The organism is Stenotrophomonas sp. YJH_SMC_43 (assembly GCF_059372535.1).
This window is the reverse complement of record NZ_JCAFVQ010000002.1, coordinates 1,177,457-1,234,732: the sequence shown is the minus strand read 5'-3', so window position 1 is coordinate 1,234,732 and position 57,276 is coordinate 1,177,457. Positions and strand designations below refer to the sequence as shown.

Sequence of the window (57,276 nt, the reverse complement as noted above, 5' to 3'; positions counted from 1 at the left end):
CGGCCCTGGGTCATTGCTGCATCCATGTTGTTGCGGTGCTCCAGCCTGCCTCAAGGGACCAAAGGTAGCCGCTCCATTGGTCCCGCCACCCCCGCCATTGGTCACTGCGCGGGTTCCGGCGGCCCCTTGGCAGTGGCTGCACAGGCCGGACGGCGTCACGTTGGCTCGACCTTCCGGCACACCTCCACCATGACCCGACGCCACGACATCGACGCCCTGCGCGTGTTCGCCTTCGCCCTGCTGATCCTCTACCACACCGCCATGGCCTATGTGGACGACTGGGGCTTCCACCTCAAGAGCGTGCATACCGCCGAATGGCTGCAGTGGCCGATGCTGTTCGTCAACCGCTGGCGGATGTCGCTGCTGTTCCTGATTTCAGGCATCGCCATCGCGCTGATGCGGCCGGAAGGCAGGCTGCTGCGCTTTGCCGGCCTGCGCACGTGGCGGCTGCTGCTGCCCCTGCTGTTCGGCATGTTCGTGATCGTGCCGATCCAGCCCTACTGCGAGGGCGTGGCCAACGGTCATGTTGCGCCCGGCTTCGGGCATTTCCTGCTGCGCTACTGGCAGGTGCGGCCGTGGCCGGAAGGCAGTTTCGCCGGCTGGCAATACGGCATCACCTGGAACCACCTGTGGTACCTGGCCTATCTGTGGAACTACACGCTGGCCCTGGCCCTGCTGATGCCATTGCTGGGAACGGCCGTGGTGCGCCATGCGATCGCGTTCTGCGCCGCCTCGCCGATACTGCTGATCGGAATTCCGTCTGCGCTGCTGCTGGCCTGGGTGATCTGGCTGGAGCCGGTCTATCCGTCCACCAATGCCCTGCTTGGCGACTGGTATCAGCACGCGAAGTACGCGACAGTGTTCCTGGCCGGCTACCTGCTCGGTCGTGAGCCGCTGTTCTGGCAACGCGTGGTCTCCCTGCGCCGCACTACGCTGTGGCTGGCGCTGGCGGCGGTCGGCTGGTATCTGGGGTTGCGCATCCTCGGCCAGGTGCTGCCGGTTGACTCCTCGCTGCGGCAATGGCCTGAAACGTTCTGGGACCTGCAGGGCAGGACCAGCCAGTCGGTGTACGTCTGGACCGCGCTGCTGGCCATCCTCGGCTGGGGCAAGGTCTTCCTCGACCGCCCGTTCGGCTGGCTACCGTACTGCACCGAGGCCATCTATCCCTGGTACATGCTGCACCAGAGCCTGATCATCGTGCTGTTGTTCTGGCTCAAGCCATTGCAACTGGGTCCTTGGCTGGAGCCGTCGCTACTGCTGGGCGGCACCGTCGGCGGCTGCCTGCTGATCCACGAACTGCTGATCCGGCGCTCCCGCTGGCTGCGGCCCCTGTTCGGCCTGCGCGCCAATCCGCCAGCATCGCCGGTTGCACACGCTGCGCAGTTGTAGAGCCGAGTCCACGCTCGGCTGCTTCTGCCATGAGCCGAGCATGGGCTCGGCTCTACACCAACGTGGTCGAGCGCGCTCGACTCCATACGGGCGTGCGAGCGGTCAACGCACCTCGAACTCGCCCACCAGCACGGTTTCGGCGCGGTCCTTCAACCGCATCGTGACCATCTGGTCCTTCTGCTTCGACGTGCCCCAGTGGGTGGTCAGGCGCAGCATCAGCGTCGTCGCCCCGGTCACCAGCTGCTGGCGGCTGCCGAAGTAGTTCGCCTCCACCTTGTACTTGCCCGGCTTGGCGTTGCGTAGCGAGAACTGCTCGGGACCATAGCCGCCGGTGAAGTCCTGCGACATCTGCCCGCCCTGGTAGGTCAGGCGGTTGCCGTAGTAGGCGCGCTCGCCGTTCGGGTCGGTCACCCACAGGTCCATGTCGCTGTTGTCGGCATCCCACGACAGCACCACCCGCAGGTCCAGCGGCATCGCCTGCAGCAGGCGCGGGTCGATGCTGGTGGTATCCAGCCGGGGCGTGCTGCGGGCCACCAGGTTGGTCAGTTCATCCAAGGCGATCAGGGCGATGCCATCGAAGCGGCTGTCCCACGGCCGCACCACCACCTGGTACAGCGGCGCCAGCGCCTGCTGCGGCTTGCCGGCCGCCGCCAGTGCCAGGCCGAGGTCGCGGAAGCTCTGCGGCTCTTCCTGGCCCATGGCCAGCACCTGCTCGAACACCGGCACCGCCAGCGCGGGGGCATCGGCCTGCATCAGCCGATAGCCGAGCACGCGCAGCAGGTGGCGATTGTCCAGGTCCATCTCGGCCAGGTTCGACAACACGCGCAGTGCCAGGTCGCGCTGACCCTGCGCCAGCAGCAGGTCGGCCACGTCGAGGAAGAATGCGCTGCTGTCGGCATGGGCATCGCGCTCGGCCAGGTAGCGGTCATACAGTTGCGACGCCGGGCCCTGGCGCAGGCGCCGGGCGATGGTCGAGTCCGGCTGCCAGGCCGCCAGCTGGATGCCGAGCTCGCCCTCGTTGGCGGCAGCGGTCGCAGCGACACGGCCACCCGTGACCGTGATTGAATCCAGGGCCTTGTTGGATGCAGGCGCCGAGCGACGTGCACGCGCGCTGCTGGCTTCCATGCGCTGCTCGGCGGCGGCCATCGGTGCCGGGGCGGGCGGTGCCGCAGGGGCCGGCGCGGCGAGCGTCGCCACCGGCGCCGATTCCATCGCGTAGTCCGCGGAGGCCACTTCCAGTGCCCCGCCCTTCGGCTGCGGCGGCATTCCCTTCGGCCAGCTGCGGTTCCACCATTGCTGGCGCTCCTTCCAGCGTGCAGCCACTTCATCCAGGCGCTCGCGATCCGCAGCGGCGCGATCCGCCACCTGCACGGCGAATCGTGCATCGTATTCGGTGCGGAGCGTGCCAGACGGACGGATCGCATAGCGCAGGTAGTCATCCAGGGTTTCCAGCACGATCAGCGAGGTATCCGGCCCCACCAGGCCAAACTGCTGGGACAGGCGCTGCATGGCCTCACGGTTGCTGCGGCGGTCGACGGCCAGTTGCTGCAGGCGCGCCTGCGCCCACAGGCCGGCCAGCAGTTCGCCGTCATCGCTTTTCTGCGTGGCCGGCAGCGCCTGCCATTCGCCGCCACCCACGCACACCCGCATCGGCACACCGTCGGCCGCTAGTCGTGCGTGCAGCCACAGCCAGCCCTGGGCTTCACTGCGACGATCGATCACCACGTCCTGCACGCCGCGCCCCGCATCGACCTGCACATCCAACGGCGACGACAGCAGCTCGCGCGCCGCTGCATCGACATCCTCACCCAGTGCAACAAAGCGGCCACCATGCGCTTCGCTCCAACCACGCAGTCGCACGGCATCGGTGCGCGCACCGGCGCTGCTGATCGCAAACAGGCGTTGATCCGCCACCATCGCCGGTAGCTGTTCCGGCCCATAGGTCAGCAGGCCATCGCTGACCAGCAGGTATTCCTTCACGCCCGGCTGCGGCTGCCACTGTGCCAGCGCGCTGGCACCGTCCGGGCGCACCGCCTGCAGTGCCGCGCGCAGCTCGCTCCAGTTGCCTGCGCGGATACGGAAGCGCCGTAGCGGTTCGGCGCGGTCGCGCAGCACGGTCAGTGCCACCGTGCCGTCACCCATTGCGGCGAAGTACCGATCCAGCAGGGCGAACTCACGCGTGCGGTCGCGCTGGCCCGCTGAGCCGGAGCCATCCCACAGCAACCCGACCTCGCTGGGCATCGCGCGTGGCGTGGGGCTGACCGGCACGGGCAGCTGCGCCAGCAGGTAGTGGCCGTCCTGCCAGGGCGCCACCTGGACTTGTGCCTGACGTGCTGCGGGCAGGCTCCACTGCAGCTGCGCCGGTAGCTGCGCGCCCTTGCCCTGCCAGTGCAGCTGGCCCGTGCTGATGCGGAACGGAGCCGCACCTGCGCTGGTCGTGGCAGGCGCCTGCAGCTTCAGTTCAACCGAGGCCGCACCGGCGGCGAACTGCAGCGGCAGCGTCCACTGCCAACCTTGTCCGGCGAAGGCCAACGGCTCACGAATCACCAGCTGCACGCGGCGGCTGCCGCCGGCCGGCAGCGGATAGATGCGCAGGCGGAACTGGTTGCCGGCGGTCTGTTCCAGCAGGCCCGGATCAACGCCACGGCGGGCAATCTCCTCGAACACCTGGCGGCCACGGTCCTTGGGCACCGGCACCGCGTCACGCAGCTCGCCGTTGATATCCAGCGCGAAGCCGCTGATCTGCTGACCGTCGCCCAGCGGGAACTGCAGCTCACCTTCCAGCACGCGCCGGTTCGGGTTATGGAATTCCAGGGTGATCCGGGTCTGGGCGATGCCCGCCTGGACTTCGCCCTCGATGCGGGCGTGTCGCAGTTGGACCGCCTGCTCGGCAGCCGGGGCGATCAGCAACGGGGTAGAGCCACTCGGCACGGGCGGACGCCGCGCCGACTGCGCCGACGCGGGCATGGCCATCAGGCCAAGCAGGAACAAGGTGCAGCAACGGGCGAAGACCATGACAGGACTCCAGTGGGATCGTGATTGTCTGAACGCACAAGGTGGATGAATGGGGTTGACCCGGTTCGATGCTGGTCCTCGACCCTGCCGACGCCCAGCCTATATGACCTCTCCTTCCAACCCGAGATTGCGCATGCGCGTCCTTTTTCCGTCTGTCTTGTCTGTCTTGCTCGCCCTGTCCTCTCCGTTAGTTGCTGCCGCCACCACGATGCCCGAGGGAGCCTACTTCCAGCATCACGATTGGGTCGTGGCCTGTGACAACACCCGTACCTGCCGTGCCGCCGGGTACGCCAGTGGCGAAAACAGCACCTTGAGCGTGTTGCTGACCCGCGATGGTGGCCCCCAGCAACCGGTTCGTGGCGAAATGTCGCTGCGGCCGATCGACGGCCAGCAGTCGCCCAAGGGTGCCCTGCACCTGCGTATCAAGCAGCGTGATCTGGGCATGCTGACGCCGGCCAAGGAGGAAGGCATGTACACGCTGAACCCGGCACAGACCACCGCTCTATTGTCGGCGCTGGTGCGCGATGGCGGCATCACGGTGATCGATGCTGGCGGCCATGCATGGCCGCTGTCGGACAAGGGCGCTGCAGCGGCGCTGCTGAAAGCCGATGACTTCCAGGGCCGCGTGGGCACGGTGGGCGCGCTGATGCGCAAGGGCCCGGCGGCCGAGAGCAGCGTGCCGGCGGCGCTGCCAAAGCCGGTGATACACAAGGCGTCGATGCAGTTCCCTCTGCCCGATAACCGGGCGTTCGCCAAGCTCGCAACCTCGCCTGCATTGCGTGCAGCACTGCGCGCGACCTTGAAGGAACCGAGCTGCGAAGGACTGCTCGATGCTGATCGGGACACCCCCCTCAAGAACCCGCCACTGGGAATCCAGCGCCTCGATGGGAGGCACCTGCTCGTCAGCGTGCGGTGCTGGGACGCGGCCTATAACACCGGCGATGGTTACTGGGTCATCCGTGAGCAAGCGCCTTATCGGGCAGCTTGGGTGACCAGTGACGCCACCTCCTACGGGAATGGCGAGATCATCGCTTCCCAATCTGATCGCTCCGAGCCCAGCTGCAGGTCCGAACAATCATGGACCTGGGATGGCACCCGCTTCGTTGCGACCTCAGCTACGGAAAGCGTCTTCTGCCGACATGCGCTGGACGGAACCTGGCAGTTGCCCATGCAGGTCACCGATGTGCAGTGAACGCTGAGAGCCTCGCGGCCACGAACGAGAATCATTGCGGGACTTCAGTGTGACTGCGTTGCTTGGGGGGGGTGATGCCGTTCGGCGCTGGGGATGACCTCTCGGCACAACAAGAGCGGCATTCCAACACAACGCAAGGTTGCCTACGACGACGGCCAGGTCATGCCCTCGCAGAAGGGCCGCAGCTTGGGGGGACTGCATCACGCTGGCCATCCTCCAGCGGACACTGCAGTTCGCGCTCCAGAACACGGTCTTTGGACTTCCGGAATTCAGGGACGATGCGCGCCTGGGAAGCGCCGACCTACACCGCGCTTGCGGTGCGAGATTGTCGCAACTGGACCGTTTACTCAGCGGCCGGAGAAATCAGCAGCGGGATAAAGCCCATCGGCGTAGGTAGACAACGCGCCGGCTGCGCCGACGCTGGCATCACCATCGAGCCGTGCACAGCTTTTCATTGCCTTTACCTGCAGTCACGATGCCTGCTGTCCCAAACCACCCAAAACTGCCGATGCGATTTGCTCGACGCGTATCCCTGCTGGTCTTGGCCTGGCCGCTGGCATCCGAAGCCATGCCCTCACCCAAACACCTGGAGTTTCACCATCTCGACTGGTTCGTGGCCTGTGACAACACGCGAACCTGCCGCGCAGTCGGCTACCCAGCCGACGAGGAAGGCACTCTGAGCGTACAGCTCACTCGCAAAGGCGGCCCTGGCCAGGCCATTCAGGGTCGACTTTCACTTCAGCCGGCAGAAAATCAGGCCCAACCCAAAGGCGCGCTACGTCTGCATATCCAGCAGCAGGATGTCGGGGTTCTTGCGCCCACCAAGGGCAAAGGCACGCACATCCTGAATGCCACGCAGACCAGCGCACTGTTGTCCGCACTGGTACGCGACGGCGGAATCAGTGTGACCGATGCTGCCGGCCACCGTTGGCCGCTGTCGGACAAGGGTGCCGCAGCGGTGCTGCTGAAAATCGATGAGCACCAGGGCCGCCTCGGCACTCCCGGGGCGGTGATGCGCAAGGGCAGCCTGCCTGAAACCCGCGTTCCCGCGGCACCGCCGATGCCGGTGGTGCGCAAGCCCACTACTCCGAACTCAAACCTGCACGACCCTGCATTGGCACGACTGGCCATCTCGCCGGCTCTGCGCTCAGCCCTGCTCACCACGCCCAACGCCGACGGCTGCGAAGGCCTGATGGACGCTGATGCCGATTCCCCACTAAGCAATTCCCCGCTGAAGGTCCACCGCTTGGACGCACAACATGTGCTTGTCAGTGTTCCCTGCTGGCGTGCCGCCTACAACTTCGGCGACGGCTACTGGATCGCCCGCACACGGGCACCCTTTCGGCCGCAACTGGTAACCGACGAAGCGACCGGCTACGACAACGGCCAGATCACAGCTTCAAAGCTGGGGCGCAGCCTCGGCGATTGCATATGGTCGGCAACCTGGACGTGGAACGGAACCGCCTTTGTCGCTACATCGGAAATGGCAGTCGGCCTATGCCGCGGCGTACCCGGCGACACCTGGGAACTGCCTAGACTGGTCAGCGAGATCCGCTGACCCGACAGGAAAAGGGGAACGGAGGGAACAAAATCGAACGTTGATGCATCCCGCCCGGCCATGCCCGGCGAGCGCGAAGCGCGGTGCCTCCGCCGCTCAGGCGGGCAGGCAGTGCTCGACGATCAGCTGGATCGCTGCGCCACCGCGGTAGTCATCACAGGCCAGGCGGTAGGCCAGGTGCACGTGACGGCTCGGCGCATTGCCGTGCCAGCCGCCGAAGTGGATGGCGTTGACCGTGCCCGGCAGGCCCGGCAGGCGCAGTTCCAGCTTCAGGTGGCGCTCCTTCAGCACGCGCCAGTTGGCCACCTCGAAATGACCATCGAACATCGGTTCCGGGAACCCCTGGCCCCAGGGACCGGCCAGACGCAGGGCGTCGGCATGGCGGTGGTCGAGTTCGTGCACGGCCAGTTCGCCATCGCTGAGCACGTGCTGCTGCAGCGCGGCCGGGTCAAGCACTTCCTGCACGATGGCAACGAAGGCGGCCTCGAACGCGGGCAGATGCTCCAGGCGCATGCTCAGGCCGGCGGCCATCGCGTGGCCACCGAAGCGCTCGACCAGGCCGGGATGACGCGCATCGACCAGCGCCAGTGCATCACGGATATGCAGGCCCGGGATGGAACGGGCCGAGCCGCGCAGGGTATCCGCACCCGGTTCGGCCGGCGCGAAGGCGATCACCGGGCGATGCAGGCGATCCTTCATCTTCGATGCAACCAGACCGACCACGCCCGGATGCCAGTCCGCGTCGAACAGGCAGGCAGCCACCGGGCGCTGGCCGGCCATGTCCAGCACCACACGGGTCAACGCCTGCTCGGCGTCGTCAGTCATCGACTGCTGCACGGCGCGCCGTTCCGAATTGATCTGCTCCAGCGTCTGCGCGATCTCGCGCGCCTGCCGTGGGTCTTCGGTCAGCAGCAGCGCGATGCCCAGCGCCATGTCTTCCAGCCGGCCCGCCGCGTTCAGGCGTGGGCCGAGTGCGAAGCCAATATCGGTGGCCGTCAGTCGCGTGGCGTCACGGCCACTGGCTTCGATCAGCGCACGCAGGCCGACACAACCCTGCCCTGCGCGCAGACGGCGCAGGCCCGCACTGACCAGCGCACGGTTGTTCGGATCCAGCGCCACCAGGTCGGCGACGGTGCCGACCGCCACCAGGTCCAGCAGCGTGGTCAGGTCAGGTCCCTTGCCATCGGCAAAGACACCGGCTTCGCGCATCTGCCGGCGCAGCGCCATCAGCACGTAGAAGATCACGCCGACGCCTGCCAGCGACTTGCTGGGGAAGGCGTCGCCGTCGAGATTGGGATCGACGATGACATCGGCCGGCGGCAACTGCGGACCGGGAAGATGGTGATCGGTGACCAGCACCTGCCAGCCACGCGCCTTGGCCGCGATGACACCGGCGTGGCAGGCAATGCCGTGGTCGACCGTGACCAGCAGGTCCGGCTGCAGCGCGGCCAGCTCCTCCACCAGCGACGGCGACAGGCCATAGCCATGCACCATGCGGTTCGGCACCGCGTGGAAGACGTGTTGCGCGCCGAGCATGCGCAGGCCGCGCACGCCGACCGCACAGGCGGTGGCGCCATCGCAGTCGAAATCGCCGACCACGAGGATGCGCTTGTCATTGGCGATGGCCTCGACCAGCAAGCCCACCGCATCGTCGATGCCGGTCAGCAGCTCGGGGGCGTGCAGATTGCCCAGTTTCGGCTGCGCGAGCTCCGGGGTATGCGCGCCGCGTGCAGCGTACAGGCGCGCCAGCAGCGGCAGCGTGCCCTCCGGCCAGCTGCCGGGTGCGACCGCATCACGGCGGCGGATCGTCGGCGTATCAGGGGATGAATGCACAGCATCGGCGGCAAGGGACATCGGCATCGCCGGGTGACGGAAGACCCGCGCATGATACCCGCTCGGCGTGCCCGGCTCTTCCCGGGCTTGGCGCAGGCGCGGCCATCGCCCATGCTTGTTCGCTTCTGAAACGGAATTCGCCATGTACCGCCCGCTGAGCGCACTGATTGTAGGCCTGCTGCTGCCGCTCGCCCCCGATGCCGGAAACACGACGGCCACACCCGGTATCGAGTTCGTGCACCACGACTGGTTCCTGGCCTGCGACAACACCGGCACCTGCCGTGCCGCGGGTTATGGCCCGGAGAGCGCCGACAGCCCCCTGGGACTGATGCTGGAACGTGCCGGCGGACCCGGCACGCCGGTGAAGGCGCGGCTGCGGGTGGGCGAGGATGGCCAAAGCGCAATGCCTGAGGGAGCGATGCGCCTGCATGTGAACGGCCGTGATCTGGGCCCGGTGCAGGACACCGGTGCCGACGAGGCCGTGACGCTGCGGCCCGCGCAGGTGGAAGCCCTGCTGGCGGCCCTGCCCGGCCAGGCCCGCATCGAGGTCATCGACAACAACGGCACCCGCTGGCCGATTTCCGACCGTGGGGCTGCCGCCGTACTGCTGAAAATGGACGAGGCACAAGGGCGGATCGGAACACCCGGCGCCCTGGTGCGGCGTGGCACGCATGCCGAAACGAGCGTGCCGGCTGCGCACGCCAAGCCGGTGATCGTGAGCGCGGCACTGGTGGCCCCACACCCTGGAGACAGCGAACTGGGAAGCAGCGAAGCGCTGCGCGACGCGCTGATCGCCACGCTCGGCGACAGTGACGACTGTCCGCGCATGATCGAGTACACGGGCACCCCGGAAATGGTGATCGAGCGGCTGGACGAGCACCACGTACTGGTGCAGGCGCTGTGCCAGATGGGCGCGTACAACTACAGCAATGGCTTCTGGATCGCGCGCGACCAGCCCCCGTTCGCCCCGCAGACGGTCACGATGGAAGCAGAGGGCTTTTCGCGCGTCGAACGCACGCTCTACGCGCGCTACAAGGGCCGCGGCATCGGCGACTGCGTTTCCGGTTCGGACTGGGTATGGGATGGCCACAGATTCCAGCCCAGCAGTGCGTTCAGTACCGGCCTGTGCCGTGGCATGCCGGGCGGGCACTGGATGCTGCCAACCCTGCTCAGCGAGGTGCGTTGAATGCATGCATCTTCACTGTTATGCACGCCGCTGCTGCTGGCGTCGCTGACGATGGCCTCGGTTGCCCCGGCTGCCGAACCGGCGGGCATTTCGTTGGCGAAGGGCGACGGCGTGATGGCCTGCGACAACACCCGCACCTGCCGGCTGGCAGCCTACGGTCCACTGGCGCCGTTGATGCTGAGCGCGCTGATCGAACGCAGTGGCGGGCCGCGCACGGCGGTCACCGCCCGGCTGTCAATGGCCGAGGGCGGCGAGGACGCGCCTGCGACCCCTGCGCCGGTGGCCCCCGAAGGAACGTTGCGACTACACGTGGACGGAAAGGACCTCGGTGCCATCGGCCACAGCGAAGCGCTCGACTCTGGTCTGGAGCTGCCCACCCGCTACGTGACCGCCATGATTGAAGCACTGCTGGCGGGCAAGCGCGTCGAGATGAGCGACGCCTCAGGTCACGCGTGGCCGCTGTCTGACCGCGGCATCCGCACGCTGCTGCTGAAGATGGACGAAGCACAAGGTCGGCTGGATACGCCTGGCGCGCTGGTGCGCAAGGGCTCACAGCCGGAGTCGAAGGTCCCGGCTGCGGTTGCCGCGCCGGCCCTGAAGGCACCGCCGCTTCTGGCTGAAGCACAGGAAAGCGATGCGCAGCTGGCCGAGCGGGCGGATCTGCTGCAGCAGCTGCAACCAGTGGCCGCTGCGGGAAACGCGTGCGACCGGATGTCGTCACGCCAACTCCGCATCGAACGGGTGGATGCCAGCCATGTCCTGGCGCTGTTGAACTGCACAACCGACCGCTACATCGTGCCGGCGGGGACCTGGCTGATCCGCGATCGTCCACCGTTTTCGCCCACGCTGATCGCCCCAAGCACGCTGTTTCCGCTCTACCCGCATGCCGTATTTCTTGAAGAAGGTTCTGTGACCGACACCGATCCCTGCGGCACGAACCGGCACTGGGCCTGGGATGGCTCGCGCCTTGTCCTGAGCGCGACGTATCTGGGTGAATACTGCTCAACCCGCAGCCGCAGGCACTGGTCATTGCCGACCTACGTTACAGAAGTCCAGTAGTGATGAAGCCGAGCATGGGCTCGGCGCTACAGGGGGAATCAGCAGCACCCGTGGCTGTGCGGCAGCGCGCAGCGTTGGCTTCAATCGTGCAGCTGGCGCGGCTTCTTCCAGAACTGCCAGCGCTGTCCACGGTCCAGCTGGAACTGCAGGCCGTCTTCGAAATCCAGCACCAGCCGCTGCAGCTCACCACGCTTGAGCGCGGCCAGCAGCGGACGGATCGCTTCATTGCCGAGCTGCTGCAGGGAACGCAGCTGGCGCAGATCCACCAATGCATCCACCGCCTGCTCGCCGTCCACGGCGACGCCAGCCGCCAGGGCCAGGCCCTGCAACAGGGCATCGCGGCTACGCACCTGTGCGTGCGGCGTGCTGACCGACACCGGCATCACGCCACCGCCCCAGAACCACAGCGAATTGATCGGCTGTTGTCCCTGCGCGGCGCGCTGCTGGTTCCAGGAATGGTTGTGCAGCAGCACCTGCGCCTCGGTCATCAGCGCCCGCCAACGGCGGCCGCCCTCGCCTGCCGGCAGGTGCGAGAACAGGTCATCGCCGAGCACCTCATCCGGGCTGTCGAAGTCAGGCAACGCCAGGTCGATCGGAAGCCGCAGGTACCAGCGCGAAGGATCCGGTGCGTCGAGCACGAATCCGGCATCGGCAAACAGCGGCTGCAGCACCGGCAACAGGGCCAGGCAGTCCGCCAAGGTCGGCCGCAGCGTCTCGCCGTAGGCCATCATCCGCGCGCCGTGCATGTCCGGCACCATGCAGGCCGGGTCGGCACGCAGCCAGCTGGCGCCGGCTGCATCGCCGACGTCGCGCTGGCGGGTCAACGCGGCCACCGGCCAGTGCGGCGCGGCAACCGTGAAATGGCGCGTCAGTTGTGCGCGTTCGCCCGGTGCGACCTGCACCATCGTGGCACGGCCGAGCGCACGCGCCACATCGTCCGGCAGCGCAGCCGCGGCAAAGCGGCTGCGTGCAGGCAACAGCAGGGTCGCCGTCGCCACGTGGTCAGTCCACGTAGCTGACGCTGACGATCTCGTACTCGCGCTGGCCGGCCGGGGCGTCGATCACGATCGAATCGCCTTCCAGCTTGCCGATCATCGCGCGCGCCACCGGCGAGGAAATCGCGATCAGGCCCAGCTTGATGTCCGCTTCCAGGTCACCAACGATCTGGTATTTCTTCTCTTCGTCGGTTTCCACGTCAGCCAGCGTCACGCTGGCGCCGAACACCACCTTGGAGCCGGCATTGAGCTTGCTCACGTCGATGATTTCGGCGTGCGACAGCTCACCTTCCAGCTGCTTGATGCGGCCTTCGATGAAGCCCTGTTCCTCGCGCGCGGCATGGTACTCGGCGTTCTCCTTCAGGTCACCGTGCTCACGCGCCTCGGCGATCGCGGCGATCACCTTCGGGCGCTTGACCGACTTCAGGTGATCCAGTTCGTCGCGCAGCTTCTGCGCGCCCTTCATCGTGATGGGGGCTCTCATGCATTCAACTCCTTGTGCAGCTCCTGCAGCGACCAGACGGGGCCGGTGCCGCGGAATTCCAGTGAATCCACCAGCGCCTTGGCGCCGGCAATGGTGGTCGAGTAGGTGACGCGATGCTGCAGTGCCTCGCGACGGATCGAGAACGAGTCGTTGATCGCCGAACGACCTTCGGTCGTGTTGACGATGTAGACGATCTCGCCGTTCTTGATCGAGTCGACGATGTGAGGACGGCCTTCGACCACCTTGTTGATGATCTCGCAGTCCATGCCATGCTGCTGCAGCCACGCGGCGGTGCCACGGGTGGCGACCAGGCTGTAGCCACGCGCCAGCAGCGCCTTGGCCACCGGCAGCACGCGCTTCTTGTCCGGATCACGCACCGAAACGAAGGCCTTGCCGACCGGCGGCGCCTTGATGCCACCGGCTTCCTGCGCACGTGCGAAGGCGGCGTTGAAGGTGCGGCCTACGCCCATCACTTCACCGGTGGAGCGCATCTCCGGCCCGAGGATCGGATCGACGCCCTGGAACTTGGCGAACGGGAAGATCGCTTCCTTCACCGAGTAATAGTCCGGCACGATTTCCTTGGTTGCACCCTGCTCGGCCAGGCTCTTGCCAGCCATGCAACGGGCGGCGATCTTGGCCAGCGGCATGCCGGTGGCCTTGGACACGAACGGCACGGTGCGCGAGGCACGCGGGTTCACTTCCAGCAGGTAGATGGTGTCGGCACCTTCGTCGCTGGTCTGGATCGCGAACTGGGTGTTCATCAGGCCGACCACGTTCAGGGCCTTGGCCAGCTCCACCACCTGGCGGCGCAGTTCGGCCTGGGTTTCAGCCGACAGCGAGTACGGCGGCAGCGAGCAGGAGGAATCGCCCGAGTGAACACCGGCTTCTTCGATGTGCTCCATCACGCCACCGATCAGGACGTTGCCATCCTTGTCGGCGATGATGTCGACGTCGCACTCGACGGCGTTGTCGAGGAAGCGGTCCAGCAGCACCGGCGAATCGTTGGACACCTTCACCGCGTCGCGCACGTAGCGGGCAAGGTCGGCTTCGCCGTAGACGATCTCCATCGCACGGCCGCCCAGCACGTAGCTCGGGCGCACCACCAGCGGGTAGCCGATCTCGCGGGCCAGCAGCAGGGCTTCCTGGTCGTTGCGGGCGATGCGGTTCGGCGGCTGCTTCAGGCCCAGCTTGTCGACCAGCTGCTGGAAGCGCTCACGGTCTTCGGCCAGGTCGATCGAGTCCGGGCTGGTGCCGATCACCGGCACGCCGTTAGCTTCCAGCGCGCGCGCCAGCTTCAGCGGGGTCTGGCCGCCGTACTGCACGATCACGCCCTTCGGCTGTTCCAGCTCGACGATTTCCAGCACGTCTTCCAGGGTCAGCGGTTCGAAGTACAGACGGTCGGAGGTGTCGTAGTCGGTCGACACGGTTTCCGGGTTGCAGTTGACCATGATGGTTTCATAGCCATCCTCGCGCAGCGCCAGTGCCGCGTGCACGCAGCAGTAGTCGAACTCGATGCCCTGGCCGATGCGGTTCGGGCCACCGCCCAGGATCATGATCTTGTCGCGGTTGCTCGGCGCGGCCTCGCACTCGTCCTCGTAGGTCGAGTAAAGGTAGGCGGTACCGGTGGAGAACTCACCGGCACAGGAGTCCACGCGCTTGTAGACCGGGCGTACCTTGTGCGCACGACGCAGCGCGCGGATGGCGGCTTCGTTGGTACCGGTCAGCTGCGCCAGGCGCGCGTCGGAGAAGCCAGCGCGCTTCAGCTTGCGCAGGCGTGCAGCGTCCAGCGCATCGATGCCACCGGCAGTGACTTCAGCTTCCGCCGCGATGATTTCCTCGATCTGATCCAGGAACCAGTGATCGATGAACGACAGTGCGTAGATCTCTTCCACGCTCATGCCGGCGCGGAACGCATCGGCGACGAAGAACAGGCGCTCCGGGCCCGGCGCCTTCAGCTCGCGGCGCAGGGTCTGCAGGTCTTCTTCGTTGGCCAGGTCCAGGCCGGTCGGGTCGAAGCCGACCTTGCCGGTTTCCAGGCCACGCAGGGCCTTCTGCACCGACTCCTGGAAAGTGCGGCCCATCGCCATCACCTCGCCCACCGACTTCATCTGGGTGGTCAGGCGGGCGTCGGCGGCCGGGAACTTCTCGAAGGCGAAACGCGGGATCTTGGTGACGACGTAGTCGATGGACGGCTCGAACGAGGCCGGGGTCAGGCCGCCGGTGATCTCGTTCTTCAGTTCGTCCAGGGTGTAGCCCACGGCCAGCTTCGCGGCGACCTTGGCGATCGGGAAGCCGGTGGCCTTGGAAGCCAGCGCCGAGGAACGCGACACACGCGGATTCATCTCGATGACGACCACACGGCCGGTCTTCGGGTTGATACCGAACTGCACGTTCGAGCCACCGGTATCGACGCCGATCTTGCGCAGCACGGCGATGGAGGCATCGCGCAGGCGCTGGTATTCCTTGTCGGTCAGGGTCTGCGCCGGCGCCACAGTGATCGAGTCACCGGTGTGCACGCCCATCGGGTCCAGGTTTTCGATCGAGCAGACGATGATGCAGTTGTCCGCAGTATCGCGGACCACTTCCATCTCGAACTCCTTCCAGCCCAGCACCGACTCTTCCACCAGCACTTCGGTGGTCGGCGACAGTTCCAGGCCGCGGCTGACGATCTCGACCAGCTCTTCGCGGTTGTAGGCAATGCCGCCACCGCTGCCGCCCAGGGTGAAGCTGGGGCGGATGATGGTCGGGTAGCCGACGCGAGTCTGGATCTCCAGCGCTTCGTCCAGGGTGTGGGCGACGGCGGCGGTCGGGCATTCCAGGCCGATCTCACCCATGGCCACGCGGAACAGCTCGCGGTCTTCGGCCATGCGGATCGCTTCGCGCTTGGCGCCGATCAGTTCGACGTTGTACTTCTCCAGCACGCCGTTGTCGGCCAGGTCCAGCGCGCAGTTCAGCGCGGTCTGGCCACCCATGGTCGGCAGCAGCGCGTCGGGCTTTTCCTTGGCGATGATCTTCTCGACCGTCTGCCAGTTGATCGGCTCGATGTAGACGGCGTCGGCCATCTCCGGATCGGTCATGATCGTGGCCGGGTTGCTGTTGACCAGCACCACGCGGTAACCCTCGTCACGCAGGGCCTTGCAGGCCTGGGCGCCGGAGTAGTCGAACTCGCAGGCCTGGCCGATGACGATCGGGCCAGCACCGATGATGAGGATGGTCTTGAGGTCAGTGCGCTTGGGCATTTTCTTCTCTAAGTCAGTACAGCGTGACAAGGGGGAGTGATCGCACGCTGTCGATCAGGAATCTTGATCCGCAGCGCCGCGCCAGGGGCAGCAGCGATGCGGCGGCTTACGGTCCATCGCGACGCCACCGGGGGGCCGGCGGCGTACTGATCACGCCTTGGCCTGCTCCATCAGCACCACGAAGCGGTCGAACAGCGGGCCGACGTCGGTCGGGCCCGGCGACGCTTCCGGGTGGCCCTGGAACGAGAACGCCGGCACATCGGTGCGGGCGACGCCCTGGTTGGTGCCGTCGAACAGCGAACGGTGGGTCACGCGCAGGGTGGCTGGCAGCGTCGCTTCATCGATCGCGAAACCGTGGTTCTGCGAGGTGATCATCACCCGGCCGTTGTCCAGGTCCTGCACCGGGTGGTTTGCGCCGTGGTGGCCGTGGCCCATCTTCATGGTCTTGGCGCCCGAGGCCAGGCCCAGCAGCTGGTGGCCCAGGCAGATGCCGAAGGTCGGGATCTTCACGTCGATGAAGGTCTTGATCGCTTCGATCGCGTAGTCGCACGGTTCCGGGTCACCCGGACCGTTGGACAGGAACACGCCGTCCGGCTTCAGTGCCAGCACTTCAGCGGCCGGGGTCTGGGCCGGCACCACGGTCACTTCGCAGCCGCGCTCGGCCAGCATGCGCAGGATGTTGGTCTTCACGCCGAAGTCGTAAGCCACGACCTTGAACCGGGACGGCACGCTGACGAAGGCGTTGGCATCCAGGTCCAGCTGGCCCTCGGTCCAGGTGTAGGTCTTCTCGGTAGTGACAACCTTGGCCAGATCCATGCCCTTCAGCCCCGGGAACTTGCGGGCGGCTTCCAGTGCCTTTTCCACGTCGATGTCGCCGGCCATCAGTGCACCGTTCTGCGCGCCCTTCTCGCGCAGGATGCGGGTCAGCTTGCGGGTGTCGATGCCGGCGATGGCGACCACGCCGCGCTGGATCAGCCAGTCCTGCAGCGACACCTGGCTGCGCCAGTTGCTGGGACGGCGGGGAACGTCGCGCACGATCAGGCCGGCCGACCACACCTTGGACGCTTCATTGTCCTGGTCGGTCATGCCGGTGTTGCCGATATGCGGATAGGTCAGCGTGACCATCTGCCGGGCGTAGGACGGGTCGGTCAACACTTCCTGGTAGCCGGTCATGGCGGTGTTGAACACCACCTCACCGACGGACAGGCCGGGCGCGCCTACGGATTCGCCCTCGAATACGGTGCCGTCTTCGAGGACGAGGATTGCGGCTTGGGTCACGGGAATCTCACTTTGGCTACCGAGGGGGCTGCCGAAGTCACGCCTGCGCTTCACGGAAATCCGGTTGCAAAAAAGCGCGGACGTACGGTCTGGGACCGGTCCGGCTTTCGTGATTCGGCGAGTGCGAATTGTAGCGCTGCCGGGGCGCTCGCGCCAGCGGTTATCGCGCTTGATGAACAGGCGATTGCGTATTCATTTCAATCCGGCGGCGTATGCGGCGCCCGCTGGTAGCGCCGGGCCATGCCCGGCGGAACCGACACCGACGCCGGGCACGGCCCGGCGCTACCGGTTAACGCGGCCCGTCCAGTAGATCCCGCACCCGGTAGCTGCCCGGAGCCCGGCCCTGCAGCTGGCGGGCGGCGAACAGCGCGCCGCGGGCGAAGATGTCGCGGTTGGTGGCCCGGTGCACCAGCTCGATGCGCTCGCCCAGCCCAGTGAACTGCACCAGGTGCTCGCCGACGATGTCACCGGCGCGCAGGCTGGCGTAATGCGGTTCCGCCCCACCCCGCTGCGCTGCCGCGCCCAGGGTCAGCGCGGTGCCCGACGGCGCATCCTTCTTCTGGGTGTGGTGCGACTCGACGATGTCACAGTCCCAGCCGGCCAACGCCTGCGCCGCGCGCTCGACCAACTCGTCCAGCACCGCCACGCCCAGGCTGAAGTTGGAGGCCCAGACCAGCGGGATCTTCGCAGCCGCCGCGTCCAGCGCCTGGCGCTGCGTGCTGGAGATCCCGGTGGTGCCCGACACCAGCCCGGCACCCCGCTCCACGCACAACGCCAGCATCGGGTCGAAACCCTCCGGCAGGCTGAAGTCGATCGCCACGTCGAACACCGGCGCGCCGGGCAGTTCGCTGGCACCGAAGAACGGCACGCCGTCGACCACGCGCTGCGCCGGCGCACGGCCGGCCACTGCGGCCACGATCTGCAGGGTTTCGGGATGTTCGGCGGCCAGCCGCAGCAGGGCCTGGCCCATGCGCCCGGAGGCACCGTGAATGAGCAATCGCAGGGGAGTCTGGTTCATGCCTGCAGGCTAGCGGCAGCAAGCCCGCTCGGGCAAGCGCCATCGCTGCTACGCTGCATGCCCTTTCATGCAATGGATGGCAGCTCCCTCATGCAGATCAGCGAACAGCTGGTGCTGGTCACCGGTGCCGGCCGCGGACTTGGCCAGCACATCGCCCGTGCTTTCGCTGCACATGGTGCGCGCGTCATCGTCAACTACCACCACAGCGAAGGCACCGCACGGGCGCTGGCCGCCGAGCTGGGCGGACAGGCGATCGCACTGCCGGCCGACGTCACCGACCGCGGCCAGGTCGATGCGATGCTGCAGCAGGCACTGGCCCACTTCGGGCAAGGCGTGACAACCGTGGTCAACAACGCGCTTGCGGCGTTCTCGTTCAATGGTGATGCCCGCGACAGTGCCGCCACCATCGGTTGGCCCGCCTTCCAGGCACAGTTCGAGGGCAGCGTGCGCGGCGCGCTGAACACCGTGCAGGCCGCCCTGCCCGGCATGCAGGCCCGCCGCTTCGGCCGGGTGATCAACATCGGCACCAACCTGTTCCAGAACCCGGTGGTGCCCTACCACGACTACACCGCCGCCAAGGCCGCACTGCTGTCGCTGACCCGCACCCTGGCCGGCGACCTCGGCCCGCATGGCATCACCGTGAACATGCTGTCCGGCGGCCTGCTGCGCACCACCGATGCCAGTGCCGCCACGCCCGAAGCGGTGTTCGACTACATCGCCGCCAACACGCCACTGCGCAGCGTCACCACACCGGCCGAATTCGCCGATGCCGCGCTCTTCTTCGCCAGCCCCTGGTCGCGCGCGGTGACCGGCCAGAACCTGGTGGTCGATGGCGGACTGGTGCGGAACTGAACCGATGCGCATCTCCGAGGTCAGCCGCCTGACCGGTGCCAGCGCCAAGGCCATCCGCCTGTACGAGGCGCGTGGCCTGTTGCCGCCGGTGCCACGACTGAACCGCTATCGCGACTACAGCGAACAGGACGTGGCCTGGGTGCAGCTGATCCGCCAGGCACTGGCGCTGGGTATCACCCTGGCGGCGATCTCGCGCCTGCAGGGCCGCGACGGGCGGCTCGACTGGCCTGCGGTGCTGGCCTTGCTGGAACAGCAGCGCACACGCATAGCCAGCGAACGGGCGCGGCTGGCGCAAGTCGAGCGCGCTTTGCAACAGGTCAGCGACGAACTGCAGCAGTGGCTGCGCTCCGGCAGCAGTGACTGCGTGCTGGAACCCAGCGGCTGCACCACCCCGGTTTGACTCTGCCCCTGGGGCAGACCCCAACCTCGCGCACTTTCCATTGCCCGAGGTTGCCGTGTCCCGTTCCGTCCTGATCCTGCTCGGCCATCCTGACCGTGACAGCCTGTGTGGTGCCCTCGCCCAACGCTATGCCACGGCCGCGGAGAATGCCGGCCACCGGGTGCGCCTGATCGCACTGGGCGACCTTGAATTCGAACCGGTGCTGCGCCACGGCTACCGCCAGATCCAGCCACTTGAAGCCGATCTGCAGGACGCCGCCGATGCGATCGAAGCCTGCGATCATCTGGTGCTGGTCTACCCCACCTGGTGGGGTGCAATGCCGGCGCTGTTGAAGGGCTTCTTCGATCGCGTGCTGCTGCCGGGGTACGCCTTCCGCTACCGGCGCGATTCGGTGTGGTGGGACCGGCTGCTGGCCGGACGCAGCGCACGGGTGATCACCACCCTGGATACACCGCCCTGGTACTACCGCTGGATCTACCGCGACCCGGGCATCAGCCAGATCCGCGCCACCATCCTGCAGTTCTGCGGCATCCGCCCGGTGCGTGTCAGCCGCCTCGGTGCGGTACGCAGCAGCTCGCCGGAGCAACGCAATCGGTGGCTGGCGCTGGCAGCAGAGCTGGGCTCACGCGCCCGGTAGATCCACGCCATGCGTGGATGAAATGCTGGCCAGTGTTCCGGATGTCGCGTTTGCCAATTGACCGTCAGGCACTGCGCCTCAAGGCTGTGGCCCGTCTTCCGGCCCAGGCAGAACCCATGAAATCCTCGACCGTCTTCAGCAAGTGCGCCAGGAAGACCGGCTTTGCCGGAACGTCGACGACCCGCTACCGCTTGCTGGATGCCGCCCTGCTTGTCGTGAATCACCAACGCGCCAACGAAAACCGGGGCTTCTATGTGAATGCTGGACTCTACTTTCCAGAGCTGCTCGAGTATCCGCTCGCGCCTGACGATCTTGAAACGGCCTTCAGGTACCGCTCCAGCATTCCCACGCCCCATGTCGACTGGCGGATCGAAGAGACGCCAGGCCTGCGCCGGACCTTCATCCAGCAGGATCTTGAAGATCTGCTGCAGGCCGGCAACCGCGACGCGCTGAAAGGCCTGCTGCTCTTTGCCCTTGCCGACGTGGCCGGCTTCGCGGCCAGCCATGGAAACCGGGAATCGGTGCGGCGATTGAATCAGGATGGTCGCTTCCGGGCGATCATCCGGAGAGAGGTTTGAATCCGGAGAGCGTGCGAACCAAGGTTCGCACCCACAGGGGGAGGGCCCGCACCCACAGGGGGAGGGCCCGCACCCACCGGCAGAAGGTTCGCAGCCACCAGCGCAGGAAAATCAGCGTCAGCGCTGCTTCGGTGGAGTTGGCCCGCAGCTGTCGCAACCACCACAGGCACCACCACCTCCAGTCGCCGGCGGCGCGATCTTCCGCCCCAGCGCCTGCATCCAGCCGGGGCGACCCGGCTTCAGCAGGGCCAGCGCCAAGGCCCCGCGCAGCGTGCGCACGGTGCCCGGGAACTGCTTCTTCAGCACCACCCAGGCACTGACCAGCACGGCCACCGCGATGATCAGGTACTGGATCAGCAGGCCGGTATCCATCAGCCGCCTCCCAGCGCCTTGGTCACCTGGTAGGTGATCAGCGCAGCCACATAGGCCGCGGCGAACAGGTAGAACGCGGCGAAGCCCATCTGCTTCCACGAATTGGTCTCACGCTTGATGGTGGCCAGCGTCGAGATGCACATCGGGGCGTAGATGTACCAGACCAGCAGCGACAGCGCGGTCGCCAGCGACCAGCCGTCGCTGATCAGTGGGGTCAGCGCCTGGCTGGCGGCATCGTCATCGGCCGCGGACAGCGCGTAGACCGTGGCCAGCGACGATACCGCCACTTCGCGCGCGGCCAGGCCCGGGATCAGTGCGATGCAGATCTGCCAGTTGAAGCCCAGCGGCGCGAAGAACACGGCCATCGCATGGCCGATCTGGCCGGCGTAGCTGTAGTCGATGGCCGGCATCGTGGCGCCAGCGGGAGCCGCCGGGAACGACAGCAGCACCCACAGCAGGATGGTCAGCGCCAGGATGATGCCACCGACGCGCTTGAGGAAAATCATGCCACGCTCGTACAGGCCCACGGCCAGGTCGCGCGCATGCGGCAGGCGGTAAGACGGCAGCTCCAGCATCAGCGGATGCTCACTCTTGTCGCGACGCCACTTCTTCATGATCCACGACATCGCCAGCGCGCTGAGGATACCGGCGGCGTACAGGCCGAACAGGACCAGCCCCTGCTGGTTGAACACGCCCCACACCGTCTTCTGCGGAATGAACGCACCAATCAGCAGCGCGTACACCGGCAAGCGTGCGGAACAGGTCATCAACGGCGCCACCAGGATCGTGGCCAGGCGGTCACGTGGGTCCTGGATGCTGCGCGTGGACATGATGCCCGGCACTGCGCAGGCAAAGCTGGACAGCAGCGGGATGAACGAGCGGCCGGACAACCCGGCGGCGGCCATCATGCGGTCGAGCAGGAACGCCGCGCGCGGCAGGTAACCGGACTCCTCCAGCACGAGGATGAAGAAGAACAGGATCAGGATCTGCGGCAGGAACACCACCACGCCACCGACACCAGCGATGATGCCGTCGGTCAGCAGGCTGGCCAGCGGACCTTCCGGCAGCACGCTGCCGACAAACTCGCCCAGCCAGGCAAAGCCGGCTTCGATGCCGTCCATCAACGGCGTCGCCCAGGCGTACACCGCCTGGAAGATCAGGAACATCACCACCGCCAGGCTGACCAGGCCGAACACCGGGTGCAGCAGCCAGCGGTCCAGCGCGTCGTCGATCTTCGCGGTCCGCGCTGGCATCCGCACGGCGACCGACAGGATCTCGCGCACCTTGGCATGGTAGTCGATGCCACCTTCCGGGCCCGGCACCGGTGCATCCAGGTGCGGCACCATCGCATCGAGGCGCTCGACCAGGGCCTTGGCGCCTTGCTTGCGCACCGCCACGGTCTCCACCACCGGCACGCCCAGCTCGCGCTCCAGCGCGGCCACGTCCACCTGGATGCCCCGGCGCTGGGCCGCATCGACCATGTTCAGCGCCACCACCATCGGCTTGCCCAGCTCGCGCAGTTCCAGCGCGAAACGCAGGTGCAGGCGCAGGTTGGTGGCGTCGATCACGCACAGCAGCACGTCCGGCGCGGCTTCGCCCGGGTAGAAGCCCCGGCACAGGTCACGGGTGATCGCCTCGTCCAGGCTGGCCGGATGCAGGCTGTAGGCGCCCGGAAGGTCGAGCACCGCGAACTCGCGGCCGGACGGCGCACGCAGGCGGCCTTCCTTGCGCTCGACGGTGACGCCGGTGTAGTTGGCAACCTTCTGCCGGCTGCCGGTCAGCTGGTTGAACAGTGCGGTCTTGCCGCTGTTGGGGTTACCGACCAGCGCAACGCGCAGCGGGGCGGTAGTGGCAGTAACAGTCATGCGCGTCGTTCCTGGCTGGCGGCGTCGACCACGATCCGCTTGGCTTCACTGATCCGCAGCGCGAAACGGGTGAACCCGACCTGCACCAGCAGCGGCTCGCCCCCCACCGGACCCTTGGCCACCAGGCGTACTTCCTCGCCCTTCACGAAACCCAGCTCGCGCAGGCGACGGGCAATGGCATCGTTGGCATGCAGGTCCTGCACGGACTCGACCACGGCCGAGGTGTGCAGCGGCAGTTCGGACAGCGTCATCTAGCGTGTTCTCTGCTGGATGTAAATGGTTCTCGATTCTAACATTCCCGCGTCGCGTCATGGCCCATGACCAATGGCCCGCTATGATCCATACAGGTATGGAGTGACCCTGGAATCCCATGAACGATGCTTTGCAGATCGAGCGCAGCGGCGCCGCCCTCACCCTCTGGCTGAACCGGCCGGAGCTGCACAACGCCTTTGACGCCAGCCTGATCGCCCGGCTGACCGCCGCACTGGAGGCCGCCGGCCGCGATGATTCGGTCCGGGCCGTGGTGATGGCAAGCCACGGCACCTCCTTCTCGGCTGGTGCGGACATGCAGTGGATGCGCGGCATGGCGGCGGCCAGCGAGGCCGACAACCGCGAGGACTCGCTGGCGCTGGCACGGCTGATGCGCACCCTGGACGAGCTGCCCAAGCCGACCCTGGCCCGGGTCCACGGCGCGGCCTTCGGCGGTGGCGTCGGCCTGGTCGCCTGCTGCGACATCGCCATCGCCAGCACCTCGGCCCGCTTCGGCCTGACCGAAAGCCGCCTCGGCCTGCTGCCGACGGTGATCTCGCCCTATGTGATCGAGGCCATCGGCCCCCGCCAGGCTCGCCGCTGGTTCGCCACCGGCGAGCATTTCGACGCCGACACCGCGCTGCGCATCGGCCTGGTCCACCAACTGGTCGAGCCTGAACGCCTGGACGAGGCCGTGCAACGCCAGCTGGCCCTGCTCGACAAGGCCGGCCCGATCGCCTCGTCCACCGCCAAGCAGCTGGTGCGCCAGGTCCGCGACAGCCATGACCGCGACACCCTGGATCGCGATAATGCCGCCCTGATCGCGCGCCTGCGGGTGTCCGCCGAAGGCCAGGAAGGCCTGGGTGCCTTCCTCGACAAGCGCGCCCCCCACTGGGTCACGGAAGCCTGAACATGCTCGATCATCTTGGTTTGACCAGCGCCGACCTGGCGCGCAGCAAGGCCTTCTTCCTGCAGGCACTGGCGCCGTTGCAGATCGGCGTGGTGATGGAAGTGACCGCCGAACAGACCGGCGCCCACGACCACATCGGCTTCGGCAACGACGGCAAGCCGTTCTTCTGGCTTGGCAATGGCGGCACTGCCAGCCACGGCGTGCACGTGGCTTTTGCCTGCGCCAGCCGCGCCCAGGTGGACGCCTTCCATGCCGCCGCGCTCGCCGCCGGTGGCCGCGACAATGGCGCCCCGGGCCTGCGCCCCTGGTACCACCCGGATTACTACGGTGCCTTCGTGCTCGACCCCGACGGCAACAACATCGAGGCGGTCTGCCACCGCCCTGCCAACGGGGCAACCGCATGAGCGACTACGTCCGCATCGTCGAGGTCGGCCCGCGTGACGGCCTGCAGAACGAAAAGCAGTCGGTGTCCACCGCCGACAAGATCGAACTGATCAACCGCCTGTCGGCCACCGGCCTGCGCAGCATCGAGGCAACCAGCTTCGTCAGCCCGAAGTGGATCCCACAGCTGGCCGACGCCGCCGAGGTCTATGCCGGCATCCAGCGCCGGCCGGGCATCCACTACCCGGTACTGGTGCCGAACGAACAGGGCTACGACCGCGCCCGTGCGGTGGGCGTGGAGGAAGTAGCGGTGTTTACCGCTGCCTCCGAAGCGTTCAACCGCACCAACACCAATGCCGGCATCGACGAATCGCTCGCCCGGTTCGAGCCGATCCTGCGCCGCGCCGCCGCCGATGGCGTGCGCGTGCGCGGCTACGTCTCCACCGTGCTCGGCTGCCCCTACCAGGGCGAGGTGCCGCTGGCCGACGTGGTGCGGGTGGCGCGCGCCCTGCACCAGATGGGCTGTTACGAAATCTCACTGGGCGACACCATCGGCGTCGGCACCCCGCGCAAGGCACGGGCGATGCTGCAGGCGGTCGCCGCCGAGATCCCGATGGCGGCGCTGGCCGTGCATTTCCACGACACCTACGGCCAGGCCATCGCCAACATCGCCACCTGCCTGGAAGAAGGCGTGCGCGTGATCGACAGCGCGGTATCGGGGGCCGGTGGCTGCCCGTATGCGAAGGGCGCCAGCGGCAACGTCGCCAGCGAGGACGTGGTCTATCTGCTGCAGGGGCTCGGCCTGGACAGCGGCGTGGACCTGCCGGCCCTGGCCGAGACCGGCCGCTGGCTGGCCGGCCTGCTCGGCCGCGCCACCGCCAGCCGCACCGGCCAGGCGCTGGCCGCCGCCGGTTGATGGTGGCACTGCGCCGCCCTTGCCGGGCGGCGCAGTGCACAACGGCGAAGGTCGCGGCTTCCGTTAGAATCGGCGGTTCTCGAACCTGCAGGACCGTTCAATGCAGCTGTCTTCCGTACGTGCCGTGATCACTGGCGGCGTCTCCGGCCTCGGCCTGGCCGTGGCCCAGCACCTCGTCGCCCAGGGCGGCAAGGTGGCCCTGTTCGATCTCAACGACGACAAGGGTGCAGCCGCCGTTGCCGGGCTGGGTACCGACAAGGCCCGCTATTTCAACGTCAACGTCAGCGATGAAGCAGCCGTGGCTGCGGCCATCGACCAGGCCCACGATTTCCTCGGCGGCCTGAACGTGGCGATGAACTGTGCCGGCATCCTCGGCGCCGGTCGCGTGCTGGGCAAGGAGGGCCCGATGCCGCTGGCCGGCTTCCAGGGCACGGTGATGGTCAACGTGGTCGGCAGCTTCAACGTCGCCAAGGCCGCGGCCAACCGCATGCAGCACAACGAAGCCGGCACCGACGGCGAGCGCGGCGTGATCATCAACACCGCCAGCATCGCCGCCTATGAAGGCCAGATCGGCCAGGCCGCGTATGCCGCCAGCAAGGGCGGCGTGGTCTCGATGACGCTGCCGATGGCGCGCGAACTGTCGCGCTTTGGCATCCGCGTCAATACGATTGCACCCGGCGTGTTCTGGACGCCGATGGTCGATGGCATGCCCGAAGCCGTGCAGCAGTCGCTGGCCGCCTCGATCCCGTTCCCGTCGCGCCTGGGCAAGCCGGAAGACTTCGCCAGCCTGGTCGGCTTCATCCTCGGCAACACCTATCTCAACGGCGAGACCATCCGCCTGGACGGCGCTACCCGCCTCGCTCCGAAGTGATTCCCCCCGGGCGCCGGGACGGCGTCCTCCCCCAACGACCTAGATCACCATGAAAGCCAACGACATCAAGAAGGGCAACGTCGTCGAGTACAACAACGGCGTGTACCAGATCCGCGACATCGAGCGCAGCTCGCCGCAGGGTCGCGGCGGCAACGTCCGCTTCCGCTTCATCATGTACAGCGTGCCGGGCGGCAACAAGCTCGACGCCAGCTTCGATGCCGACGACAACCTGGTCGAGGTCGAACTGCTGCGCCGCCAGTCCACCTATTCGTACAAGGACGGCGACGCCTTCGTGTTCCTCGATGACGAGGACTACACCCCCTACACCCTGGACGCGGACGTGATCGGTGATGACGCCGGCTACATCACCGACGGCCTGACCGGCATCTATGTGCAGGTCATCGACGAGCAGCCGGTGGCGATCCAGCTGCCGGCCTCGGTGGTGCTGGAAGTGATCGAGACCCCGCCGGAACTGAAGGGTGGCACCGCCACCAAGCGCCCGAAGCCGGCCAAGCTCAACACCGGCATCGAGATCATGGTGCCGGAGTACATCGTCAACGGCGAACGCGTGCTGGTGAACACCGCCACCGGCGAATTCGCTGGCCGTGCCGACTAAGCGCCTTGCGCTGATCGGCTGCCTGTCCCTGCTTGCGGCAAGTTCGCCGCAGGCAGCAAGCAGCGCATCGTTGACAGCAGTGGTGTAGAGCCGAGCCCGCGCTCAGCTGCAGTGCCTGTGCAGAGCACAACGCAGCCGAGCGTGGGCTCGGCTCTACAGAGGGCTTACGGCTGCTTCGCGCCGAAATTGCCACAGCCGTGGTACTGGCGCGTGCCGACAGTCAGCATCACCTTGGCCTCGAACGCCTCGCCACTCATGTCGTCCTGGCAGGTGGTGCGCTGGAAGCTGAGCTTGACGTCGGTGCCATCGGATGCCTTCCCACTCCAGCCATCAGCACCTTCGGTGGGCTTGGCGACATCGAAGCGACGCTCACCATAATCCACTTCCACCTGCAGGCCCGGCGTGTCGCCGTCGACAACTGCCAGCCAGCCGGGCTCATTGCCGGTGGCACGGAACGCAGCATTGCCGGCGCTGCCATCGCCTTCAGTGGCTTCGACCACATGGCACTCGTGGTCCGCCTCGCCCTTCAGGCTCAGCAGGCCGTCATCACTGCCCCTGGTCCAGAAGCTGTTGCCCTGGCCATCGCCATACTTGGCGCCGGACGCCGCGCGTTCGGAGGTCATGGCAAAGGTGCGCTCGCCGATCACCACCGTGGCCGTATCCTCGCCAGTGAAGGTCGCGCGCACGCTGAGATCCCCACACTGGTAGGTGGTCTCGCTGCCACCTTCGGTGCTGGCACTTGGCTGCGGCGTGGCAGGCGGGGTGTCATTGCCGCCCGCAGCGGGTGCCTGGGCCGGCTGGCACGCAGCCAGCACCACCCCGAGGGGGGCTGCCAACAGACTGGGAACTACACGCATGGCTCGACTCCTTGTCGACACTACAGAGAGGCTCGACCCTACCATCTGCCGGTGAGCGGGGCCTGAAAGCGGCCTGACCGCACTCAGGCGGCCAGCACCGCCATCGACAGCAGCTGTGCGCCACTGCCGCCGGAACTGCAGGTCCAGACGCGCAACAGGCGCAGCTTCACTTCACGCTCCTGGTCCTGCTGCCACACTGACAACCGCACGTTGCTGGACAGCAGTGCCAGGCGACCACACAGCAGCGTTTCAACTGCGTGCAGCTGCAGGCTTCGCACCTGCAGGCCGCCGGCCAGCCAATCGCCCAGCCACGGCAGATCGAGCATGCGCCCGCCTTGGCCATCCATCATGAACAAGGCCGGCGATACCAGCGCGGTCAGCGCATCGTGATCATTTTCCAGCAACGCTGCGCACAGGCGCTGCTCCAGCACCATCAACTGTTTTTCATGCAGATTTTCAACGATGTTCCGTTCCATCCACGGATCCTTCCGGCATCGGCCGGCGCCTGCGCAGGCGTTGCGCGATCCACTGCCGCGCGCCCTGCACTACTACATAGAAGACCGGTACGAAGAACACCGCCAGCACGGTCGCACTGACCATGCCGCCGAACACACCGGTTCCAATCGCCTGCTGGGTTTCCTTCGACGCGCCCTGCGCCAGCATCAGCGGCACCACGCCCAGCGCGAATGCCAGCGAGGTCATCACGATCGGCCGCAGGCGCAACCTGGCAGCTTCCAATGCCGCCTCGACCAGGCCGCGACCCTGCTGCTGCAGCTGGCGCGCGAACTCGACGATGAGGATCGCGTTCTTCGCCGACAGCCCGATCACGGTGATCATGCCGACCTTGAAGAACACGTCGTTGGGCATGCCCCGCAGCAGCACCGCGGCGACCGCACCGAGCAGGCCCAGCGGCACCACCAGCATCACCGCCAGCGGGATTGACCAGCTCTCATAGAGAGCCGCCAGCACCAGGAACACCACCAGCATCGACAACAACAGCAGCCACGGTGCCTGCGCCCCCGACTCCCGCTCCTGCAGCGACTGGCTGGTCCACTGCAGGGCAAAGCCGGACGGCAGCTTCTGCGCCAACCGCTCCATCTCCGCCATGGCCTGGCCGGTCGACACGCCGGAGGCCGGTGCGCCGGACAGGTTCAGCGCCGGGAAGCCGAGATAGCGCTGCAGCTGCAACGGCGCCTCGGTCCAGTGCGGCGTCACCAGTTCCGACAACGCCACCATGCCGCCTTCGCTGTTGCGAACGTACAGCTTCAGCACATCCTCCAGCTCCATCCGGTGCGGTGCATCGGCCTGCAGGATCACCTGCTGCAGCCGGCCCTTGTTGGGGAAGTCGTTGACGTACTGCGAGCCCATCGCCGCCGACAGCGTGCTGCTGATCTGCTCGAACCCCACGCCCATCGCCTCGGCCTTGGCGCGGTCGATGTCCAGCCGCACGCTGGTGCCTGCTGGCAGGCCATCGGCATGCACCTCCGACAGCAGCGGACTGGCCTCGGCCCGCTTCAGCAGCTGCTGCAGGGCCGCGCGCAGCTCTGCCTGGCTCTGCCCGGTGCGCGCCTGCAGCGCCAGTGAGAAGCCGGAGGAGCGTCCCAGGCTGTCGATGGCCGGCGGCATCACGCTCATCACCTCGCCCTCGGCAATCGTCGCCATCGCCTTCTGCGCGGCCTCCACTTCGCCGGCCGCGGTGGCTCCTGCACGCTCGCCCCAGTCCTTCAGCATGGTGTAGGTCAGCGCCGCGCTCGGGCCGGACCCGGAGAAGCTGTAGCCGAGGATCGACTGGTTGGAGCCGATGCCCGGGCGTGACGCCACATGCCTTTCGTAGGCTTCGACCACGGCCAGCGTGCGCTCGGCCGTCGCTTCGGCCGGCAGCTGGATCGAGGTCATGAAGTAGCCCTGGTCCTCTTCCGGCAGGAATGCGCCCGGCAGCCAGTGCAGGCCCAGCAGCAACGCCGCCACCAGCGCGGCGAACACGCCCATGACCCGCCCGCTCCGCTGCAGCACCGACGCCACACTACGCTGGTAACGCCCGGTCATCCGCTCGAAGCCACGGTTGAAGGCGCCGAACAGCCCACCACGACCATGATGGCCATGGCTGTTCGGGCGCAGCAGCGTCGCGCACAGCGCCGGCGTCAGGCTCAATGCCAGCAGCGCCGAGAACAGGATCGACACCGCCATCGCCACGGTGAACTGGCGGTAGATCGCGCCCACCGAGCCGCTGGCCAACGCCATCGGGATGAACACCGCGGTCAACACCAGGGTGATGCCGATCACTGCGCCGGTCAGCTCACGCATCGCCTTGATGGTGGCCTCGCGCGGCGGCAGCCCTTCTTCGGCCATGATCCGTTCCACGCCTTCGACCACCACGATCGCGTCGTCGACGATGATGCCGATTGCCAGCACCATGCCGAACATGGTCAGCACGTTGATCGAGAAGCCCAGCGCCAGCATCACAGCGAAGGTGCCCAGCAGTGCGATCGGTGCGACCAGCGCCGGGATCAGCGTGTAGCGCCAGTTCTGCAGGAACAGGTACATCACCGCGAACACCAGCAGCATCGCCTCCAGCAGCGTCTGCACCACCTTCTGGATCGAGATCTTGACGAACGGCGCGGTATCGAACGGAATGCTCGCTTCCACGCCGCGCGGCAGCAGCGGTGCCAGCTCGGCCATGCGCTCACGCACCGCCGACGCGGTGCGCACCGCGTTCGCGCCAGGACGCAGCTGCACGCCGGCGGCGGTGGCCGGATGGCCGTCCTCGCGGGTGCCCCAGGCATAGCTCTGCGCGCCCAGCTCGACGCGGGCGACATCGCCCAGCAGCACCCGCGAGCCGTCGGCCCCGGCGCGCAGCACGATGGCAGCGAACTGTTCCGGCGTGGACAGTTGGCCGTCGGCACTCAACGGCACGGTAATGCGCTGGCCCGGCACACCCGGCGAATCGCCGATGCGTCCCGGCGAGATCTCCAGGTTCTGCTGCTCGATGGCGGCGGCGACGTCGCCCATGGTCAGGCCGTAGCCGGTCAACCGGGTCGGGTCCAGCCACACACGCATCGCCTGTTCGGCACCGAACAGCTGCACGCGGCCGACGCCATCGATGCGGCGCAGCTCTTCGATGATGTTGCGCGCCATGAAGTCGCCCAGCGCGGCTTCGCTGACGCTGGCATCGGGCGAACGCAGGCCGACCAGCATCAGGAAACCGGAATCGGCGGCCTCCACGAACAGGCCGTTCTGGCGGACGCTGCGCGGCAGGCGCGGTTCGATCGCCTTGATCCGGTTCTGCACGTCCACCTGCGCCAGCTCCGGATTGGTGCCGGGCTTGAAGGTGGCAGTGATCGACGCTTCACCGGAAGTGTCCACCGACGATTCGAAGTACAGCAGGTGCTTGACGCTGGACAGCTCGCGCTCGATCAGGCCGACCACCGCATCATTCAGCGTCTGCGGGCTGGCACCGGGGTAGCTGGCATAGATGCTGACACTGGGTGGCGCCACCGCCGGATAGCGCTCAACGGCCAGCCGTGGGATCGCCAGTACGCCAGCCAGGATGATGAAGATCGCCAGCACCCAGGCGAACACCGGGCGATCGATGAAGAAACGTGCCATGTTGGATTTCCCTGGAGGGACCAGCCCGGTAGAGGCTCAGCCCTTGCTGCCGGCCTGCACCGCGCCGGCGCTGGCGCTGGCGCTGGCGACCGGCATCTGCCAATCGCGCGCATCGACCACCACGCCTTCCTGCAGGCGTTCCTGGCCCTCGACCACTACCTTTTCGCCCGCCTTCAGGCCCGTGCGCACCAGCCACTGGCGATCAACGCTGCCGTCGACCTCCAGCGTGCGGATCACCGCCTTGCCATCGCCACCGATCACCCAGGCATAGGCCTGGCCACCGGCGCTGCGCAGCACGGCCTGCTGTGGCACGGTCAGTGCACTGGCCGGCGCACCACGCGGCACCCTCGCGCGCACGTACATGCCCGGCAGCAGCTGGCGCTGCGGGTTGTCGACCAGAATGCGGAGGATCACATCACCGGTACGCGCATCGACGTTGATGCCGGAGAACAGCATCTGGCCACGCTCGGACAGCGGCTTCCCGGCCGCACCGATGATCGTCACCGGCAGCTCGCCGCCACCGGCAGCGCTGCGCTGCAGTGATTCCAGCTGGGCCGCCGGCTGGCGCACATCGACGTAGACCTGGTCGATCTGCTGCACCACCGCCATCGGCTCGGCATCGGCCACGCCCACCAGTGCGCCTTCGGTCACCAGCGCCTGGTCGATGCGGCCGGCAATCGGTGCACTGACCGTGGCATAGCGCAGGTCAAGCTGGCGACGGGCCAGGATCGCGCGCGCCTCGTTCACCGCGGCACGGGCCTGTTCGTACTCGGCACTGGCATCGTCGCGGTGCTGCTGGCTGACCGCCTGCGCGGCCGCCAGTGCATGCAGGCGCTGTGACTGCACGCGGCTGCGGCCCAAAGCGGCCTCACTGCGCTGCAGCGCGGCCAGTGCCGAATCCACGTCTGCACGGAATGCCGCCGGATCGATCTGGAACAGCGCCTGGCCGGCGCTCACTTCTGCGCCCTGGTCGAACAGGCGGCGTTGCACGATGCCGCCCACCTGGGCACGGATCTGTGCGGTGCGCACGGCAGCCACGCGGCCGGGCAGTTCGTCATCGCGCTGTACCACCTGCGGGCCGACGGTGACCACACTGACACGCGGTGTGGCTTCCGGCGTAGCTTCGGGGGTTGAGCAGGCCGTCATGGCCAGGGCGAGGGCCGCGATCAACGTGGCCGGAGTCCTGAAGGTTCTCATTGCTGTGCACAATGCCGCGCAGGCGGCTGATAGGTTCTGAAGCGTGAAGTGTGCGTGGCAATGATGGGGTTTCGATGGAGGAACTGTGGAGATACGATGGAGGCAAGCACCTTAAGGCCCCGCCCCTGCATGCATGCCGCCCCTGCCCTCGCCGCCCTCGTCCTGATCGTCGAGGATGAGGCCGAGATCGCCGATATTCTCACCGCCTATCTGGAACGCGAAGGACTGCGTACACTGCGCGCCGCCGACGGCCACAGCGCACTGGACCTGCACCGCAGCGCCCGCCCCGACCTGGTCCTGCTCGATGTGCAGCTGCCGCGCCTGGATGGCTGGAGCGTGCTGACGCAGCTGCGCCAGCGCGGCGAAACGCCGGTGATCATGCTGACCGCACTGGACCAGGACCTGGACAAGCTGACCGCACTGCGCATGGGCGCCGACGACTACGTGGTCAAGCCGTTCAATCCGGCCGAAGTGGCAGCACGCGTGCGCGCCGTGCTGCGGCGTACGTTGCGCGCCTCGCGCGTGGATGCACCGACCGCGCTGCGGGCCGGCCCGCTGCTGATTGACTCGGCCACCCATGCCGTGCATGTGGAGGGCGAAGGCTACAGCCACGAAGTGCTGCTCACGCTCACCGAGTTCAAGCTGCTGCACTGCATGGCGCTGGCGCCGACCCGCATCTTCAGCCGCAGCGAACTGATGCACGAATGCCTGCCGGAAAGCGAAGCGCTGGAACGCACCGTCGACAGCCATGTCAGCAAGCTGCGCCGCAAACTGGACGAAGTAGGCATGGTCAATGTTCCGGCCAGCGTGCGCGGTGTCGGCTACCGGCTGATGGCCGACCGCTGATGGCGCACCTGCGCCGCTCCGGGCTCAGCCGACACATCATCGTCTCGATGTCGTTGATGGTGATCGGCGTCATTGTGATGATGATCCTGTCGTCATGGCTGCTGTACGCGGTGCTGGTCGAGTTCTTCCCCGGCAGTGCCGAGGAACCGGAAAGCTGGCTGCCGACCGGCCCGGAGCTGGCATGGATGGTCGGGGTGATCCTGACCGGCCTGGCACTGGCCATCGCCGCCTCGTTCCGACTGGCGCATCGCATCCTGTCGCCCTTGAATTCGCTGGTCGACAGCGTGCGCGCGCTCGCCGGCGGCGACCTCGGTGCGCGCGCCAGCGTCGAGGAAAACTCACCGGGCGAAGTGGCAACCCTGGTCGAGGATTTCAATGCGATGGCGCGCCGCCTGCAGCACATGGAGAGCGAGCGCGCGATGTGGCATGCGGCTATTGCCCATGAATTGCGGACCCCGGTGACGATCCTGCGTGGCCGCCTGCAGGGGCTGGCCGAGGGCGTGTTCCAGCCGGACGAGTCGCAGTTCCGCAGCCTGCTTGCCCAGGTCGAAGGGCTGTCCCGCCTGATTGAAGATCTGCGCGTGCTGAGCCTGTCCGACAATGCGCGGCTGGACGTGCGTCGCGCGCGCACCGACGTGGTGGCCGAGGTGCATTCGGTGATGACCCTGGTCGATCCGCAGTTCCGCGCTGCAGGCTTCGTGCTGGAGCTGGAAACCAGCCGCGAGGAACACAACGCGCACTGTGATCCCACGCGCCTGCGCCAGGCGCTGCTGGCGCTGCTGGAAAACGCGCGTCGCTATGCCAGCCCGGGCAAGGTACGGATTGCCGTGCATGACACACCAGGCCATGTACAGGTAGCAATCGAGGATGAGGGCCCGGGCATCGATCCGGAGCTGCACGCCGACATCTTCAGCCCGTTCATGCGTGCCGACGGCTCGCGTTCACGCCAGGGCGGTGGCAGTGGCCTCGGCCTGGCGGTGGTCAAGGCCATCGCCGACGCGCACGGCGGCCGCGTCTACTGCACGGCGGGCAACGCCGGTGGCAGCCGTTTCGTCATCGAACTGCCGCGCCAGTAGCGGGCGCGGCTGCCTGTTCCCGCAGGCGCGCGCCGAGTGCAGCGAGGTTGGCATCGATCGCATCCATCTCGTTGCGCTGGCCTGCCGGCAACTGCTGGCGCAGCTGCACGCGCAGCGCCTGCCAGGCCGGCACCGCCTGTGCGCTGGCGGTGGCAACCGCTTCGGCCAGCACCACCTGCTCATCGACCAGCGGCAACCCATAGCCACCGTCCGCCAGCAGCGTACCCGGGCGCAACCATTGCCCACCCTGCTCCAGCAGCTGGCGCAGGCCGCGCGTCTCGGCACTGTCCGGTGCGGCCAGCAAGCGTCGTTTCAGCACATCGCGCGCACGCAGCTCGGCGCGGCGTTGCGCCGCCTGTTCCAGCAGCAGCAACCCGGCGCTGGCACGCAGGTCACCCTGCAGCAGCCACGGCGCACGCTGCGGTGCGGGCAGCTTCAGCCAGCCGCGCACATCGCGCACCGGCAGCCCCAGCTGTGAGCTCGCCACCGCGAACAACTGCTGATAGTGATCGCGCGCCGAAGCAAAGTAGTAGCCCTGCGCCTGCGCTGCATTGCGGTCCGTGAGCACCTGCTCGTCCAGCACATGCAGCCTGGACAGCCGACGCTTCAACCCGCGCGGACTCAGCTGGGCCAAGCCCGCCTCACCCAGGCGCGGCACACCCGTCTGCAGCAGCTTTGCGGTTTCCACCGCGCAGTTGTTGCTGATGAAGTAATAGCGCCCGTCATAGCTCCAGTGCACCTGTGCAGTGCGCTCGAGCAGGCTGGCGATCTCGCCGGGCGACAACTGCAACGGCAGCGACTGCAACCCACGCAGTTCCACCTTGGTGTACTCGTCCACCACCTGCTGCAGCGGCAGCACGAACAGGCGCGACGGGTAGCCACCGGTCAGGCCACGCCAGTTGGAAATCTGCACATCGCCGACGAACGCGCGGAACGACAGCACGCGGTGGTACTCCAGGTCCAGGCGGCAGTCCGGCCCCGGCGTGCGGCCGGGCCGGCAGATCACCAGCCGCAGCATGCTGTGGCCCCAGCGGCTCATCGGCTGCGCACTGCCTTCGGCGAACAGGTAGTCCACGGCATAGACACGCGCGGGGTCGAGCTGCAGCAGCGATGCGGCACCCTCTTCTGAGTCGGCCTGGAGCAAGGGCAGCGTCGTAGCGCAGTGCGACTGCGGCAGCGATGGCGGGGTTCCGAAATGGACCTGGTACCACTGCGCCAGCGCTGGGCGCCGGCAGGCGAACTCAGCGTCCAGCAGGAAATGCTCGGCGTTCACTGCCAGGTACTCGGCCGGGTCCTTCAGTTCATAGGCATCCGGGCTGCGGTCATGGAAGTCGTTGTCGCCACGGCCGAGATGCCAAGGCTTGCGCTGCCATCCGGCCAGATCACGCCAGCGCACACTGCGCGACCAGTTCGCCCCCGTACGGTCGGCAACATGGGTCAGTTCGTGTACCAGCGCGCTGCGGCGTGCGCGGCGCGCGCCGGGCACGGCATCATCCAGCAGCTCGCGACGCAGGCCAATGCGCCCGGCGAAAGCGCGGCCGTGCACATCGGCCGGCAGGTCATCACGCCAACGCACCTGGACCTGTGACGGCAATGCACGCAGCAGGCCATCAGGCAGCAGGGACTGCACGTCGGCCAGGGTCTGGCTGGCGAGCTGCTGCTGCGCCGGGTCGAGACCGGACGGATCAAGCTGCAGGCGATCAGCCGCGTGCGCGGAAGGGATGAGCAGCCACGCCAATGCCGCGATCCACCCGCACCGCCCGCTGTGCCTCTGTAGAGCCGAGCCATGCTCGGCTGCTGTTGCGATCCGCATGCGCCAGGCATTCAGCCGAGCATGGCTCGGCTCTACAGAAGGCGATGACGCCGAGGTCATGCAGCCTGGATCAACGTGCCAGCAGCGCGCGGGCCAGTTCCAGATCGCTCTGCTGCTGTGCGACGGCGCTCTGCTCACGCAGGTGGATCAGTGCGGCCTGCAGGCGGGCGCCACGAATCTCGCCATCGCTGGCGACGAATGCAGCCGCATCGTCGCGTGCAGCCAGCACCACCTTGTCATCACCCGAGCTGCTGCCCGAGGAACCGGAGGACGCACCCGTGGCCGAACCGGCCGACGTACCGGCGAAGCTGGAAGCGAAGCCGGCCAGCGGCAGGGACAGCAGGGCGAGCAGCAGAAGCGGACGGGTCATCGGTTCGAAGCCGGTTGTGAGGAAGCGTGGAGCGTAACGGGTGCGTGAAGGATTTGTCCGGCTCAAACGTCGAACAGCTTGCCGGGATTCAGCCGCGCTTGGGGATCGAACGCGCGTTTGACCGCCTTCATCAGCGCGATCTCGGCCGGGCCGCGGGTGCTGTCCAGGTAGCCCTTCTTGACCAGGCCGATGCCGTGTTCAGCCGAAATGCTGCCGTCGAAGCGCGCCAGTACCTGCGCCAACAGCTTGGTCACCTGCTCGCACTGCGCCACGAAATCGGCGTCGCTGGTGTCATCCGGCTTGAGCACGTTGATGTGCAGGTTGCCGTCACCGATATGGCCGAACCACACCACGTCGAAGTGCGGGTATGCCTGCCCGATCAATGCCTGGGTTTCAGCCAGGAACGCCGGCATCGACGAGATCCGCACCGAGACATCATTCTTATAGGGCTTGTAGCGCGCCAGCGACTCGGTGATGCCTTCGCGCAGGCGCCACAGCTGGGCGGCCTGGGCGTCGCTGGCGCTGATCACCCCATCGCTGACCCAGCCGTTGCCCATGCAGTCCTCGAAGGCCGCCATCGCCGCCGCTTCCTGAGCGTCGTCGCCGGCGGCGAACTCGGTGACCACGTAGTACGGATGCACCTCGTCGAACGGCGCCTGCGCACCGTGCGCCAGCACGTGCTCCAACGCCCGGTCGGTGAAGAACTCGAAGGCCTGCAACTGCAGGCGCGCGCGGAACGCAGCAAACACCTGCATCAGCACTTCGAAACTGGGCAGTGCCAGCAGCATCACGTTGCTGGCCGGCGGCGGGTCGGTCAGCTTCACCGTGGCTTCGACGATCACGCCCAGCGTGCCCTCCGAGCCGATCAGCAGCTGGCGGAAGTCATAGCCGCTGGAGTTCTTGATCAGGCCCTTGTTGAGCTCCAGCAACTCGCCGCTGGCGGTGACCACCTTCAGCCCGGCGATCCATTCGCGGGTGTTGCCGTAGCGGATCACACGGATGCCGCCGGCATTGGTGGCGATGTTGCCGCCGATCGTGCAGGACCCGCGCGCGGCGAAATCCACCGGGTAGATCAGGCCGTGGTCCAGCGCGGCATTGTGCACAGCTTCCAGTGGCATGCCGGCCTGCACCACCAGGGTGCGATCGACCGCGTCGTAGGCCAGTGCCTTGTTCATCCGTTCCAGGCTGAGCACCAGCTCGCCGTTGGCAGCCACCGCGCCCCCGGAGAGGCCGGTGCGGCCGCCGGACGGCACCACGGCCACGCCCTCGCCTGCACTCCAGCGCATCACCGCCTGCACCTCCTCGACCGTGGCCGGCAGTGCGATCGCCAGCGGCGCCGGCGTCCAGCGCCGGGTCCAGTCGCGCCCGTAATGCTCCAGGTCGGCCGGGTCGGTCTTCAGCTTCAGGCCGGGACAGGCCTGCTGCAGCGAGGCAATGCGGGAATCGGTCATGACGGTCCAGCGCGGTGCGTGAAGAACGGGCAAGCGTGCCAGCGGCGCGCGCCAGCGTCCAGCCCCGCAGCCGCGCCGATAGCTACGGATGCAACCAATTGCGCACTGCACCATGGGGGCTTCGATCTGGCATAGTGGTCAGCCCCTGTCCCACTGGCCGTGTTGCCCCATGTCGCCGAAGAAGACCTCGTTCCCGAAGCAGGATATCCGCGTGCTGTTGCTGGAGGGGGTCAGCCAGACCGCCGTGGAAGTGTTCAGCGCCGCCGGCTACAGCCAGATCGAAGCGCACACCAAGGCGCTGCCCGAGGACGAACTGAAGGCGCGCATCGCCGAGGCACATATTGTCGGCATCCGTTCGCGTACCCAGCTCAGCGCCGAGGTGCTGGCCGAGGCCAAGCGCCTGATCGCGGTGGGCTGCTTCTGCATCGGCACCAACCAGGTGGACCTGGACGCGGCCGAGCTGGCCGGTATCCCGGTGTTCAACGCGCCCTACTCCAATACCCGCAGCGTGGCCGAGCTGGTGATCGCCGAGGCCATCATGCTGACCCGCGGCATTCCGCAGAAGAACGCCGAATGCCATCGCGGCGGCTGGTCGAAGTCGGCCAGCGGCAGCCATGAAGTGCGCGGCAAGACGCTGGGCATCATCGGTTACGGCCACATCGGCACCCAGGTCGGCGTGCTGGCCGAATCGCTGGGCATGCAGGTGATCTTCCACGACGTGGAAACCAAGCTGGCGCTGGGCAATGCCCGTGCTGCCGCCAGCCTGGACGATCTGCTGGCGCGCGCCGACATCGTCACCCTGCACGTGCCGGAAACCCCGTCCACGCAGTGGATGATCGGCAGCACGGAGCTGGCGAAGATGCGCAAGGGCGCGCACCTGATCAACGCCGCGCGCGGCACCGTGGTCGACATCGATGCACTGGATGCCGCACTGGCCAGCGGTCACGTCGGCGGCGCTGCACTGGACGTGTTCCCGGTCGAGCCGAAGGGCAACGGCGATATCTTCGAATCGCCGCTGACCCGCCACGACAACGTGATCCTGACCCCGCACGTAGGCGGCAGCACGCTGGAAGCGCAGGACAACATCGGCGTGGAAGTGGCGGCCAAACTGGTGCGCTACAGCGACAACGGCAGCACCCTGTCGGCGGTCAACTTCCCGGAAGTGACCCTGCCCGAACACGAAGACAGCCTGCGCCTGCTGCACATCCACCAGAACGTGCCGGGCGTGCTGTCCAGGGTCAACGAGATCTTCTCGCGCCACAACGTCAACATCGACGGCCAGTTCCTGCGCACCGACCCGAAGGTGGGCTACGTGGTGATCGACATCACCGCCAGCGAGGCACAGGCCGCTGCCGTGCGCGACGAGCTGGCCGCGATTCCGGGCACGCTGCGGACGCGCATCCTGTATTGACGCGCGTCCCGCCTTGCACGTGTAGAGCCGAGCCCATGCTCGGCTGCGGTTCCGGCCCGCATCGAGCCGAGCATCGGCTCGGCTCTACAGGTTGCTAGCGCGCCAACCACCGGCGCGCCATGCGCTGCATCGACTCATCCGATTCCGGATCGGCGGCGACTTCGGTCACCGGCCGCCACGCCAGCTCCAGCGACTCTTGGCTGAGCACGAAGGCCTCGCCACCCAGCGCCCGGATCACGAAACGCACGTCGTAGTGCCAATGTCCCGGCACGTCCTTGCGCTCCGGAATCCAATGCTTGTCCAGATCGAAGATGGCCGGGTCTTCCAGCACCAGGCCGCTCAAGCCGGACTCCTCCTCGGCTTCCTTCAGCGCCACCCGGGCCAGGTCGCGGTCGCCGTCGGCGTGGCCGCCCAGCTGCAGCCAGCGCTGCAGCTTGCGGTGATGGGTCAACAGCAGGCGCCGGCCATCAGCACTGACCAGCCAGCAGCTGGCGGTGAAGTGGCCGGCCAGGCGCTCGCGGCGGAACGGATCTTCCGGATCGTCCAGCAATGTGCCGAATTCGGCAGCCAGTGCGTCGTGGGCAGGCTCGCGGCAGGCATAGTCCCGCAGCAGGCCACGCAGGCGATCGTCAAGCACGGCAAGGGTTTCGGCGGTCTGGCTCATGAATGGGCGGCGTTTGGAAAAATACTGCTCATTATCGCCGTTCATTGTTGCGATTGCGCTTGTGCGTTGGCTTCAGCTTTGGCTAAGGTACAGCGGGCCGTTCGCGCGGCCTTCACCATTCCAAGGTTGCCGGCAACGTATCGGCGGCCCACCCCATCCGATCACTAGGAAGTACTGCATGCTGAAAGCTCTGTTGAGGGTCAAGCCGGTCGAACCGGCCGGGCACGTCGATGCTGGCGAACCCATCGAAGGCAGCCTGGACGGCGAAGCCACGTTGAAACGGACCCTCACGGCTAAACACCTCATCCTGCTTGGCGTGGGTGCGGTGATCGGCGCTGGTATCTTCGTGCTGACCGGCCAGGCCGCGGCCAACCATGCTGGCCCGGCAGTGATGCTGTCGTTCGTGATCGCCGGCTTCGCCTGCGCCCTGGCGGGCCTGTGCTACGCCGAGTTCGCGGCAATGATGCCGGTCTCCGGCAGTGCCTACTCCTATTCCTACGCCACCCTCGGCGAAGGCATGGCCTGGTTCATCGGCTGGTGCCTGGTGCTGGAATACCTGTTCGCTTCGGCCTCGGTCGCGGTGGGCTGGTCGGCGTACCTGATCAGCTTCATCACCACCACGCTGCACATGCCGTTCCCGGATGCACTCAGTGCCGCGCCCATCGCCTGGACCGGCAGCGAGTTCATCGCCTCCGGCAAGCTGTTCAACCTGCCAGCGGTGCTGATCGTGGCGGCGGTGTCCGGCCTGCTGTACGTGGGCGTGACCCAGTCGGCCTTCGTCAACGCGATCATCGTGGCGATCAAGGTCACCGTCATCTGCCTGTTCATCGGCATCGGCGCGGCCCACATCGACCCGGCCAACTGGCAGCCGTTCATTCCGGAAAACACCGGCGTGCCGGGTGAATTCGGCTGGAGCGGCGTGTTCCGTGCGGCAACCATCGTGTTCTTCGCCTACATCGGCTTCGATGCGGTTTCCACCGCCGCCGGTGAAACCAAGGACCCGCAGCGCAACATGCCGATCGGCCTGCTCGGCTCGCTGGCCGTGTGCACCCTCGTCTACATCATCGTCTGTGCGGTGCTGACCGGCATGATGCCGTACCACCTGCTGGGCACCGACAAGCCGGTGGCCACCGCGCTGGAGCCCTACCCGACCCTGTCCTGGCTGAAGACGTTCGTTGAGATCGGCGCCATCGCCGGCCTGTCCTCGGTGGTGCTGGTGATGATGATGGGCCAGACCCGCATCGCCTACACCATCTCCCGCGACGGCCTGCTGCCGAAGTTCTTCGGCAAGGTCCACGCCCGTTTCCGCACCCCGTACGTCGCCACCATCGTGGTCGGCGTGATCGCCGCCGCACTGGCTGGCCTGGTGCCGCTGAACGTGCTGGGTGAACTGGTGTCGATGGGGACCCTGCTTGCCTTCGCCACGGTCTGCATCGGCGTGCTCGTGCTGCGCTATTCCAAGCCGGAGATCCATCGCCCGTTCCGCGTGCCGATGGTGTGGATCATCTGCCCGCTGGGCGCGGCCACCTGCCTGTTCCTGTTCTGGCAGGCGTTCGTGGTGCACTGGCACCTGTTCGTGGGCTGGACGCTGCTCGGCCTGCTGATCTACCTGGGCTACGGCATCCGCAACAGCAAGCTGGCCAAATCGCCCTGATCCGCCTACGGGCCGGCCTCGCGCCGGCCCGTCCGTTTTCCCCGCGCGCCGGTCATGGCGCGCTTCGACAAGACCACCACACATGTTCAAGCAACTGTGGGCCACCAAGCACCCGCATGCCGCCCATGAAGACGCCAACGGCCTGAGCCTGCGCCGCCACCTCGGCCCCTGGGGCCTGACCGCCCTGGGTATCGGCGCGGTGATCGGCGGCGGCATCTTCGTCATCACCGGCCAGGCCGCCGCCAACCACGCCGGCCCGGCCATCATGCTGTCCTTCGTGCTGGCCGCCATCTGCTGCGCTTTCTGCGCGCTGGCCTATGCCGAGTTCGCCTCGATGGTGCCGGTCTCCGGCAGCGCCTACACCTACACCTACGCCACCTTCGGCGAGCTCTCGGCCTGGTTCATCGGCTGGATGCTGGTGCTCGAATACGGCGTCTCCGCCTCGGCGGTCGCGGTCAGCTGGACCGGCTATTTCCTCAGCCTGCTCAGCCAGTTCGACATCCATCTACCGGCGGCGCTGGTCAGTGCCCCGCTCGACGCACAGCTGCGCCCGACCGGCGCGATCGCCAACCTGCCGGCCGCCGCACTGGTGCTGCTGCTGACCTGGGTGTGCTACGTCGGCATCAGCAAGTCCTCGGCGATGAACATGGCAATGGTCGTGCTCAAGACCGGCCTCATCCTGCTGGTCATCGTGGTCGGCTGGAAGTACGTGGACACCAGCAACTGGACCCCGTTCATCCCCGCCAACGAAGGCCCCGGCAAGTACGGCATGGAAGGCGTGCTGCGTGGCGCGGCGATGGTGTTCTTCGCCTACATCGGCTTCGAGGCGGTGTCGGTGGCGGCGCAGGAATCGAAGAATCCGCAGCGCGACATGCCGTTCGGCATGATGCTGTCGCTGGTGATCTGCACCGTGCTGTACATCGCGATGGCCGCGGTGATGACCGGGCTGGTGCCGTTCCAGCTGCTGGGCACCGACGAGCCGGTGGTGACTGCCGTGGCCGCGCATCCGCAGCTGGGCTGGCTGCGCTGGGTGGTCGAGGTCGGCGCGCTGGTCGGCCTGTCCTCGGTGGTGCTGGTGATGATCATCGGCCAGCCGCGCATCTTCATGATCATGGGCCGCGACGGCCTGCTGCCGCCGGTGTTCACCAAGATCCACCCGAGGTACCGCACCCCGCACATCAACACCGTGATCACCGGCATCGGCATCGCGCTGCTGGCGGCGCTGTTCCCGCTGGACATCCTCGGTGAGCTGACCTCGATGGGTACACTGATCGCGTTCGCCGCCGTGTGTGCCGGCGTGCTGATCCTGCGCCGCACCCAGCCGGACCTGCCGCGCCCGTTCCGCATGCCGATGGCCTGGCTGATCTGCAGCCTGGGCGTGCTGAGCTGCCTGGCGCTGCTGTCGGCGATGACGATGCACAACTGGATGCTGATGGGCGTGTGGACGTTCGTCGGTTTCGTGATCTACTTCTTCTACGGGTTCAAGCACAGCCGTCTGCGGGGGAAGTGAGGTTTTCTGCATTGCAGGGCCTGCGGCCCTGCACCTGCCTTTGAAGCCAGAGCAACGGCAACAGCTGAGCTGAGGGTTTGGCGGGGCGGGTTGGATTCGCGGGGGACGCCGTGAATCCGTCCCTGGAGGCTTGTCCGCGGCATCCATGCCGCGGACACCCCCGCGAACCCAACCCGCCCCACCTCCGACAGTCTCCTGCCCCGTCCGGTAGATCCACGCCATGCGTGGATGAAACGTTCCGGAAATGAATGGTCGGGGACGAATCTGCTGTAGAGCGGAGCCATGCTCCGCTCCGAGCAAGCGCAGCGAAGCGATCCGCTTTTCGCTTTTCATTCTTCACTCCGGGGCTGGCCGCCCGCAGGAGACTGTCAGGGGCGGGGCGGGTGGGCCGTGCAGGGGCGTTGGCGCCATGGATGGCGCCATCGAGCTTACAGGGACGTACTTGCAGCGTCCCCTGCACGGCCCACCCCATGAACCGCTCTGCGCGACCAGCCACGAGGGGCTCAGCCGTTGGCCGAATCCAGTAAAATCGCCCCCATGAACGCCCCCACCTTCCCCTACGACACCGCGCGCCTGAGCGAACTGGCCCAGCTGCTGATCGACAACGTCCGCGAACTGGCCCAGGCCGGCTGGACCCCGGCCACCAGCAGCAACTTCTCCCACCGCCTGGACGACCGCCACGCCGCGATCACCGTCTCGGGCAAGGACAAGGGCCGCCTGATCGAGGACGACATCATGGTAGTGGACTTCGACGGCCTGGCCGTCGGCCGCCCGCTGCGCCCGTCCGCCGAAACCCTGCTGCACACCCAGCTGTACCGCCGCTTCCCGGAGATCGGCTGCGTGCTGCACACCCATTCGCCGGTGCAGACCATCGCTTCGCGCCTGTACGCGCCGCAGGGCCATATCCGCCTGGAAGGCTACGAGCTGCTGAAGGCCTTCGCCGGCAACAGCACCCACGAGATGGCCATCGACGTACCGGTGTTCGCCAACACCCAGGACATGAACGTGCTTTCAAAGCAGGTCGATGACCTGCTCGACCAGAAGAACCTGTGGGGCTACCTGATCGATGGCCACGGCCTGTATGCCTGGGGTCGCGACATGGCCGAGGCGCGTCGCCACCTGGAAGCGTTCGAGTTCCTGTTCCACTGCGAGCTCGAGCTGCGCCGGCTGCGCGGCTGAACCGGCGCGCAGGTGCAGATGCCGATCCGGAATCTGCGCCTCGCCCCCACCCTGCTACCCTGTCTTCCCCCCGAGACGTTCAAGCTGCCGCCATGAGCCGACTGCGCATCTACGACGACACCCGCCCCGAATCGCCGCTGCTGGACACCCAGGACGGCGCGCTCATCGCTGCCGAACTGCAGAAGATCGGCGTTACCTTCGAACGCTGGCAGGCCACCGCACCGGTCGCGCCCGGTGCCAGCCAGGAGGAAGTATTCGCGGCGTACCGCGCCGACATCGACCGCCTGGTCGCCGAGAACGGCTTCAAGAGCGTGGACGTGGCCTCGATCGCCCCGGACAACCCGAACCGCGCCGAGCTGCGCAAGAAGTTCCTCGACGAGCACTTCCACAAGGAAGACGAGGTGCGCTTCTTCGTCGCCGGGTCCGGCCTGTTCACCCTGCACGTGGAAGACAAGGTCTACGAGATCGAGTGCGTGAAGGACGACCTGATCGCCGTGCCCGATGGCACCACCCACTGGTTCGACATGGGTGAGGAGCCGAGCTTCGTGGCGATCCGCTTCTTCACCGAGCCGGATGGCTGGGTCGGTCACTTCACCGGTACCGACATCGCGCAGAAATTCCCCCGTTACGTACCTACCCAGGCGTCCTGATCCATGCAGCCCCGCGTCATCCTGACCGACATCGAAGGCACCACCAGCAGCATCTCGTTCGTCAAGAACGTGCTGTTCCCCTATGCCCGCAAGGCCTTGCCGGCGTTCGTCGCAGAACGTGGCCAGCAGCCGGAGGTCCGCCGCTGGCTGGATGCGGTGGCTACCGAGATCGGCGGTGCCTGCCAGGACAGCCTGGTGGCCGAGACGCTGCAGGGCTGGATCGACCAGGACCGCAAGCACACCGCACTGAAGGCGCTGCAGGGCCTGATCTGGGACGAGGGCTACCGTCGCGGCGATTACACCGCGCACTTCTACCCGGAAGTGGCGCCGGTGCTGAAGGGCTGGCACGCCTCCGGCCTGCCGCTGTACGTGTATTCCTCCGGCTCGGTGCCGGCGCAGAAGCTGTTCTTCGGCTTCAGCGACGCCGGTGACCTCAGCCCGCTGGTGTCGGGCTGGTTCGATACCGAGATCGGCGGCAAGCGTGAAGCCGACAGCTATCGCCGCATCGTGCAGGCCATTGGCGTTCCGGCCGGCGAGATCCTGTTCCTGTCCGATGTGGTGGAGGAACTGGATGCCGCCCGCGAAGCTGGACTGCAGACCCGCCTGATCGACCGCTTGGACGATTACCCGCTGCCGCGTACCGGCCAGGCCGCCAACGGCCACGAGCGGGTCGAGAATTTCCAGCAGATCCAGCTGTAAGGGTGTGCGGACCTACGGTCCGCACCCACCTCAACGGTCCACACCCACGCCGGGCATGGCCCGGCGCTACCGTGGTCCATGAATGGTAGCGCCGGGCCATGCCCGGCGGATGCCCTCAACGGTCGTTGAGGGTTTTCACCTTCAGCGCTTCGCGCAGCGTCGTCAGATCCACCGGGCCGCGTACGGCGATATCGCGGGTTTCGCCCGGCAGCAGGTCCAGCAGGTTGTCTTCGACCTGCACATCCAACGCACCGAAATCAATCCACGCCGCGCGCACGTACGCCGCGCTTTCCAGCCGTAGTCGATAGTGGCCGCCTTCGATGGACAAGGTGGCCTTGAGCTTCTGCCGCGGCAACACCTGGTCCTTGGCTTCGACGAATCCGACCACCTGCCGCGCGCTCACCGCCCCATTCTGCAGCAGCTCGAACACGGCCACCGTGCGCTTCGGGTCGGCACCGGCCAGCAGCTCCGCGTCGCGGAAATCACCGATCGAGGTGACGCCTGACGCCGTCAACGTCACCGCGTCCTCGCGTCGACGCAGCACCTTGCCGTCCATGTCCATCACCCGCAGCCGCCAACGCGCATCCTGCGCGGCGCCATCATTGATCAGGCGCACCCGCGTGCTGCCCTCGTCACGCAGCGCCGCCACCGTCACCGGCGCGAAGAAGCGCCGCGCGGCGAAATGCAGTGCGTTCCAGCGGCCAAAATAGTCCACGCTGGACCAGGAAGCGCCCGGCCAGACGTCGTTGAGCTGCCAGTACAGCGAGCCCATCGTGTACGGCCGCGAGGCGCGGTGATGCAATGCCGCCAGCGCGATGCCATCGGCCTGCATCACCTGGCTCAGGTAGACGAAGTCCTCGAAGTCCTTCGGCGTGCCGTAACCCAGTTCGATGTAGTGCAGCAGGCGGCTGTTGCCCTCGCCCGCCATGAACTTCTGGTGCGCGCGGATCACCGGGCTGTCGATGCGCTGCTCGGCGCGGGTGGCGATCTGGTCCACCGTCGCCACCGACGGCCACGCCTGCAGCCCGTACTCGGACATGAAGCGCGGCGTCTCGCGCAGGTAGGCCTGCACCGGCAGCGCCGGATTGCCCCAGACCTGCCAGTAGTGCTTGTCGCCACGGGAGGAATCGTTGGCTTTCTCATCCAGGTCGTTGCTGGGCGAGCTGGACCAGTACGGCACGCCCAACCCCTCCTCACCTACTACCTGGCGCAGGTCATTGCCGAACAGGTCGACATAGCCCTGCCACACCTTCGCTGCAAACGCCGGGTCGGCCGCCTTCAGGTCGCGACCATGGCCCCAGTCCTTCCAGGCGGTCTCTTCCTCGTTGTTGCCACACCACAGCACGATGCTGGGATGGTGCCGCAGGCGCCGCACGTTGTCGCGCGCCTCGGCCACCACGCTGGCACGGAAGGCCGGATCGTAGCCCGGCTGCATGCCACCACCGAACATGAAGTCCTGCCAGACCAGCAGGCCCAGTTCATCGGCGATGTCGAAGAACGCATCATCCTCGTAGTAGCCGCCGCCCCAGTTGCGCAGCATGTTCATGTTGGCATCGCGCGCGGCGGTCAGCACCTGGCGCAGGCGTGCGGCATCGACGCGTGCGGGGAAGGCATCGAACGGAATCACGTTGGCGCCCTTGGCGAAGATCGGCACGCCGTTGATGACGAGGGCGAAGCCCTGCCCGCCCTTGCCGTCCTCTTCGCGGCGCAGCTCAACCGTGCGCAGGCCGATGCGCTGCTGGCGCGCCCACGTTGCATCGGCGCCATCATCCAGGCGGGCCTGCACGGTGTAGCGGTCCTGTGCACCGTGGCCGACCGGCCACCAGCGCTGCGGCTTGACCAGTTCGACCGGTACTTCGACGGCGTTCTGGCCAGGCTTCAGCAGCACCGTGCGCTTCACCCGGGCCACGCTGCGGCCCTGCGGATCCTGCACATCCACATTCACCACGGCCGAGCCCGCCGCCGCGCCCTGCTCCACCTGCAGCAGCACCGTCAGCTTCGCCTGCTGCGCGCTCAATGCATCAGTGCGCACCGCCAGATCAGCCAATCGATGCGTATCCCAGGCCTGCAGGTCGACACCGCGCCAGACGCCGGCCGTGACATAGCGCGGGCCCCAGTCCCAGCCGAAGTGGTAAGCCGGCTTGCGCGCGAAGTTGCCGACCATCGCGTCCTTCGGCTCGTCGCCATACGGCGAAGGATAGTTGCCGGCGATCTTGTGCGGCATCGCCTGTACGCCCGGAAGCAGCGTGCGGATCGGCGAACGGAACACGATCTGCAGTTCATTGCCGTTCGCGCGCAGGCGCCCATCCACGCGCGCACGCCACGTGCGGTGCGCGTTGTCCGCACGCAGCAGCGGCTTGCCGTTGAGACTGACTTCGGCATAAGTGTCCAGCCCGTCGAAGCGCAGTTCGGCATTGGGCTTGGCCAGCGTCGCCGCATCCACGTCAAAGCGTGCGCGGTACTCCCAGGCCGCCAGGCCGATCCACTGTAGTTCGGCCTCCGGCGCGCCAACGTACGGATCGCGGATCAGCGCGTGGGCCAGCAGGTCGGTGTGCACGCTGCCGGGCACCTGGGCCGCACGCCACTGCTGCAGACCGGGATGGGCCGCGCCCTGCGCGTCGCCGGGCAGCATGCGGAATTCCCACTGTGCCTGTAGTGGCGCCGCAGTTGCCGGGAAGGCGGAGGCCGCGATCAGCAGCAGGAGCAGGCGGACAACGAGGGGAAGGCGATGCACGGGATGCTCCTGTTTTTCCGCCGGGCATGGCCCGGCGCTACCAATTCAACACGCCACGGTAGCGCCGGACCACGTCCGGCGAGCGCGGAGCGCGGCAGACCTCAACGCACGACGTTCAACACTTCGTAGCACGCACCCATGGTGTGGTAATCCACCTTGCCGGCCGGGCTCTTCTCGTCGCTGTACTTGCGGTTGTCGGCATCGAGGATGCGGAACCAGGCGCCGTACTGATGGTCGACGAAGTGCTCCCACGCGTACGCCCAGATGCGCTCGTACCACTGCCAGTAGCGATCACCGCCGGTGCGCTTGGCCATCAGCGCGGCTGTGGCCAGGGTCTCGGCCTGCACCCAGAAGTACTTGTCGTCGTCGCAGACGAAGCTGTCGCCACCGATCGGCGCGCCCTCCATGCCCGGCTGCCGGCGCGATTCCGGTGCGAAGCCGTAGTAGAGGCCACCACGCGCCTCATCCCAGCTGCGCGCCACGGCCACGTCGAACAGATGCTGCGCGGTCGGCACCAGCCAGTCGGCCTGCACGTGGCGATCGAGGATCAGCAGCAGCTTGGCCCACTCGGTCTGATGCCCCGGCTGGAAGCCCCACGGGCGGAACAGGTGCTTGGGATCGTCCAGGTTGTAGTCCCAGTCAATCTCCCAGTTGGAATCGTAGTGCTCCCAGACCAGGCCGCCAGCCTTGGCGGCCTGGCGGCGGGTCATGTTGTCGGCCAGCTGCAGCGCACGCTCGACGTAACGCGGTTCGCCACTGGCCTCGAACGCCGCCAGCATCGCCTCGCACATGTGCATGTTGGCGTTCTGGCCGCGATAGCCGGTGAAGTTCCACTGGCCGTCGGCCTCGTCCTTGTACAGGCCGTGCTGCGGCTCCCAGAAGCGCGCTTCCAGCAGTTGCCAAGTCTCGTCCATCCAGGCGCGCGCCTGCTCGATGCCGGCCTTCAGCGCACAGCTGTAGGCCAGCAGCACGAACGCCACGCCATAGCAGTGGTTCATGTCGTCCTCGACCTTGCCGTCGCGCAGGGTCCAGGCGTAGCCACCGGTGGCCGGATTGCGATGCACCTCGCGCAGATAGCGCACGCCATGCTCGACTGCGTCGCGGTATTCGTCGTTGCCGAACTCGCGGTATGCCATCGCGTAGTTGAAGACGAAACGGGTGCTGCTCACCAGGTGGCGGTGGCTGGCATCGTAGATGCTGCCGTCATCACGGAAGTAGTGGAAGAAGCCGCCGTTCGGATCGATGCAGCGCGGGTGGTAGAACGCCATCGTGTCGGCGATATGCGCACGCAGGAACGCGGGTGAACGGAAATCGGGCGAGGTGCTCATGCGGTAATGTCCTGGGCCTGCAGCAGCTGCTGCACTTCATCGAGCGAGGGCATCGCGGCGAACGCGCCCTTGCGGGTAACAGCCAGAGCGCCGACCGCGGCACCGAAGCGCAGCGTGGCGGTGATCGCCTCCGGGTCCTGGCAGAACGCTGCAAAGCCTGCACCGGCCCCGCCACGCTCCAGCAGTCCGACCAGCACGCCACCGACGAAGGCATCGCCGGCGGCCGTGGTATCGACGGTGGCCACACGGAAGCTGGTGACCGTGCCGTGGTCGTCGCGCGTATACCAGTGCAGCGTGGCCGCACCATCGGTAACGATTACCCAGCGCGCCTGCGCGGCCAGCAGGCGCTTCAGCACCACTGCCTCGCCATCGGCACCCAGCGGTGCCGCCAGGTAATCCAGCTCCTCGCGCGACAGCTTGACCAGGTCGGCACGTTCCAGCGCCTGCCACAGGCGCGGCGTCGGGTCCTCGTTGGCCGGCCACAGCGCCGGGCGCAGATTGAGGTCCAGGCTGACCACCGCACCGGCGTCACGGGCGCGCTCCATGCCGGCGAAGGTCGCCTCGGCAATGGCCGGCTCGGTCAGGCTGTTGGAGCAGACATGGAAGCACTGCGCGCTGTCGAAGCACGCGGCCTGGAAGTCGCTGTCACGGAACAGCAGGTCGGCCGCCGGCGGGCGGTAGAAACTGAAGCTGCGCTCGCCGCTGGCATCCAGCGCGACGAAGGCCAGTGCGGTCTTGGCCGCATCGGTGCGCACGATGTAATCCGTGCCGACGCCGTGTTCGATCAGGCTTTCGGCCAGGAAGTCACCGAACATGTCGCGGCCCAGCATGCCGACGAACTGGGTCTTCGCACCAAGGCGCGCTGCCGCCACCGCAACATTGGCCGGCGCACCGCCGGCGTACTGCAGGAACGCGCGCGGGGTGTCGGTCGAAGCCGGCGGCTGCGCCAGTAGATCGATCAAAATTTCGCCGAAGCAAACGATGGAACCCATTCCGGACTCAGCCTCCCTGCGTTGCGGAAGCCGGCGTACGTGCGCCGACCAGTCCGTAGAAGATGATGTAGCCGTAGCACAGCAGCGGCAGGATGAAGCTGGCCTGCACGCCGATGTGGTCGGCCAGCACGCCCTGCAGGTACGGCACCACGGCGCCACCGACGATGGCCATGATCAGCAGGCTGGAGCCCTTGTTGGTCAGCGGGCCCAGGCGCTCGATGCTCAGTGCGAAGATGGTCGGGAACATGATCGAATTGAACAGGCCGATCGCCACCACCGAGTACAGCGCGATGTTGCCGGAGCTCAGCATGGTCGTGACCAGCAGGGCCACGTTGACCAGCGCGAAGATCGCCAGCAGTCGGCTCGGCGAGAAGCGCGCCAGCAGCGCGGAGCCCGCGAAGCGGCCGATCATCGCCATCGTCCAGTAGGCCGACACGTAATGGGTGGCCTCCTGTTCGCTGAAGCCACCGATGTTCGGCATCGACAGGTAATTGACCAGGAAGCTGCCGATCGATACTTCGGCACCGACGTAGAAGAAGATGCCGAGCACGCCCAGCAGCAGGTGGCGCTTGCGCAGCGCATCCAGGTAGCTGTGATGGTGGCCCTGGTCGGCCTGCTCGGTGGCGTCGCTCAGCGCCGGCAGGCGGAACAGGAACACGAACAGCGCCAGCAGCACCAGCGCAACCGCCAGGCCCACGTACGGGCCCTGCACCGCCTGCGCCTCGGCGGCGCGGTAGGCCAGCTGTTCGGCGGCCGGCAGCGCCGCGATGTCGTCAGCGCTCTTGACCGTGTTGGACAGGATCAGCATGCCGCCGAAGATCGGGGCGATGGCCGTGCCCAGCGAGTTCAGTGCCTGCGCCAGGGTCAGGCGGCTGGAACTGGTCTGCTCCGGGCCCAGCAGCGCGACGTAGGGATTGGCAGCGACCTGCAGCACGGTGATGCCGGTAGCCAGCACGAACAGCGCACCAAGGAAGGCGCCGTACACGCGCAGCTCGGCCGCGGGCCAGAAGCCCAGCGCACCGATACCGGCGATCACCAGGCCGGCCACGATGCCCTTCTTGTAGCCCAGCGCCGCCACCAGGCGACCCGCCGGCAGCGACATCAGGAAATAGGTGCCGAAGAAGGTGAACTGCACCAGCATCGCCTTGGCGTAGTTCAGCTCGAACACCGCCTTCAGGTGCGGGATCAAGATGTCATTGAGGCAGGTCAGGAAGCCCCACATGAAGAAGATCGTGGTGACGACAGCCAGCGCCTTGCCGTTGGTGACGGCGGGTGCGTTGCCCGAAGATCCCGTTGGACGGGGCGTTGCGGAGATCGGCATGCGGTACGCGCCTCGATGCGCGGAAGGTCGTTGTTGCGTGGAAGGGATATATGGAAGAAATCAGTTCGGTCGTGCGGCGCTGCTTTCGCGGATGCGCAGCTGCACCGGCGCGACCGTGCGCCGTGGCGGCGCGTCCGGTTCGTCCAATCGTTGCAGCAGCAGCGCGGCAGCTTGCCGACCCCGCTCGCGCGGATCGGCGGTGAGCGTAGTCAGTGGCGGTACCGCGACCGACGCCTCGGAAATATCATCGAAACCGGTGACGGCAAAATCACCGCCCGGACGGATGCCGCGTGAATTCAAGCCCAGCATCAGGCCCAGCGCGACGGTGTCGTTGTAGCAGACCGCCGCACTCGGGCGATGGCCGTCGGCAAACAATTCATCGGTACGCGCCGCGGCTTCCAGGCGGTTCGGCGCCGACTCGATCATCCAACCCGGCGGCAGTGACAGGCCCGCTTCGGCCAGCGCCTGCTGGAAACCGGCGCGGCGCTGGTGGCACGAGCTCGATGCAGCATGGCCGCCGAAGAAGGCAATCTGGCGATGGCCGCGCTCGATCAGGTGGCGCGTGGCCAGATAGGCACCGTGCTGGTTGTCCAGGGTCAGGAAGTCCCAGTCGGCGCCGTCCAGTTCACGATTGAACAGCAGCACGTTGGCATTGGCACCCAACGCCTGCCGCAACTGCGCGGTATCGCTGCCCTCGGCCGGCGACAGGATCAAGCCGGCCGGGGTGTGTTCCATCAGCGTGGACAGCACCGCCTGCTGGCGCTCCGGCGATTCACCGGTACTGCCCAGCAGGGTCACGTAGCCGCGCCCGCCCAACGCCTCGTCCACGCCGGAGGCGAATTCGGCGAAGAACGGGTTGGACAGATCGTTGATCACCAGCGCGATGCTTGACGACGTACGACGACGGAGGTTGGCCGCCGCGCGGTTGTAGACATAGCGCTGGCGACGCAGTTCGGCCTCGACCTTGGCGCGGGTATCGACGTTGACCAGTGGGCTGCCACGCAGCACCAGCGACACGGTTGCCCGTGACACGCCGATGGCACGCGCGATGTCGGTCACCGTCACCGCCTTGCCGGCGCGCTTGCTGGGACTGCTGCCGTTGTCGTTCATCGTCTTCCCGGACTCCGCTGGAGGCTCAAGCCTAATGGATCAGGGCCGTGTCGTGCCGTGCCGTTCGCTGGGTGACCGCGAACGGCACAGTCCGGCTCAGCGCAGCTGGCTGCCCGGTGCCGCGCACCAGGACACCGGCAGGTCCTTCACCGCCGTACCCCAGCCCTGCTCCGGCGCCTTCGCATCGAGCGCGAAGTGCAGGCGCGGGCCCTGCTGCAGGCGGTTCCAGTCCAGCCACACCGGTGCATGCGCCTGGCCATCGACCTGCACGCCCTGCACGTACTGCAGGCGGCGGCCATCGGCACCCGGCGCGTCGATGCGCAGCGTGCGGCCATTGCCCATGTCCACTTCCACCTTGCTGAAGCGCGGGGTGTGCAGCAGGAACTGGCCGCTGCCCGGCACCGCCGGGTACACGCCGATGGCGCTGAACAGGTACCAGGCCGACATCGTGCCGAGGTCATCGTTGCCGGTCACGCCGTTGGGCGCGTTGGTGAACAACTGCTGCGCGGCGCGCACCACGGCGGCGGTCTTCCACGGCTGGCCGATCAGCGTGTACAGCCACGGCGAGTGCAGGTCGGGCTCGTTGTTCGGGTTGTAGCGGAACTGGTTGTAATAGCTGTACGGCCCGACCACCCACTCTTTGCGGGCGGCATTGAGCGGGTCGGCCTGCAGCGCGTCCATCGCGAAGAAGGCATCGAGGCGGCGGCCGGCCTGTTCGCGGCCGTCCATCGCCTCGACCAGGCCCGGCACGTCCTGCTGCGCCAGCCACTGGTACTGCCACGCTGTGCCTTCATGGAAACCGTGATGCGAGCGCGGGCTGTAGTGGCCATCGGCCGGCGTGTACCACTGGCCATCTTCGGTGCGCGGGCGCGGAAAACCGGTGAAGCCGGTCTCGGCGTCACGCACCTGCGGGTCCCACACCTTGCGCCAGTTGCGGCCGCGCTCACGCAGCGTCGCCGCGTCCTGCGCGTGGCCGAGGCCATCGGCCATCTGCGAAAGCGCACAGTCGGCCAGCGCGTATTCCAAGGTGGCCGAACCGCCATGGTGCGGATCGACGTCCATGCCCTTGGACGGGAACGCGCGGTCGTAGACCACGTAGCCCTTGTCCAGATAGGTCGGGTTGCCGGAACGGCCGGCCATGCGCGAGTTCAACGGCGGCGTGCCGAAGGCGTTGCGGCGCAGCGCATCCCAGGCCTGCGATTCACGGCCCTTGAGCGCGCCGAAGCGCCACAGGTCGACCATGAACGGGGTGACCGGGTCGCCGGTCATGATGTTGGTCTCGAAGTTGGCATAGCCCCAGCGCGGCAGCCAACCACCCTGCTCGTCGATCGCCAGCAGGGTACGGCCGATATCGCGTGCCACGTCCGGGCGGGTCAGCGCCAGCCACTGGTTCTGCGCGCGGTAGGTATCCCACAGCGAGAAGTACTCGTAGTAGGTCCAGCCGTCGGCACGGTGGATACCATCGTCATAGCCGCGGTAGCGCCCGTCGGCGTCGTTGCCGGTCATCGGCTGCAGCAGCGCGTGGTAGACCGCGCTGTAGAACACCGCGCGGTCGTCGGCGTTGCCACCCTGCACGCGCACCCGGCCCAGCTGCTCGCGCCAGGATTGCTGGGACAACGCACGCATGCGGTCGAAACCGAGCAGCGCCCCATCCTGCATGCCGTCCGCGCGCAGGTTGATGCGCGCGCCTTCGGCATCCACGTGCGAGATCGCGCTGACCGCCGTCACCGACTGGCCCTTGGCCAGATCAAAGCTGAGCCAGGCCCCATTCGGCTTCTGTTCGCCTTCCATGCTGTGGCGTGCGCCCGGCAGGCCGCCACCCTCGCCCCAAGTGCCATGCGCCTTGAACGGGCGATCGAACTCGATGCGGAACCAGGTGGTGTACTGGTGGCCGCCACAGAAACTCTTGGTGACCAGCTTGCCTTCCACCACGCGGTCGCCGACCACATCGACCACGCTGCCGATCACCGAATGGCGCTCGTTGGCCTGGCCGACATTGACCAGCACGTGGCCATCGCCCTGGCGCTGGCTGAAGGTGTAGCGCTCGGCTGCGGCGCGCGTACGTGCGGTCGATTCTGCGTCGATGCCGCCGTAGCTGGTCAGCCGCACTTTGTAATAGCCGGCCTGGCCGACCTCGCCGTCATGGGTGTACGACGAGGCATACGCCTTGTGGTCAAACTGCTTGGCGTTGCCGGTATCGAAATCGCCGCCCGGGCCGATCGAACCGGTCACCGGCAGCACCGACACCTGGCCGCCCTGCTCCCAGCAACCTGCGCCGGAGATGAAGGAGTGGCCGAAACCGCGGATCTTCTCGTCGTCATAGCGCCAGCCCGAGTAGTGGCTGCCGATCGGGCTGACCTGGATCAGGCCGAACGGTGCCGACGCGCCTGGGAACGTGTTGCCGTCGTCCTTGCTGCCGATGAAGGTGTTGACCTCGCGCTCCAGCGCGGCCGGCGCGGCCTGCAGCAGCATCGGCGACGCCGACAGTGCGAGCAGGCAGGCCAGCCGCGCCAGCGGGCGCGAAGACAATGGGACGGCGGGAGCGGACGGCACTGGACGCATGTCGGGTTCCTGTAGTCGATGACACGGAGGCAGACGGCCGGGGCCGTCCGGCACCGTTCCGCTGAGCTCCGCCACAACTGGCAGAAAGCTCCCCCTGGAATGACGCCCGACCCGTGCGACCGTGAATTTAGATCGATTCAAGTAGAGCATGCAGGTTCAGCCGAATGCATTCTGCGGCGCAGCATGAAAGGGGGTGTTCGGCAGGGCTGCGCCCTGCACCCGCTCCGAGCTGGAGCAACAGCAACAGCAGAAGCTGGTTTCCTGTGGGGAGTCGGGGTGGGTCCGGTTGCGGGGGACGCTGCAAGTACGTCCATGTAAGCTCGGTCGCCGCATCCATGCGGCTCACGCCCCCGCAACCGGACCCACCCCGCCTTCGACAGATCTCTGCGGTCTGTGGATCCACGCCATTCGTGGATGAATCTCTGTCGGATATCGAAATCAATCGGGGGTCAGATCCGTTTTCCAACGGAAAACGGATCTGACCCCAAGCCATTCCCCATGCCGTCCCCAGGACCCATCCAACCGCCACCGGGAAACTGTCGAAGGCGGGGCGGTGTCGGATTGCGGGGTGTCCGCGGCATGGATGCCGCGGCCAAGCCCCCAGGGACGGGTTTACGGCGTCCCCGCAATCCGACACCGCCTCGCCCAACCCACAGAAAACCCAGAGCCGCTTTGGCTTTGGCTTTGGCTTTGGCCGTTGCCCTGGCAGGTGCAGGGCGCAGCCCTGCCGACCCACCCTTCCCCTGCGCACGAAAACGATTTCACTGTTTTCAGCAAACCGTCATCCCTTCGCCACGCCAGTACCATATTGCGGAGCAGCATGCGCCCGCGGGCGACCCATGCTAAAAAACGCCCGCCCATCGCTTAGATCGATCCAAGAACGACGCTGCGATGGCCGGGAGTTGGGGGAGCAGCAACAGGACGTACCAGGCCACGCGCACGGTGCTACTGCCACTGCATGGCAATAGCGACAATGTCACTTCAAATTAGATCGATTCAAGTTGTCCGTGCCACGTCACCGGATCAATCCAGGAGAGAGGGAGAGATGGGAATGAAGCATTCAACACGTACGCATGGCCAGGACGTACTGGCGTTGGCCATCGCGCTGGCCTTGGCCGCCGCCGTCATTCCGGCTGGCGCCGCCGCGCAGCAGGCCGCTTCCACCGGCGCGCAGGACGCCACCAACTTGGACAGCGTCCAGGTCACCGGCTACCGCTACGCCATTGAAAAGAGCCTTGAGCAGAAGCGCGACGCCAACGCCGTGGTCGAAGTGATCACCGCCGAAGACGTCGGCAAGTTCCCCGACAAGAACGTGGCCGACGCACTGCAGCGCGTGCCCGGCGTGGTCATCAC

Annotated in this window: 48 protein-coding genes (2 of these 48 only partly in view); 23 read left to right on the top strand and 25 right to left on the bottom strand. The window is 67.0% G+C overall.

What is annotated here, in order from left to right; all coding sequences use genetic code 11:
- A protein-coding gene (locus AC5QAH_RS12175; protein ID WP_495232364.1) for a LytTR family DNA-binding domain-containing protein crosses the window boundary here: on the bottom strand, positions 1-14 show its beginning. It extends 847 nt beyond the left edge of the window; only the first 14 of its 861 coding nucleotides appear in the window; the start codon lies at positions 12-14; its stop codon lies beyond the left edge, outside the window.
- Positions 15-189: 175 nt separating this feature from the next.
- Here AC5QAH_RS12175 and AC5QAH_RS12170 point away from each other — a divergent pair, with 175 nt between their 5' ends.
- Positions 190-1,389, top strand: coding sequence for an acyltransferase family protein (locus AC5QAH_RS12170; RefSeq protein WP_053442953.1), 1,200 nt, complete (start codon positions 190-192; stop codon positions 1,387-1,389).
- A gap of 102 nt (positions 1,390-1,491) precedes the next feature.
- On the opposite strand, the gene AC5QAH_RS12165 is transcribed toward AC5QAH_RS12170, so the two are convergent.
- A complete protein-coding gene (locus AC5QAH_RS12165) occupies positions 1,492-4,404 on the bottom strand; it encodes a DUF2135 domain-containing protein (protein WP_495232363.1) in 2,913 nt (970 codons plus the stop codon).
- Between the two features lie 133 nt (positions 4,405-4,537).
- On the opposite strand from AC5QAH_RS12165, the gene AC5QAH_RS12160 reads away from it, so the two are divergent.
- Positions 4,538-5,596, top strand: a complete 1,059-nt coding sequence (locus AC5QAH_RS12160; RefSeq protein ID WP_126559851.1) for a DUF1176 domain-containing protein — start codon at positions 4,538-4,540, stop codon at positions 5,594-5,596.
- A gap of 475 nt (positions 5,597-6,071) precedes the next feature.
- Positions 6,072-7,154: a DUF1176 domain-containing protein gene (locus tag AC5QAH_RS12155; RefSeq protein WP_231298794.1), complete on the top strand. Its 1,083-nt coding sequence runs from the start codon at positions 6,072-6,074 to the stop codon at positions 7,152-7,154.
- 96 nt (positions 7,155-7,250) lie between these two features.
- On the opposite strand, the gene recJ is transcribed toward AC5QAH_RS12155, so the two are convergent.
- A complete protein-coding gene (gene recJ / locus AC5QAH_RS12150) occupies positions 7,251-9,008 on the bottom strand; it encodes a single-stranded-DNA-specific exonuclease RecJ (protein ID WP_413409717.1) in 1,758 nt (585 codons plus the stop codon).
- 121 nt (positions 9,009-9,129) lie between these two features.
- On the opposite strand from recJ, the gene AC5QAH_RS12145 reads away from it, so the two are divergent.
- Positions 9,130-10,173: a DUF1176 domain-containing protein gene (locus tag AC5QAH_RS12145; protein WP_413409719.1), complete on the top strand. Its 1,044-nt coding sequence runs from the start codon at positions 9,130-9,132 to the stop codon at positions 10,171-10,173.
- Positions 10,174-10,224: 51 nt separating this feature from the next.
- Positions 10,225-11,232 (top strand): DUF1176 domain-containing protein, encoded by a 1,008-nt coding sequence (locus AC5QAH_RS12140; RefSeq protein ID WP_241893132.1) that lies wholly within the window; start codon positions 10,225-10,227, stop codon positions 11,230-11,232.
- An 80-nt stretch (positions 11,233-11,312) separates the two neighbouring features.
- Here the strand turns inward: AC5QAH_RS12140 and AC5QAH_RS12135 are convergent, their stop codons facing one another.
- The 5 genes from AC5QAH_RS12135 to dapB form a co-directional block, all read right to left on the bottom strand.
- Positions 11,313-12,230, bottom strand: a complete 918-nt coding sequence (locus tag AC5QAH_RS12135; protein ID WP_495232362.1) for a phosphoglycerate mutase — start codon at positions 12,228-12,230, stop codon at positions 11,313-11,315.
- Positions 12,231-12,234: 4 nt separating this feature from the next.
- Entirely contained in the window at positions 12,235-12,699 is a 465-nt protein-coding gene (greA, locus tag AC5QAH_RS12130; protein WP_026347191.1) for a transcription elongation factor GreA, read from the bottom strand.
- An 8-nt stretch (positions 12,700-12,707) separates the two neighbouring features.
- Positions 12,708-15,950, bottom strand: a complete 3,243-nt coding sequence (gene carB, locus AC5QAH_RS12125; RefSeq protein WP_010482523.1) for a carbamoyl-phosphate synthase large subunit — start codon at positions 15,948-15,950, stop codon at positions 12,708-12,710.
- Between the two features lie 150 nt (positions 15,951-16,100).
- Entirely contained in the window at positions 16,101-17,228 is a 1,128-nt protein-coding gene (gene carA, locus AC5QAH_RS12120; protein ID WP_191851257.1) for a glutamine-hydrolyzing carbamoyl-phosphate synthase small subunit, read from the bottom strand.
- Positions 17,229-17,517: 289 nt separating this feature from the next.
- Entirely contained in the window at positions 17,518-18,246 is a 729-nt protein-coding gene (gene dapB, locus AC5QAH_RS12115; RefSeq protein ID WP_029550629.1) for a 4-hydroxy-tetrahydrodipicolinate reductase, read from the bottom strand.
- A gap of 90 nt (positions 18,247-18,336) precedes the next feature.
- On the opposite strand from dapB, the gene AC5QAH_RS12110 reads away from it, so the two are divergent.
- From AC5QAH_RS12110 to AC5QAH_RS12095, 4 genes are all read left to right on the top strand, one after another.
- Complete coding sequence (locus tag AC5QAH_RS12110; RefSeq protein WP_495232361.1) at positions 18,337-19,098, top strand: 3-oxoacyl-ACP reductase; 762 nt, start codon at positions 18,337-18,339, stop codon at positions 19,096-19,098.
- Between the two features lie 4 nt (positions 19,099-19,102).
- Positions 19,103-19,498: a MerR family transcriptional regulator gene (locus AC5QAH_RS12105; protein WP_495232360.1), complete on the top strand. Its 396-nt coding sequence runs from the start codon at positions 19,103-19,105 to the stop codon at positions 19,496-19,498.
- Between the two features lie 55 nt (positions 19,499-19,553).
- Positions 19,554-20,135 (top strand): NAD(P)H-dependent oxidoreductase, encoded by a 582-nt coding sequence (locus AC5QAH_RS12100; protein ID WP_495232359.1) that lies wholly within the window; start codon positions 19,554-19,556, stop codon positions 20,133-20,135.
- A 116-nt stretch (positions 20,136-20,251) separates the two neighbouring features.
- Positions 20,252-20,713: a DUF4304 domain-containing protein gene (locus AC5QAH_RS12095; RefSeq protein WP_057502908.1), complete on the top strand. Its 462-nt coding sequence runs from the start codon at positions 20,252-20,254 to the stop codon at positions 20,711-20,713.
- Positions 20,714-20,830: 117 nt separating this feature from the next.
- On the opposite strand, the gene AC5QAH_RS12090 is transcribed toward AC5QAH_RS12095, so the two are convergent.
- Genes AC5QAH_RS12090 through AC5QAH_RS12080 form a run of 3 tightly spaced genes read right to left on the bottom strand, consistent with a single transcriptional unit; the run spans position 20,831 to position 23,201 of the window.
- A complete protein-coding gene (locus AC5QAH_RS12090; RefSeq protein ID WP_494528862.1) occupies positions 20,831-21,085 on the bottom strand; it encodes a DUF6587 family protein in 255 nt (84 codons plus the stop codon).
- Positions 21,085-22,950, bottom strand: a complete 1,866-nt coding sequence (gene feoB, locus AC5QAH_RS12085; protein ID WP_010482532.1) for a ferrous iron transporter B — start codon at positions 22,948-22,950, stop codon at positions 21,085-21,087. Before feoB ends, AC5QAH_RS12090 begins: the two co-directional genes overlap by 1 nt.
- Entirely contained in the window at positions 22,947-23,201 is a 255-nt protein-coding gene (locus AC5QAH_RS12080) for a FeoA family protein (RefSeq protein WP_010482534.1), read from the bottom strand. The genes feoB and AC5QAH_RS12080 overlap by 4 nt, the downstream gene beginning before the upstream one ends.
- Positions 23,202-23,320: 119 nt before the next feature.
- Here AC5QAH_RS12080 and AC5QAH_RS12075 point away from each other — a divergent pair, with 119 nt between their 5' ends.
- The 5 genes from AC5QAH_RS12075 to yeiP all read left to right on the top strand — a co-directional run bounded on the left by AC5QAH_RS12075 (position 23,321) and on the right by yeiP (position 26,893).
- Complete coding sequence (locus tag AC5QAH_RS12075; RefSeq protein ID WP_495232358.1) at positions 23,321-24,109, top strand: enoyl-CoA hydratase/isomerase family protein; 789 nt, start codon at positions 23,321-23,323, stop codon at positions 24,107-24,109.
- Between the two features lie 2 nt (positions 24,110-24,111).
- Positions 24,112-24,513 (top strand): VOC family protein, encoded by a 402-nt coding sequence (locus tag AC5QAH_RS12070; protein ID WP_019336249.1) that lies wholly within the window; start codon positions 24,112-24,114, stop codon positions 24,511-24,513.
- Positions 24,510-25,406, top strand: a complete 897-nt coding sequence (locus tag AC5QAH_RS12065) for a hydroxymethylglutaryl-CoA lyase (RefSeq protein WP_049453505.1) — start codon at positions 24,510-24,512, stop codon at positions 25,404-25,406. The genes AC5QAH_RS12070 and AC5QAH_RS12065 overlap by 4 nt, the downstream gene beginning before the upstream one ends.
- Positions 25,407-25,506: 100 nt before the next feature.
- Positions 25,507-26,277 (top strand): SDR family oxidoreductase, encoded by a 771-nt coding sequence (locus AC5QAH_RS12060; RefSeq protein WP_495232357.1) that lies wholly within the window; start codon positions 25,507-25,509, stop codon positions 26,275-26,277.
- A gap of 49 nt (positions 26,278-26,326) precedes the next feature.
- Positions 26,327-26,893 carry an elongation factor P-like protein YeiP gene (yeiP, locus tag AC5QAH_RS12055; protein ID WP_005409468.1) on the top strand — a complete coding sequence of 189 codons (567 nt, stop codon included), beginning with the start codon at positions 26,327-26,329 and terminating at the stop codon, positions 26,891-26,893.
- 164 nt (positions 26,894-27,057) lie between these two features.
- Here the strand turns inward: yeiP and AC5QAH_RS12050 are convergent, their stop codons facing one another.
- The 4 genes from AC5QAH_RS12050 to AC5QAH_RS12035 form a co-directional block, all read right to left on the bottom strand.
- Positions 27,058-27,750, bottom strand: coding sequence for a COG3650 family protein (locus AC5QAH_RS12050; RefSeq protein WP_495232356.1), 693 nt, complete (start codon positions 27,748-27,750; stop codon positions 27,058-27,060).
- A gap of 83 nt (positions 27,751-27,833) precedes the next feature.
- Entirely contained in the window at positions 27,834-28,226 is a 393-nt protein-coding gene (locus AC5QAH_RS12045; protein ID WP_049453497.1) for a nuclear transport factor 2 family protein, read from the bottom strand.
- Positions 28,207-31,356: a multidrug efflux RND transporter permease subunit gene (locus tag AC5QAH_RS12040; RefSeq protein WP_071306652.1), complete on the bottom strand. Its 3,150-nt coding sequence runs from the start codon at positions 31,354-31,356 to the stop codon at positions 28,207-28,209. Before AC5QAH_RS12040 ends, AC5QAH_RS12045 begins: the two co-directional genes overlap by 20 nt.
- A gap of 36 nt (positions 31,357-31,392) precedes the next feature.
- Positions 31,393-32,553 (bottom strand): efflux RND transporter periplasmic adaptor subunit, encoded by a 1,161-nt coding sequence (locus AC5QAH_RS12035; RefSeq protein WP_099559364.1) that lies wholly within the window; start codon positions 32,551-32,553, stop codon positions 31,393-31,395.
- A gap of 129 nt (positions 32,554-32,682) precedes the next feature.
- Between AC5QAH_RS12035 and AC5QAH_RS12030 the strand changes: the two genes are divergently transcribed.
- Together AC5QAH_RS12030 and AC5QAH_RS12025 are read left to right on the top strand one after the other, a co-directional pair.
- Positions 32,683-33,399 carry a response regulator gene (locus tag AC5QAH_RS12030; RefSeq protein ID WP_020424480.1) on the top strand — a complete coding sequence of 239 codons (717 nt, stop codon included), beginning with the start codon at positions 32,683-32,685 and terminating at the stop codon, positions 33,397-33,399.
- Positions 33,399-34,475, top strand: coding sequence for an ATP-binding protein (locus tag AC5QAH_RS12025; protein ID WP_019338525.1), 1,077 nt, complete (start codon positions 33,399-33,401; stop codon positions 34,473-34,475). Before AC5QAH_RS12030 ends, AC5QAH_RS12025 begins: the two co-directional genes overlap by 1 nt.
- On the opposite strand, the gene AC5QAH_RS12020 is transcribed toward AC5QAH_RS12025, so the two are convergent.
- From AC5QAH_RS12020 to AC5QAH_RS12010, 3 genes are all read right to left on the bottom strand, one after another.
- A complete protein-coding gene (locus AC5QAH_RS12020) occupies positions 34,453-36,288 on the bottom strand; it encodes a DUF7844 domain-containing protein (RefSeq protein WP_495232355.1) in 1,836 nt (611 codons plus the stop codon). The genes AC5QAH_RS12025 and AC5QAH_RS12020 overlap by 23 nt on opposite strands.
- Before the next feature lie 70 nt (positions 36,289-36,358).
- The gene (locus tag AC5QAH_RS12015) at positions 36,359-36,658 is read right to left on the bottom strand and encodes a DUF2388 domain-containing protein (RefSeq protein ID WP_262103046.1); all 300 of its coding nucleotides are present in this window, start codon (positions 36,656-36,658) and stop codon (positions 36,359-36,361) included.
- A gap of 62 nt (positions 36,659-36,720) precedes the next feature.
- On the bottom strand, positions 36,721-38,109 hold the full coding sequence (locus AC5QAH_RS12010) for an FAD-binding oxidoreductase (protein ID WP_053442937.1): 1,389 nt from the start codon (positions 38,107-38,109) through the stop codon (positions 36,721-36,723).
- Between the two features lie 169 nt (positions 38,110-38,278).
- Between AC5QAH_RS12010 and serA the strand changes: the two genes are divergently transcribed.
- Positions 38,279-39,520 carry a phosphoglycerate dehydrogenase gene (gene serA, locus AC5QAH_RS12005; RefSeq protein WP_010482552.1) on the top strand — a complete coding sequence of 414 codons (1,242 nt, stop codon included), beginning with the start codon at positions 38,279-38,281 and terminating at the stop codon, positions 39,518-39,520.
- A 94-nt stretch (positions 39,521-39,614) separates the two neighbouring features.
- On the opposite strand, the gene AC5QAH_RS12000 is transcribed toward serA, so the two are convergent.
- Positions 39,615-40,229: an NUDIX hydrolase gene (locus tag AC5QAH_RS12000; protein WP_100445518.1), complete on the bottom strand. Its 615-nt coding sequence runs from the start codon at positions 40,227-40,229 to the stop codon at positions 39,615-39,617.
- 133 nt (positions 40,230-40,362) lie between these two features.
- Between AC5QAH_RS12000 and AC5QAH_RS11995 the strand changes: the two genes are divergently transcribed.
- The 5 genes from AC5QAH_RS11995 to mtnC all read left to right on the top strand — a co-directional run bounded on the left by AC5QAH_RS11995 (position 40,363) and on the right by mtnC (position 45,876).
- On the top strand, positions 40,363-41,838 hold the full coding sequence (locus AC5QAH_RS11995) for an amino acid permease (protein ID WP_010482554.1): 1,476 nt from the start codon (positions 40,363-40,365) through the stop codon (positions 41,836-41,838).
- A gap of 82 nt (positions 41,839-41,920) precedes the next feature.
- Positions 41,921-43,348, top strand: coding sequence for an amino acid permease (locus AC5QAH_RS11990; RefSeq protein WP_049453483.1), 1,428 nt, complete (start codon positions 41,921-41,923; stop codon positions 43,346-43,348).
- Between the two features lie 537 nt (positions 43,349-43,885).
- Entirely contained in the window at positions 43,886-44,527 is a 642-nt protein-coding gene (locus AC5QAH_RS11985) for a methylthioribulose 1-phosphate dehydratase (protein WP_049453481.1), read from the top strand.
- Positions 44,528-44,619: 92 nt separating this feature from the next.
- On the top strand, positions 44,620-45,177 hold the full coding sequence (locus AC5QAH_RS11980; protein WP_019336326.1) for a 1,2-dihydroxy-3-keto-5-methylthiopentene dioxygenase: 558 nt from the start codon (positions 44,620-44,622) through the stop codon (positions 45,175-45,177).
- Between the two features lie 3 nt (positions 45,178-45,180).
- The gene (mtnC, locus tag AC5QAH_RS11975; protein WP_262103044.1) at positions 45,181-45,876 is read left to right on the top strand and encodes an acireductone synthase; all 696 of its coding nucleotides are present in this window, start codon (positions 45,181-45,183) and stop codon (positions 45,874-45,876) included.
- Positions 45,877-45,991: 115 nt separating this feature from the next.
- Here mtnC and AC5QAH_RS11970 read toward each other — a convergent pair whose 3' ends face one another.
- The 6 genes from AC5QAH_RS11970 to AC5QAH_RS11945 form a co-directional block, all read right to left on the bottom strand.
- Positions 45,992-48,610, bottom strand: coding sequence for a beta-mannosidase (locus AC5QAH_RS11970; protein WP_495232354.1), 2,619 nt, complete (start codon positions 48,608-48,610; stop codon positions 45,992-45,994).
- Between the two features lie 101 nt (positions 48,611-48,711).
- Positions 48,712-49,938, bottom strand: a complete 1,227-nt coding sequence (locus AC5QAH_RS11965) for an AGE family epimerase/isomerase (RefSeq protein WP_313310702.1) — start codon at positions 49,936-49,938, stop codon at positions 48,712-48,714.
- Positions 49,935-50,930, bottom strand: a complete 996-nt coding sequence (locus AC5QAH_RS11960) for a carbohydrate kinase family protein (RefSeq protein WP_311069140.1) — start codon at positions 50,928-50,930, stop codon at positions 49,935-49,937. Before AC5QAH_RS11960 ends, AC5QAH_RS11965 begins: the two co-directional genes overlap by 4 nt.
- A 7-nt stretch (positions 50,931-50,937) precedes the next feature.
- Positions 50,938-52,251: an L-fucose:H+ symporter permease gene (fucP, locus tag AC5QAH_RS11955; RefSeq protein ID WP_049409375.1), complete on the bottom strand. Its 1,314-nt coding sequence runs from the start codon at positions 52,249-52,251 to the stop codon at positions 50,938-50,940.
- Positions 52,252-52,311: 60 nt separating this feature from the next.
- Complete coding sequence (locus tag AC5QAH_RS11950; RefSeq protein WP_010482566.1) at positions 52,312-53,361, bottom strand: LacI family DNA-binding transcriptional regulator; 1,050 nt, start codon at positions 53,359-53,361, stop codon at positions 52,312-52,314.
- Positions 53,362-53,457: 96 nt separating this feature from the next.
- On the bottom strand, positions 53,458-55,923 hold the full coding sequence (locus AC5QAH_RS11945; RefSeq protein ID WP_053442929.1) for a GH92 family glycosyl hydrolase: 2,466 nt from the start codon (positions 55,921-55,923) through the stop codon (positions 53,458-53,460).
- Between the two features lie 1,045 nt (positions 55,924-56,968).
- Between AC5QAH_RS11945 and AC5QAH_RS11940 the strand changes: the two genes are divergently transcribed.
- Positions 56,969-57,276: the 5' end (the start) of a TonB-dependent receptor gene (locus AC5QAH_RS11940; RefSeq protein WP_049453303.1), read on the top strand. Its footprint extends 2,770 nt past the window's final position; only the first 308 of its 3,078 coding nucleotides appear in the window; the start codon lies at positions 56,969-56,971; its stop codon lies off the right edge, out of view.

What these genes read in the sequence shown, in the direction of transcription:
- AC5QAH_RS12170 (WP_053442953.1), top strand. Translation starts at nt 190, where the DNA reads ATGACCCGACGCCACGACATCGACGCCCTGCGCGTGTTCGCCTTCGCC.
- AC5QAH_RS12165 (WP_495232363.1), bottom strand. Translation starts at nt 4,404, where the DNA reads ATGGTCTTCGCCCGTTGCTGCACCTTGTTCCTGCTTGGCCTGATGGCC.
- AC5QAH_RS12160 (WP_126559851.1), top strand. Translation starts at nt 4,538, where the DNA reads ATGCGCGTCCTTTTTCCGTCTGTCTTGTCTGTCTTGCTCGCCCTGTCC.
- AC5QAH_RS12155 (WP_231298794.1), top strand. Translation starts at nt 6,072, where the DNA reads ATGCCTGCTGTCCCAAACCACCCAAAACTGCCGATGCGATTTGCTCGA.
- recJ (WP_413409717.1), bottom strand. Translation starts at nt 9,008, where the DNA reads ATGTCCCTTGCCGCCGATGCTGTGCATTCATCCCCTGATACGCCGACG.
- AC5QAH_RS12145 (WP_413409719.1), top strand. Translation starts at nt 9,130, where the DNA reads ATGTACCGCCCGCTGAGCGCACTGATTGTAGGCCTGCTGCTGCCGCTC.
- AC5QAH_RS12140 (WP_241893132.1), top strand. Translation starts at nt 10,225, where the DNA reads ATGGCCTCGGTTGCCCCGGCTGCCGAACCGGCGGGCATTTCGTTGGCG.
- carB (WP_010482523.1), bottom strand. Translation starts at nt 15,950, where the DNA reads ATGCCCAAGCGCACTGACCTCAAGACCATCCTCATCATCGGTGCTGGC.
- dapB (WP_029550629.1), bottom strand. Translation starts at nt 18,246, where the DNA reads ATGAACCAGACTCCCCTGCGATTGCTCATTCACGGTGCCTCCGGGCGC.
- AC5QAH_RS12110 (WP_495232361.1), top strand. Translation starts at nt 18,337, where the DNA reads ATGCAGATCAGCGAACAGCTGGTGCTGGTCACCGGTGCCGGCCGCGGA.
- AC5QAH_RS12105 (WP_495232360.1), top strand. Translation starts at nt 19,103, where the DNA reads ATGCGCATCTCCGAGGTCAGCCGCCTGACCGGTGCCAGCGCCAAGGCC.
- AC5QAH_RS12095 (WP_057502908.1), top strand. Translation starts at nt 20,252, where the DNA reads ATGAAATCCTCGACCGTCTTCAGCAAGTGCGCCAGGAAGACCGGCTTT.
- AC5QAH_RS12090 (WP_494528862.1), bottom strand. Translation starts at nt 21,085, where the DNA reads ATGGATACCGGCCTGCTGATCCAGTACCTGATCATCGCGGTGGCCGTG.
- feoB (WP_010482532.1), bottom strand. Translation starts at nt 22,950, where the DNA reads ATGACTGTTACTGCCACTACCGCCCCGCTGCGCGTTGCGCTGGTCGGT.
- AC5QAH_RS12080 (WP_010482534.1), bottom strand. Translation starts at nt 23,201, where the DNA reads ATGACGCTGTCCGAACTGCCGCTGCACACCTCGGCCGTGGTCGAGTCC.
- AC5QAH_RS12075 (WP_495232358.1), top strand. Translation starts at nt 23,321, where the DNA reads ATGAACGATGCTTTGCAGATCGAGCGCAGCGGCGCCGCCCTCACCCTC.
- AC5QAH_RS12070 (WP_019336249.1), top strand. Translation starts at nt 24,112, where the DNA reads ATGCTCGATCATCTTGGTTTGACCAGCGCCGACCTGGCGCGCAGCAAG.
- AC5QAH_RS12065 (WP_049453505.1), top strand. Translation starts at nt 24,510, where the DNA reads ATGAGCGACTACGTCCGCATCGTCGAGGTCGGCCCGCGTGACGGCCTG.
- AC5QAH_RS12060 (WP_495232357.1), top strand. Translation starts at nt 25,507, where the DNA reads ATGCAGCTGTCTTCCGTACGTGCCGTGATCACTGGCGGCGTCTCCGGC.
- yeiP (WP_005409468.1), top strand. Translation starts at nt 26,327, where the DNA reads ATGAAAGCCAACGACATCAAGAAGGGCAACGTCGTCGAGTACAACAAC.
- AC5QAH_RS12050 (WP_495232356.1), bottom strand. Translation starts at nt 27,750, where the DNA reads ATGCGTGTAGTTCCCAGTCTGTTGGCAGCCCCCCTCGGGGTGGTGCTG.
- AC5QAH_RS12045 (WP_049453497.1), bottom strand. Translation starts at nt 28,226, where the DNA reads ATGGAACGGAACATCGTTGAAAATCTGCATGAAAAACAGTTGATGGTG.
- AC5QAH_RS12040 (WP_071306652.1), bottom strand. Translation starts at nt 31,356, where the DNA reads ATGGCACGTTTCTTCATCGATCGCCCGGTGTTCGCCTGGGTGCTGGCG.
- AC5QAH_RS12035 (WP_099559364.1), bottom strand. Translation starts at nt 32,553, where the DNA reads ATGAGAACCTTCAGGACTCCGGCCACGTTGATCGCGGCCCTCGCCCTG.
- AC5QAH_RS12030 (WP_020424480.1), top strand. Translation starts at nt 32,683, where the DNA reads ATGCATGCCGCCCCTGCCCTCGCCGCCCTCGTCCTGATCGTCGAGGAT.
- AC5QAH_RS12025 (WP_019338525.1), top strand. Translation starts at nt 33,399, where the DNA reads ATGGCGCACCTGCGCCGCTCCGGGCTCAGCCGACACATCATCGTCTCG.
- AC5QAH_RS12020 (WP_495232355.1), bottom strand. Translation starts at nt 36,288, where the DNA reads ATGCGGATCGCAACAGCAGCCGAGCATGGCTCGGCTCTACAGAGGCAC.
- AC5QAH_RS12015 (WP_262103046.1), bottom strand. Translation starts at nt 36,658, where the DNA reads ATGACCCGTCCGCTTCTGCTGCTCGCCCTGCTGTCCCTGCCGCTGGCC.
- AC5QAH_RS12010 (WP_053442937.1), bottom strand. Translation starts at nt 38,109, where the DNA reads ATGACCGATTCCCGCATTGCCTCGCTGCAGCAGGCCTGTCCCGGCCTG.
- serA (WP_010482552.1), top strand. Translation starts at nt 38,279, where the DNA reads ATGTCGCCGAAGAAGACCTCGTTCCCGAAGCAGGATATCCGCGTGCTG.
- AC5QAH_RS12000 (WP_100445518.1), bottom strand. Translation starts at nt 40,229, where the DNA reads ATGAACGGCGATAATGAGCAGTATTTTTCCAAACGCCGCCCATTCATG.
- AC5QAH_RS11995 (WP_010482554.1), top strand. Translation starts at nt 40,363, where the DNA reads ATGCTGAAAGCTCTGTTGAGGGTCAAGCCGGTCGAACCGGCCGGGCAC.
- AC5QAH_RS11990 (WP_049453483.1), top strand. Translation starts at nt 41,921, where the DNA reads ATGTTCAAGCAACTGTGGGCCACCAAGCACCCGCATGCCGCCCATGAA.
- AC5QAH_RS11985 (WP_049453481.1), top strand. Translation starts at nt 43,886, where the DNA reads ATGAACGCCCCCACCTTCCCCTACGACACCGCGCGCCTGAGCGAACTG.
- AC5QAH_RS11980 (WP_019336326.1), top strand. Translation starts at nt 44,620, where the DNA reads ATGAGCCGACTGCGCATCTACGACGACACCCGCCCCGAATCGCCGCTG.
- mtnC (WP_262103044.1), top strand. Translation starts at nt 45,181, where the DNA reads ATGCAGCCCCGCGTCATCCTGACCGACATCGAAGGCACCACCAGCAGC.
- AC5QAH_RS11965 (WP_313310702.1), bottom strand. Translation starts at nt 49,938, where the DNA reads ATGAGCACCTCGCCCGATTTCCGTTCACCCGCGTTCCTGCGTGCGCAT.
- AC5QAH_RS11960 (WP_311069140.1), bottom strand. Translation starts at nt 50,930, where the DNA reads ATGGGTTCCATCGTTTGCTTCGGCGAAATTTTGATCGATCTACTGGCG.
- fucP (WP_049409375.1), bottom strand. Translation starts at nt 52,251, where the DNA reads ATGCCGATCTCCGCAACGCCCCGTCCAACGGGATCTTCGGGCAACGCA.
- AC5QAH_RS11950 (WP_010482566.1), bottom strand. Translation starts at nt 53,361, where the DNA reads ATGAACGACAACGGCAGCAGTCCCAGCAAGCGCGCCGGCAAGGCGGTG.
- AC5QAH_RS11945 (WP_053442929.1), bottom strand. Translation starts at nt 55,923, where the DNA reads ATGCGTCCAGTGCCGTCCGCTCCCGCCGTCCCATTGTCTTCGCGCCCG.